We start from the raw sequence: 57,671 nt of genomic DNA on the forward strand, positions 1-57,671 counted from the left end.
TAAGTGGGAGAGAAGACTTCTCTTCAGGTGGAGTAGAGTCTCCATCTGAAGCCCCGATGTTCTACTTTAGCAGAACGAGTTCACTTTTTATTTGTTATTAATTTGCCTTTAATATGACATCCTTTTTAATCTTCTAGGTCCTTTATTAACCTTAACTCAACTTATCTGTTACAACAGATTAATATTCCCCTTTGCACATTCTTCATGCATTTCTTGTGACCACACTGAGGCTTGAACCTCTCCTACATGTGCCTTTCTTAGAAAATACATACAAATTCTTGATTGGCCAATTCCACCACCAACAGTATAAGGTAATTTTCCTTCCAATAGCATTCTATGGAATTCTAATTCCTTTCTTTCCTCACATCCTGCTATTTCTAACTGCTTTTCTAAAGCCTCTTCGTCCACCCTAATTCCCATTGAAGATAGTTCAAATGCTCTTTCTAGTACTGGATACCAGAATATTATATCTCCATTTAGAGTCCAGTCATCATAATCTGGTGATCTGCCATCATGCTTCTGTCCAGATTTAAGCTTCCCTCCAATTTGCATGATAAATACAGCGCCTTTTTCCTTTGCTATCTTATCTTCTCTTTCACTAGGAGTAAGCTCTGGGTACCTGTCTTCCAGCTCTTGTGTAGTAATAAAACTAATCTCTTCAGGAAGTATTTTTTCGTACCCTGATAGTATGTCAAACATAAATTCTTCAACATCTTTGAATACTCCATATATTTTTCTTACTATCTCCTTTAACGTCTTTTCTGTCCTCTGTTCTTTTAATATGATTTTTTCCCAATCCCATTGGTCTACATAGATAGAGTGAAGATTATCTAACTCTTCATCCTTACGTATAGCATTCATATCTGTGTAGATACCTTCTCCTGGCTTAAAATCATATCTGTGTAGAGCCATACGTTTCCACTTAGCAAGTGAGTGAACTATCTCAGCCCTCTTATCGCCAATTCCTTTAACTTCAAATGAAATGGGCTTTTCACTTCCATTTAAGTTATCATTTGTACCTGTTTCTGGAATAACAAATAGAGGTGCAGAGATTCTTGTCAACTCCAGTACCTCTGCGAGATTATTCTCGAAATAGTCCTTTAATTTTTTAATCGTTACTTCTGTTTCATAAACACTTAATTGAGGCTTATAGCCTTTTGGTATTACTAGATTTTTCACATGAATCTCCTCCCTTAATTTTAAATATAAAAAAGCCCTTCATCCCAAAAGCAAGGGACGAAAGGCTATTTTCGCGGTACCACCCAAGTTAGCATAATGCTCACTCATATCAGTACGGATATACAAATATTATACATCGATACTGTCCAATTATAACGGTTTGGCTCCGTCTAAGCCTACTCTTAAGTAATTTCGGTTAGCAACTCAGAGATGTTCTTCAATATAGTCTTTGTACTAGTCTTCCACCATCACTAGTTCGCTATAACTTATCTCTATATCTACTCTTCTCATCACAGTTTTTATAACTATACATATATTATGTTTAAATTATCATAATTCTATTACATTTTTTTAATTTTGTCAATGGAAATTTATTCTTTTTTAAACTTTTTGTAATATTATTTTTCTTCCATAAATGGATATCTATACCCTTTAGGAGGATTAAAGTTCTCCTTAATAGTTCTAGGATTCATCCATCTTAAGAGATTAAGACTACTTCCAGCCTTATCATTAGTACCAGAAGCTCTTCCCCCACCAAATGGTTGCTGTCCTACAACTGCTCCAGTTGGCTTATCATTTATATAGAAGTTTCCAGCAGTATGTGTAAGCTTTTCCTGCATATAAACAATAGCATTTCTATCCTGAGCAAATATAGCTCCTGTAAGTCCATAAGGTGATGTAGTATTACATAGGTCTAATGCCTTATCTAATTCATCATCATTATAAACATATATCGTTAAAACTGGTCCAAATATTTCTTCCTCCATAGACTTAAATCTTGGTTCCTTTGCAACTATTATGGTTGGCTCTATAAAATAGCCCTTACTATCATCGTATTTTCCACCACTTATTATCTCAGAATCCTCTGATTCATGGGCAAAATCAATATATGATTTTATCTTTTCAAAGGAGCTTTGATCTATAACTGCACCCATAAAGTTAGTGAAGTCTTCAGCATCGCCCATTTTAATAGTTGAAACCTCTTCAACTAATTTAGATTGAAGCTCTAACCAAATACTCTCAGGTATATATGCCCTAGATGCAGCTGAACATTTTTGCCCTTGAAATTCAAACGCCCCTCTTAATAATGCAATTGCTAGAGCATCAACGTCTGATGATTCATGGGCAAATACAAAGTCCTTACCACCAGTTTCTCCAACTATTCTAGGGTAATACTTATATTTGTGAATATTATCTCCTACTGTTTTCCACATGGATTTAAATACTGCTGTTGAGCCAGTAAAATGTATCCCTGCGAGATTTTCATTATCCATTACAATATTTCCAACTTCGCTTCCTCGACCTGGTATAAAGTTAATAACTCCATCAGGAAGACCTGCCTCTTGTAATAGCTTCATTACAAAGTATCCTGAATACACTGAAGTTGAAGCCGGTTTCCAAACTGCTACATTTCCAGCCATTGCAGGAGCTGTAGGTAAATTACCAGCAATTGAAGTGAAATTGAATGGTGTAACAGCAAATACAAAGCCTTCAAGAGGTCTATATTCCACTCTATTCCAATCATTAGCTGTTGATGCTGGCTGTTGTCCATAAAGCTCTGTTAAGTAATAGGCATTAAATCTAAAGAAATCTATAAGCTCACAAGCCGCATCTATCTCTGCTTGAAATGCTGTTTTACTTTGGCTTAACATTGTTGCAGCATTTAATGTGCTTCTCCAAGGTCCAGCTAATAATTCAGCAGCCTTTAAGAATACAGAAACCCTATGTTGCCAAGGCATTTTCTCCCACTTTTCTTTAGCTTCTAATGAAGCCTCTATAGCCATTTCAACTTCTTCTTTTCCAGCCATATGATATTTAGCTAAAACATGTTTCTTATCATGAGGAATTATACATTCAGAAGTATTACCTGTAAAGATTTCTTTTCCTCCTATTATGAGAGGGATCTCCATTTCCTTTTCTTTTAACTCTTTAAGCTTTGCTTTTAACTCAGCCTTCTCACTACTACCAGGTGCATAAGAAAGGATTGGTTCATTTTCAGGTTCTCTTACTTTAAAATATGCATTTGACATTATTACGCCCCCTTAATTTGTATGACTATTAATCATTATATAATAGTTTTCAAATAAATGAAAATATTTAGAATATTTTTATTATAATTATACTACAGAAGGTTCAAGGACTAATTCTCCTCTTTCAAATCTATCCTTATCTAACATACTTATATCAATTGATGTTTTTTCACCTAATATCTGCTCTGCCAATAGTAACCCTGTCATTGGTGCTAACATGAATCCATGACCACTAAATCCTATTGCAAGATAAAAGCCATCTAGCTCCTTAACAGATCCTAGTATCGGTTGCTTATCTGGAGTGATATTATACAGTCCTGCCCACTGTCTTATAACTCTTAAGCCTCCTAAAGCAGGAAGTAGTTCAGTAACAGTCTTAGACATCTCATCAAGGAATTGCCAGCTTGAAGTTCTTCTTAGGTCTCTAGGCTCATTTGCATCTCCTCTACCCATTATAAATGCACCAACAGGAGTTTGTTGACAATATATATTTAAAGAGAATGACATAACCATTGGTCCTTGAGTTGGTTCAACTGGTTCAGTAACTAATATCTGATGTCGTTCCGAATAAACTGGTAAATCAATTCCTACCATATCTCCAATTTCCTTAGAGAAACCACCAGCAGCATTGACTACTTTTGAGGTGGCTATTTCACCTTTATTAGTAATTACGCCTGTTATTTTAGTATTGTCAGTTTTTATTCCAGTTACTTCAGTATTGGTATAAAACTTTACTCCTAATCGCTTAGCTGCCTTTGCATATGCATCTGTAGTTGTAAAAGGATTCAAATGACCATCCTTTGGACAGAAAGTAGCACTTATAATGTTCTCTGTATTTAGATAAGGAACTATCTTAGTTGCTTCCTCTGGAGTTATTTGATTAACTTCAATACCTAAGCTTTTTTGTAGTTTTACATTCTTTTTAAACTGCTGGTGTTCTTTTTCCGTAGAGGCTACTATTAGGTATCCCCCTTGTTTAAACTCAATATCCCCCTCATATTCTAGAACTTCATTGGCCGTTTCATAAAATTTTATACTTTCCATAGCAAGCTTACAGTTCATCTCTGTTCCCCATTGTTGCCTTACCCCCGCACCACATCTTCCAGTAGCACCACTTGCTAAATAGTCTTTTTCGATAACTACTACATCTTTAACACCTTTTTTAGCTAAATTATAAGCGATTGAACATCCGGTTATTCCCCCGCCTATAATTACTACTTCTGCAGATTTAATCATTAGACTCCCTCCCATCAGCTATAGTCTTAAGTTTTATACCCATAGTGGGAGGTCTGTTAGTACAAGGTTGCAAATCATGGATATCCTTACCTGTAATCCTTGAAATCTCCCTTAGTATTAGCTGAGAACAAGTCCTTCCTTGACAGGGTCCCATGCCAGCTCTTGAAATCCTTTTTATTTCTTCAAGGGAGGTATACCCATCATTTATTAAATCTCTAATATCCTGCAATGATAAATCCGAACATCTACAAATAATAGTATTATTATCCATTTTAGACCTCCTCCACTTTAATATTTCTAAACTGATAAAGAAAATCTCTATTTACCGCAAGATGAACTATAGGAGTCTTATCAAATGATTTTGGATTTTGAACTTTTATAACTTTCACATCTGTAATGTATTCTCCTGCTCTATTTAGTCCCTTAACAATATCCCCCTTGTTAGGAAGAGGTAAAAACTCATATGGAATTTTAAACAGTACTTCTTCATCGGAATAACTTCCATCAATTACGATTATTGCCAAACCAGGACAAGCACTAATACACATTCCACACCCGTTACAGTTTTTATCATTAATACTTGGAGTATCGTTAATATCATTAAACTCTTGTATTGCATCTCTTAAGCATGAAGTAGAACATGGATTGCAAGGTATTCTCTGATAGCACTCTATTACTGCTGCTGGACCTTCATTTATTCTATCTTCATTTGGAAATACTGATTTTATATCTTCCATTGTAGGAATTCCTGTCTTTTTTAACATATCCTACACCCCCATAACCTTATTAATACCGCTCCTAATCTTAGTTCCAACTGGTCCTGAGCGTAGAGCTTCTAGTTGATTCCTATAATCTTTCTTTAGTTCTAAATAATTCTCATGTTTAAAGCCTATTTTTTCAGCCGCGCAAAGTCCCGTTAAATAGCCTTCAACCATGGCACTACTGGCTTCCTCTACACCTGCTACATCTCCTGCTACGAAAATACTGTCTACTGTGGTTTCATAATTTTCATTTCTTAATGGTGCTATTCCACCTAATTCTGGAACATACATCATTTTACATCCAGCTTGTTGTAATAGCTCTGCTAATGGTGATAATCCAACAGATATGCACATTACATCTGTTTCTATTACTTCTTCTGTACCTTCTATTGGATTCCAGTTTTCATCAAGCTTGGATATCACGACCTTTTCTAATGTATCATTCCCTATAGCTTCCTTTACAGTGTATCTAGTAAGGATTGGAACCCCCATTCTTCGCACTTTTGATGCATGTACCAAGTATCCCCCTATTTTAGGTGCAGCATCAATAATTCCAACTACCTCAACACCTGCTTGCATTAATTGATAACTAACGATTAGACCAATATTTCCCGCACCGATCATTAATACCTTCTTACCTGGTCTAATACCATAAACATTCATTAAAGTTTGAACAGCTCCCGCTCCATATATTCCAGGCAAATCGTTATTTGGAAATGCTAGTACCTTTTCGCTGGCACCAGTCGCTATAATGGTAGCTTTTGGTTTGATTTTTACATATTTTTCATCTTTAGTAGCAGTTATAACACCATCTTCATATAATCCTAAAACAGTAGTGTTATTTAAAATCTCAACATTCTCTTTATAATCGTTCAATTTATCTAACAATATTTCAGAGATATTAAACCCCCTTTTTGAAGCATATTGCTTTTCTGACCCAAAGAACATATGAGTCTGTTTAATTAATTGCCCCCCAAGCTTTTCATTCCTATCTATAAGCAATACCTTAGCACCACTGGATGCTGCACTTATAGCAGAGCATAAACCTGCAGGGCCACCACCTATAATCGCTAAATCTGTATACTTCATAGGATTTCACCCTTTCCATTTTGGTTTTCTACAACCATTCCATCCTCCACCATAGTTACACAGGTTCTTACGTTTGGTTCCCCATTTACAACCATAAAACAGGAAGAACAGTTTCCGATAGCACAATAAAATCCTCTAGGTCTATGCTTAAATATACTCTTGCCTAGAACCTTAACACCTGCAGCATGTAAAGCTGCTGCTATGGTTTCACCTTGGAAAGCCTCAATTTCTTTTCCGTCAAAGATAAATTTTATCTTTTTCCCCCGTTGAAATTCTAAGATTGGATGCTTATCAATCCTCATTCCTTCACCCCTTTATTGTTGAAGTTAACTACCACAAAGACTAACATTGCGAATCTTGTTAATTTTCACAATATTCAATATTAAATCTTCTACATAAAATGCTAAAATCCTTCTTATTTTTGTATGAAATCCTTCTTCTATTTCTATATTCAGCCTGTCTATAAAATATTACTATTGTATAAATAAGAAAAAGAGTGAAGATCTTAGTCCTCACTCTAACTTATTTTAAACTTTTAATTTTATATCAATTCCTAATAGATCTTTGTTATCTTCAAGTATTGGCTTAATGTGATCATTCACTAAGTCCTCTACCTGTTCAGGGGACCTGCCAATAAAGTTCTTAGGGTCAACTATTCCAAGTATTTCTTCTTCAGTTAAATTAAATTTGTCACTTTTAGCTATTCTGTATAATAAATCGTTTTTATTTCCTTTCTCCTTAACTTCCCTGCTTGCTTCCATTGATAACTTTCTTATTTCCTCATGAAGCTCTTGTCTATCTCCACCCTTTTTAACAGCTTCCATAAGAATATTCTCAGTAGCCATAAATGGTAACTCTTCATCTATGTGCTTATTAATTACATTTTCATATACAACTAATCCACTGAAAATATTAATTCCAATTTCAAGAATAGCATCACAAGCTAGGAATCCCTGAGGTATTGAAAGTCTTTTATTTGCTGAATCATCTAAAGTTCTCTCAAACCATTGTGTAGAAGCTGTCATTGCTGGATTCATCATATCGGCAATTATAAATCTAGATAATGCTGCTATTCTTTCACTTCTCATAGGATTTCTCTTATATGCCATCGCTGATGATCCAATTTGATTTTTCTCAAATGGCTCTTCTATCTCCTTTAGGTGCTGTAATAATCTTATATCATTAGTTATCTTATGTAGTGACTGTCCTATGCCACTTAATGCATATAGAACATCAAAATCAACTTTTCTTGAGTATGTTTGTCCTGTTACTGGATAAGTACTATCAAACCCTAGTTTTTTAGCTACTAGTTTATCAAGCTCATTTACTCTATCGTGATCATTGTCAAATAGCTTTAAGAAGCTTGCCTGTGTACCAGTAGTACCCTTTACACCCCTTAGCTTTAATGATTTAATAACATGCTCTAGATTTTGATAATCTATATATATATCATGTAGCCAAAGAGCAGCTCTTTTTCCAACTGTTGTAAGCTGAGCGGGCTGGAAATGAGTAAACCCTAAAGTCGGCAATGATTTGTATTCAACTGCAAAACTTGCAATTCTATCCATTAAATTGACTAGCTTTCTTTTTATTACTTCAAGTCCTCTTCTAATAAGAATGATATCAGTATTGTCTCCTACGAAAGCACTAGTGGCACCTAAATGGATTATAGGTCTTGCCTTTGGACATTGCTCTCCATAAGCGTGAATATGAGCCATAACATCATGTCTAAATTCCTTTTCCTTTTCAGCTGCAACATCATAGTTGATATTATCTTTATTTGATTTTAACTCGTCAATCTGTTCTTGAGTAATATCTAGACCTAATTCTTTTTGTGACTCTGCCAGAGCTATCCATAACTCCCTCCATGTCCCAAACTTTGAATCAGGTGAAAAGGTGTTTGCCATTTCCTTACTAGCATACCTAGATATCAAAGGATTTTCATAAATAGGTTTCATAATATATTCTCCTCTCTTTTTTGGATTCCAATAAAAAGATATGAGGTTAAAACCTCATATCTTATGATTTCAATATTTCTGACTTCTATACATTCAAGAATTGATCAATTCTATTTAATCCTTCTTTTATATTATCCATGGAAGTAGCATATGAAAGTCTTATATAATCATCAGAACCAAAAGCTAAACCAGGAACCACTGCCACATTAGCCTTTTCTAATAAAACATTTGCTAAATCCACTGAATTTTCAATAGTTTGGCCATTAATTTCTTTTCCCTTTAATTTAGAAATGTTAGCCATTACATAGAAAGCTCCTTTAGGTTTTTTGCAAGATAAGCCTTCTATAGAGTTTATTCTATCTACCATAAAGTTTCTTCTCTCAACAAAATGCTTTTTCATCTCTTCTATTACACTTTGGTCTCCTGAAAGACCCTCAACACTTGCATACTGAGATATAGATGATGCATTAGATGTTGTATGGCTTTGTAGATTAGTCATAATTTTAATTATATTTTCATGGGCTGCTGCAATACCAATTCTCCAACCAGTCATTGCATAAGCTTTTGACATGCCATTAATTACTATAGTAAGATCCTTAATTTTATTATTCAAAGAAGCTATACTTATATGCTTCTCATTATCATAAATTAATTTTTCATAGATTTCATCAGATACTACAAAAATATTATTTTTAACTGCCCAATCAGCAATAGCTTCTAATTCTTCTTTACTATAAACTGTTCCCGTTGGATTGCTAGGGCTATTCAGTATAATCGCTTTAGTTTTATCTGTCAGGGCTTTTTCTAAATCTTCCATTTTATATTTAAAATCATTTTCTTCCTTAGCTTCAACATCCACTGGAACTCCATCAGCTAGCTTTACTAGCTCAGGATAACTTACCCAGAATGGATTAGGTATTATTACTTCATCTCCAGGGTTTAGTATTGCACTAAAAGCATTATATAGGGAATGCTTAGCTCCACTGGATACTAAAATATTATTTGGCTTATACTCAAGACCATTATCCCTCTTGAATTTATCACAAGCTGCTTTTTTCAGTTCAATTATTCCTGGTGTAGCAGTGTATCTTGTATTACCTTTCTCAATAGCTTTAATACCAGCCTCTTGGATATTTTTTGGTGTATTAAAATCTGGCTCTCCAGCGCCAAAACCAATTACGTCTATTCCTCTACTTTTCATCTCATTAGCTTTAGCTGTTATTTCCAATGTAACTGATGGTGTGATACTCTTAGCTTTCTCTGAAAGATTAAAATTCATTTTATCCCTCCACTTTATATTGGTTGTATGTATTTTTTACGTATCCATTATACTATAATCACTAGTAATCTTCTACAAGAAAATCCGATAAAATGACATTTTTCCTAAATGTTAAGAAAACTTAAATTTTACTATTATATATATCATTCAAAGTATTTTTGACAATAGTCAAGGAGTCTTCAAATATTGGTTTATATAATAGCTGAACCTTTTTATAATGGTCATATCCTTCATCTGTTAGTTTATAGTATCTAATAGATCTCTTATCTGGCTCTTGCCATCTTCCCTTTACATATCCATTCTCTTCCATTTCCCTAAGCAATGGATAAATCATTCCAGGACTAGGCTCCCATTTATATTCTAGTCTTTCCTTTATCTCTTCAATTATTTCATTTCCATAATAACTTTTATCCTTCAATAAGTGTAGTATATAAAGCTTCACAAAAGAAGTTGTACTAATTTTTGAAGGAAACTGTCTATTTCTTTCATTCTTATATTTACTCACAAAATCACCCTTGCTTTATTTTTTCTGCTTTATCCCTTAAGTCTTCAACTACTTTAAAGTCTACATAATACTCCCCTAGTAGAGGATTGCCGTCTATTAAAACACCATGACAATCAGATCCACCAGTACTAATTAAATTATATTTTTCTGCTAATTGGCATAAGATCTTTACTTCATCTTTACTATGTTTTGAATGTACTGCCTCTACTCCATCTAAACCAAGACCTTTTATTTCTCTGACTATTCTTTGAGTTTTAATAATTCCTGGATGGGCCATAACTGCCACTCCCCCAGCTTGATGGATTAAATCTATAGAATTATATACATTCAATTTATATCTATTAGCATATGCCCTCTTACCTCTTCCTAAATATTTATCAAAAGCTTCTTGTATATTATCAACATATCCTTTTTCAACTAACACTCTTGCAACATGGGGCCTGCCAATAAATCCTTTGTCTGTTATTTTCTTTACCTCATCTAGTGAAATATCAATGCCTATTTCAATAAGTTTTTCCACCATTTTATGTCCTCTTTCTTGGCGAGACTCCTTTAATTTACGAGTTTCTTCTTGTAATGCAGCATTATTAATATCTATAAAATATCCCAGTATATGAATCTCTTCTCCACTATAGTCAGAGCTCAATTCGATTCCCGGTACTACTAGAAAATCTTCATATTGCTTCGCCTTTTCAATTGCTTCTTCAATTCCAAGGGTCGTATCATGATCCGTTACAGCTATTGCCTTCAAATCTTTCTTTACTGCCCAATCTACAACCTCTGAAGGAGTAAATATTCCATCTGATGCTGTTGTATGAACATGCAAATCTACTTTCTTCATATTTGTCCTCCTTATATTACCATGAAATCTTCATATTTTCTACTTTAAAGTATATGCAATTCCACTTATATTGCTACTTATTTATCTGTTAGAATTATATATCTACAAATTAAATATATTTTTGCAAGATTATATCCCTATAATTTAATCACCTAAGAATATCTTTAATTACCCTAGCAAAATTATTTCCCATAACTTTATTTATATCCTCTTCCTTAAAGCCTCTTTTTCTCATTTCATCACTTATTTTATAAATCTGAGATATGTCAGATACATCTTCAGGTACTTTAGCTCCGTCATAATCTGAGCCTAAGCCTACACAGTCAATTCCACCTAAATTGGCTATATACTCAATATGGTTTACTATTGAATTTACATTTGCTTTTTCAGGCTCATTTTCAAGAAATTTAGTGAAATAGTTCACACCTATAACTCCATTTAGTTTTGATACAGCCTTTATCTGATTATCTTTTAAATTTCTATCATTTTGACAAATATTATAAGCACATGAATGAGAGGCTATTAGGGGCTTATCAGTTATATCCATAACATCCCAAAAACTCTTTTCAGAGAGATGAGATACATCAACTATTATACCCAATCTATTCATTTCTTTTACAACTTCACGACCAAAATGAGTTAATCCTCCACCACTGATATTTTCACCAACTCCATCGGCTATACTATTTCTACCATTCCAAGTTAAAGTCATGCACCTTAAACCAAGTTTATAGAGCACCCTCAATACAGCCAAATCATTGCCAATTGGTTCACCACCCTCTAATGCTAAAAGGGCTGACATCTTACCATCTTCTTTATTCCTAACCAATTCTTCATAATTGTGGATAATAGATATATGATCTGAGTTTTCTTCAAGCTTTCTATATAATAAGTCAATATAATTAAGACATTTTTTTAAGGATAATTCAGGGTTATAAATTGGATAAAGCCATATAGCCATAAATTGAAGATCTACTTTAGCCTTCTTCATTTTTTCTAAAGTTATTGCTGTGGAATCATTTTTATAAAAATCCTTTTCTTCTTTAGTTCTAGTGATATGAGATTTCTCCAATCCCAACAAAGTATCGCAGTGGGCATCTACAATAAAATTACTCATTTACATTACCTCCAATATTGAAAATATTATTATTCTATTCTATTTTATTCTAAAAGATAAAAAACCTGCTAGTAAGTAGCAGGTTTTTCGCCTTATCTAGGTTCTACTATTAATTTAATTGCAGTTCTTTCCTCGCCATCTATTTCGATGTCAGTGAAAGCCGGAATACAAATTAGGTCAAGGCCACTAGGAGCAACGAATCCTCTTGCAATAGCTACTGCCTTTACTGCTTGGTTAAGAGCACCCGCACCTATAGCTTGAATCTCCGCATTATTTTGTTCCCTTAGTGCATTTGCCAATGCCCCTGCAACTTTATTTGGACTTGATTTTGCTGATACCTTTAATACATCCACTGTTATAGCCCCCTTATAATATTTTCTTAATATTAGTACATAAGTTAATTTCTACAAAATTTATTAAAATCCTCTTTTTTTATTAAAAAATCTTATTTTTTTCAAAAATATTGAATTTTCTGCATATTTTTATTAATAAAAAAATAAAGAGAAGAAATCTTCTCTTTATTTTATATATTATTTAGCATATTCGATTGCTCTTGTTTCCCTTATAACATTTACTTTAATTTGACCTGGATACTCTAATTCATGCTCAATCTTCTTCACAATATCTCTAGCTAGATGAATTAGCTCAATGTCATCTATAGAATCTGGCTTAACCATTATTCTTATCTCTCTACCAGCTTGAATTGCAAATGATTTTTCGACTCCTTCAAAATCGTTAGCAATATCTTCAAGTTTTTCAAGTCTCTTAATATATGATTCCAAAGTCTCTCTTCTAGCACCTGGTCTTGCTGCTGATATTGCATCAGCTGCTTGTACTAATACAGCTTCTATCGTTTGCGGTTCCACATCTCCATGATGAGCTTCCATAGCATGAAGTACTTCTTTAGACTCTTTATACTTTCTTGCAATGTCAACACCAATAGCAACGTGTGGTCCTTCTACCTCATGGTCAACTGCTTTTCCTAAGTCATGTAATAACCCAGCTCTCTTAGCAATTTTTACGTTTGCTCCAATTTCTGCTGCCATAATACCAGCTAACTGAGCTACCTCTATAGAATGCTTAAGTACATTTTGACCATAGCTAGTTCTATATTTTAATCTACCTAATAGCTTGATTATTTCAGTATGAAGTCCGTGAACTCCTGTATCAAAAGCTGCTTCTTCTCCCTGCTCCCTAATATGGCTGTCCACTTCCTTCTTAGCTTTCTCAACCATCTCTTCAATTCTAGCAGGATGTATTCTACCATCTACAATCAACTTCTCTAAAGCTATTCTAGCTATTTCTCTTCTAATCGGATCAAAACCAGAGAGTATTACAGCTTCAGGTGTATCGTCAATAATTAGATCAATTCCTGTCAACGTCTCTAATGTCCTGATATTCCTTCCTTCTCTACCAATGATTCGCCCCTTCATTTCATCATTTGGTAGGTTAACCACTGTAACAGTTGTTTCAGCTACATGATCAGCTGCACATTTTTGAATAGCATAAGAAACAATTTTCTTTGCTCTCTTCTCAGCCTCTTCTTTAGCCTTGTTCTCAATCTCTTTTATCATAATAGCTGCTTCGTGAGTTATGTCTTTTCTGATGTTACCTAGAAGTAATTCTCTAGCTTCATCAGAAGTTAGTCCAGATAGTCTTTCAAGTTCTTCTACTTGTTTCTTATAAAGTTCTTCAATTTCCCCTTCTTTACCCTCAAGATCTTTTAGCTTCTTATTTAGACGTTCATCCTTTTTCTCTAATGATTCACTCTTTCTATCAAGAGTTTCCTCTTTATGAACAAGCCTTCTCTCTAGCTTTTGAAGTTCATATCTTCTCTCTCTATTTTCCTTTTCAAGATCATTTCTCATTCTATGAACTTCTTCTTTGGCTTCGAGAAGGATTTCTTTTTTATTAGTTTCAGCTTGCTTCTCAGCATCCTCAACAGTTCTTGAAGCTATTTCTTCAGCGCTATTAATCTTACCTTCAGCTATTATTTTCCTTATATAAAAGCCTACCGGTAGTCCTACTATTATTCCTACTATTCCTACTACTACCATCTCAATAATGACAAAGCACCTCCTTCTCTATTTAGTTTTCAAGTTTCGATTCAGTTATTTCATCTCAAATCAAAATTACAATATCACACGTCAGTTCACATAAAAGATAAACCGAGGAGTCTCGGTTTGAGGTCCTACCTTTATTATATTGTGGAACTTTTATTAATACTGTATGATGAATATTTACTAATATTCGTCTTTAATTTTATTACTTTTTAACAAATATGTCAAGCTATTTTACTTTTTACAACGGTTCCAAACACACCATGGTATTGATTAATAACGTCAAATAGGGCAATAAAAAAACCCCAAAACTGGGGTTTAGTTTACTTTTTCTTTTTATCGTCTTTTTTTTCCTTTTCATTTTTAGCTTCTTCTTCTTGATTTTCTTCACCTAACCCATATTGAGCTCTAATTTTAGTCTCTATCTCTTGAGCAACCTCAGGATTATCTCTAAGGAAATCTTTAGCATTTTCTCTACCTTGACCTAATCTAGTGTCTCCATAGCTGTACCATGAACCAGCTTTATTTACAATGTCTGCAGAAACTCCTACATCTAAGATATTACCTTCCTTTGAAATACCCTGACCGTACATAATATCAAACTCAGCTTTCTTAAATGGAGGAGCGACCTTATTCTTAACAACCTTAACTCTTGTTCTATTACCTATCATTTCATCACTATTTTTAAGAGTTTCTATTCTTCTAACATCTAATCTTACTGATGCATAGAACTTTAATGCTCTACCACCTGGTGTAGTTTCAGGATTACCGAACATTATACCAACTTTTTCTCTTAACTGATTAATAAATATAGCAGTAGTATTCGATTTTTTAATAGCACCAGCTAGCTTTCTTAATGCTTGAGACATAAGTCTAGCTTGTAGACCTACGTGACTATCTCCCATTTCTCCTTCTATCTCTGCCTTAGGAACTAAGGCTGCAACTGAGTCAATTACTAGTACATCTACCGCACCACTTCTTACTAAAGCTTCTGCTATTTCTAAGGCCTGCTCACCAGTATCTGGTTGAGAAACTATAAGATTCTCTACATCTACACCTAATTTTTTTGCATATCCAGGATCTAAAGCATGCTCAGCATCTATAAATGCTGCAGCTCCACCTGCTCTTTGAGCCTCTGCAATAATGTGTAATGCAACAGTAGTCTTACCAGATGATTCAGGTCCATAAATCTCTACTATTCTTCCTCTTGGAACTCCGCCTATTCCTAACGCTATGTCTAATTCTAATGATCCTGTAGGTATTGATTCGATATTTAACTTAGCATTTTCACCAAGCTTCATTATTGAACCTTTACCAAATTGTTTTTCAATCTGACTTATAGCCATTTCTAGAGCTTTTTTCTTTTCCATCATAAATTACCCAGATTTCTCTGGTTTTCACCTACCTTTCAATGCTTCGAACATTTGTTCTACAATCATTATATAATACTTTATATTTATGGTCAAATATTATTTTTCCTGTGTTAAAAATTTTATTACTTTGTAAAATGCCATATTAGCAGTTCGATTTTGAACTGTCCTTCTATCTCCAGCAAAATTAAATTTCCATACATTTGAATAGTTCTCAGTGGCTAAACCTATAAACACAAGTCCTACAGGCTTTTCATCACTTCCTCCCGTTGGACCAGCTATTCCAGTTATAGATACTCCTATATCTATATTCTCTCTTTTTAAAAGCCCTTTAGCCATTTCAAGGGCAGTGTATTTACTAACAGCACCGTATTTTTTCAAAGTATCTGAACTTACTTTAACCTCTTCTACCTTCGCCTCATTACTATATGTAACTATTCCACGATCAAATATCGAAGACACTCCTGATAATCTAGTTAATCTACTAGATAACAGTCCTCCTGTACATGATTCACAAAAAGCTATTTTCTTTTCCTCCCTTAGTAAAAGCTTAAAAACAACTTCTTCCAAGGTTTCTCCGTCAAGAGAGTAAATAAATTCACCTATTCTTTCCTGTATTCTCTCAATAGCATTATCTATTGATTTTTCAGCTTCTTTAAAACTTTCTTTTACCGTGCTGATTCTAAGCTTAACCTGACCATTACCAGCATAAGTAGCAATGGTTAAATCCTTCTCTTCCTTTATTATATCTTTAATATTTGTCTCTAAAGTTGACTCTCCTATACCAGCTGTCATGATAGTTTTAGCTAATATTTTATCTTTAGACTCTTTTTTAAACACTGTATTTAAGTATTGATCTAACATAGGATTTAACTCATTTGGTGGCCCCGGTAATAAAACAATGTTCTTATCCTTTATATTTATTGCAAGTCCAGGTGCAGTTCCAAAGTCATTGACAAGCTCAATTCCATCCTTTGGTAGCATAGCCTGCTTTATATTATTTTCTGTCATTTTTACGCCATAGTTTTTAAATCTATCCTTAATCTTATCAAGAATTTCTTCTCTTACCTCTAACTTCAATCCCAATGCTTCACATACGCCTTCCTTAGTTAAATCATCTCCTGTAGGCCCAAGTCCTCCAGTGAAAATTAACAAGTCAGACCTCTCTACGCCCTTTATAGTTGAGTCAATAACATCTTTTAAGTTATCTCCAATTGTAGTATGATAATTAACTCTAACTCCAGACTCATAAAGCTTTCTTGAAATATATTGCGAATTAGTGTTAAGGGTATCACCTGATAATAGTTCCTCTCCTACATTAATTATTTCAGCCTTCATATTCTCATCCTTTACTTGTTGTTTTAATTGGTATTCAATACAAAAACATTCTTGTTTTTATAGAAATAATCTACTCCAGAAATTATAGTAAATGCTGCTGATAACCAAATTAAAATCATATCCATAGGAATATTAGCAAATGAAAATGGGAAGTTGTTTAGTAATACTAGAATGATACCAATCATTTGCGTTATAGTCTTTATCTTACCCCACCAACTGGCAGCAAGAACAATCCCTTCTGAGGCGGCCAGAACTCTTAGTCCAGTAACTGCTAGTTCCCTTGATATTATTATAACTGTTATCCATGCAGATATTACACCCATTCCAGTAAGGGAAATAAGTGCAGCAGAAACTAATAGTTTATCAGCCAAAGGGTCCATAAACTTACCGAATTTAGTTACCATGTTTCTACTTCTAGCAATATGACCATCTAACTGGTCTGTTATAGCAGCAATTATAAATGTCCCAGATGCAATATATTGTCCATATTTTATATTAGTTAATAAAAAAATCATAAAAACTGGAACCAAAATGATTCTAAAAATTGTTAACTTATTTGCTAGATTCATTAGCAATCTCTCCTATCAAATCATATTCTAATGAGTCGGTTATATTCACAGCAACAAAGCTACCTATTTCTAATTTTTTGTCACTATGAACATATACAATACAATCTATTTCCGGGCTATCCATATATGTTCTACCTATAAAGACTCCATCTTCCACTTTTTCTTCAATTAAAACAGTGTAAGTATTGTTGATTCTATGTCTATTTTTTTCAATAGATATTTCTTGTTGAAGTTCCATTATTTTATTTTGTCTTTGTTCTTTTATTTCTTCGCCTAAATGACCTTCCATCTTAGCAGCTGGTGTACCTTCCTCTTTGGAGTAGGTAAACGCACCTAATCTATCAAATTTAGCTTCACCAATGTATTCATAAAGCTCCATAAACTCTTCTTCGGTTTCTCCAGGGAATCCGACTATAACCGTTGTTCTAATAGTCATGTCTGGAATCTCTTCTCTAAGGTTTGTTATTAAATCAGTTATCATCTCCTTAGATGTCTTTCTATTCATTCTTTTTAGCACATTATTATTTATATGCTGGATTGGCATGTCCACATAGTTTACTACTTTTTCATTATTTTTAATACTTTGAACTAAACTATCAGTAAAAGCATCTGGATAAACATATAATAGTCTAATCCATTTGATTCCATCTATTTTATTTAACTCATCTAATAATTCAGGTAGCTTATATTCACCATATAAATCAAACCCATATCTACCTGTATCTTGAGCAATTAGGATTAATTCCTTTGTACCATTTTCAGCTAAAGTCTTTGCCTCTTTTAAAACAGAGTCCATTTTTCTACTTCTATAGCTACCCCTTAATTTCGGTATTATACAATAGGTACAGAAGCTGTCACAGCCTTCTGCAATTTTTATATAAGCACTGTGTTGTGGTGTTGAAATAACCCTAGGCAAATCTTCGTAATAATCATTATCAATCTTTCCTGTCCTATTAACTTTTTTACCTTTTAAAGTTTCGTTTATAATTTCATATATTTCATTTATATTTCCTGTGCCAACGACGGCATCCACCTCTGGTAGCTGCTCCATAAGCTCTTCTTTATATCTTTCAGCCATACAACCTGATACTATTAGAACTTTGCATCTTCCCTCGGTTTTATAATTTTCAGCTTCAACTATGGCATCAATAGACTCCTCCTTAGCTGCATCTATAAAACCACAGGTATTAATAATAATTATATCAGCATCTTCCGGGTCATTTATGAATTTAAATCCTTTCTGTTGTAGATTCCCTGTCATCATCTCTGAGTCAATTAGATTCTTTGAGCATCCAAGGGAAACCATTGCTATGTTATATGTCATGCTTCTTCTCCTTTCTATTAATGAACATGTTTATTGGCAAATTCTATTATTTGGTCTACAGCATTTTCTTCATTTTCATATTCAATAATCATATCATATTCTTCTACCTTATTAATAGAGTAGTCATAAAGAGGATCATAATAATCCACCATAAGGGTCTCTATTACAGGCGAATAATCTTTATCATTAATCTGATTAATAAGAGTATCAACTTTATTATTACTTAACCTTTTTCTTAGATTTTCTAAAGCTTTAATTATTCTATCATTTAAATCTGGTACATCGCTGTTAATGTAGTCTTCAATAATATTTTCTATTCTCTTTTTCATATTAGTTTTAATTAAAATATGATGACAATTCTGCATATTATTATATAAAAAGTCAGGAAGAATAACCTTACCTACTCTTTTACTTTCACTTTCTGTAAATACTAAATTTGATTTCATATTTTGAAAGCTTTTAACAAGATGGGATTCAAATCTTTTCTGAGTGCTAGAGTCTCCTTTAAAGGCCAAGCTTCCAAAGACTGAACCTGTGTTTCTAGCTAATCCCTCTATATCCAACACCGATATATCCTTCTCTTCTAATAGCTTTAATATCTTTGTCTTTCCTACTCCAGTATACCCATGTAGAACTACATAGTTAAACTTATCTTCATAGGTTACCAAATTATCCATAACATAAGCTCTATAGCTCTTATATCCTCCAGTAATTAAATACACATCCAGTCCCATAGTGCTTAGCACATTAGCTATTGAATTACTTCTCATTCCACCTCTATAACAGAATAAAGCTACATCTTTATTTTCATCAATTATTTTCTTTATCTCTGTGTAAAAATGAGTAAGCTTTTTAGATGCATACTCAAGCCCTGCTTCTTTAGCTTTTTGAGAATTCACTTGCTTATATAAATATCCTACCCTTTCTCTTTCCTTATCATTTAGTATAGGGATATTAATCGCATTGGGAATAGTATCTACTTGATACTCCTTAGGACTCCTAACATCAATATAAACTATATTCTCCTTATCAAGGGCCTCTTCAATATCTATACTTTTTATCATTAGTACCACCTGCTTCTACGTATTTAAAGTCTATTACTCAACTTTATTTTTCTTATGCAAATTTAAAAATCTCGTTATCTCTATATGTTTTTTTGATCCCTCATATTATTCCATATCTAAATCTTCTTCACTTACAAGAACCTTTCTAGGCTTACTACCTTCGTGACCTCCTACTATTCCCCTTGCTTCCATTTCGTCCACTAATCTAGCCGCTCTATTATATCCTATTCTTAGCCTTCGCTGAAGCATAGATATAGATGCCTGCTGATCCTTTACAACTAATTCGATTGCATCAGGTAGTAATTCGTCGCTATCATCTGAGCTTAAATCTGCTTCCTTCTCAATATCATCTATTATCTCTTCTTTATAGCTAGTCTCATTTTGATTTTTTAAAAAACTAACTATTTTTTCTACTTCTTCTTCATCTATGAAAGCTCCTTGAATTCTAACGGGCTTAGAGGCGCCTACTGGGTGATAAAGCATATCTCCTTTACCTAATAGTTTTTCAGCACCACCCATACCTAGAATAGTTCTAGAATCTGTTTGTGAAGAAACAGCAAATGATATTCTTGATGGTATATTGGCCTTAATAGTACCTGTAATTACATCTACAGATGGCCTTTGTGTTGCAATGATTAGATGAATACCGGCTGCTCTAGCCATTTGAGCTAATCTACAAATATAGTCCTCTACTTCTGAAGGTGAAACCATCATTAAATCAGCTAATTCGTCAATAATTATAACTATCTGAGTTAACTTTTCTAGCTCTTCATTATTTTCTGCCTTCTTATTGTAACTATATATATCACGAACACCATTACTTGCAAATATCTTATATCTATTTGTCATCTCTTGAACAGCCCAATTTAAAGCTCCAGCTGCCTTCTTAGGGTCAGTAACGACTGGAATTAATAAATGAGGAATATTATTATATACTCCTAACTCAACCACCTTAGGGTCAATCATTAGTAGTTTTACCTCATCGGGTCTAGCTTTATATAAAATACTTGAAATTAGTGTATTTATACAAACACTTTTCCCTGAGCCTGTAGCACCGGCAATTAAAAGGTGAGGCATTTTTTCAATATTTCCTATTATAGGTTTTCCAGTAATATCTTTCCCTAAGGCAAAGGGAACCTTGCTCTTCATATTGACATATTCTTCTGATTGCAATACATCTTTAAGTAATACATTTGCCTTTGATTTATTTGGAACCTCTATACCTATTGCAGATTTACCAGGTATAGGTGCTTCTATCCTAATATCTGAAGCTGCCAATCCCAATGCAATATCGTCAGATAAATTTACAATTTTACTTACCTTCACTCCAGGTGCCGGTTGAACCTCAAATCTTGTTATAGTTGGGCCTCTACTTATTTGAGTTATCTTAGCATTAATCCCGAAGTTATCTAAAGTAGACTCTAGCTTTCTGGCCTTTATTAAAATTTCCTTTTTATTACCTGGTTTATTTAGACTCTTAATATCATTTAGGAAATCTAAAGATGGAAATCTGTAGTCTTCATAGCTTTCTTCGGTAGCTAAAGGTAACTTATCAGTAGATTCTTCATTCTTTTTTTCTTCTTTTCTAAGAAGCTTTTTAGTTTCCTCTACCTTATCTTCAACTTTATCCTCTGACTTCGTTTCCTTGGTATAATCGAGAATTCTTATTTTTTTATCCATTTCACTTGTATTACTGCTATTATTACTTCCTTCTTTGTTATCAGATTTCTTGCTTTCCTCAATATTATTCTCATCTATCTTAATTAGTTTCTCTAAATCTTCATCTTTAGATTTACTATCAGCTTTTTTTGCAGTTTTCTTTTCAATAACTAAAGATTCTTTTATAAGCTGCAGTAGTTTTTTGAAAAAAGTAGCTACGTTTTTAGCAATAAATGAAGTTACATCTACAAAACTTAAATCCGTTAAAACTAAAAAAGAAACTAAAATTAAAGATGTCACTACTATATAAGATCCAATCTTACCAAACATACTAAATATAAAGTAAGAGAACATTGCTCCTATTATACCTCCACCAAGGTGGTACTCTTCTCCAATAACCCCTGACTGAGCTACCCTTTTAATGAATCCCATTTCGTTTAATGGTGTTCCTGTTTTAGTTAGAACATCATAATATCTATCAAAATTGCTTTGAAAATAATAAACATCTAATATTATTAAAAAGGAAACAAATATCGTCAATAATGCCAAGGATCTTTTTCCTTCATGTAAATTAAGTCTATTAAATATAAATAATATTCCTATTACAATAACTAAAAAAGGTATTACATTGCTTCCTACTCCGGCTGCTTGAGTAAAAAACAATCTAATCAGCTTACCGACTGAACCTGTAGAGTTACTATACATACTAACTAAAGATAATATTCCAATAGAAATGATAACAATTCCTATTATTTCTTTATTTATTTCATTCTTCTTTGGTTGTTTGCCTTTATTTGACTTTTTAGAGCTCTTTTTCCTATTGTTTTTTATTTTAACCATTGTAATCACCTCTAAAACAGTTATTCTACATTTATTTGAAAAATCCTTTTAAATAAGAGCATTTGTAGGCAAGATGAAAAGCTATAAAAACTAGAATGAGTATATCAAATATTTAACGATTTGATATACCCATGACAAATTCGTACTATTATAAGAATTGAGTGAGGATTATTATTCCTCCTATTGCCCAAACATAATATGAGAAGTAATAAAGCTTTCCTCTTTCCAGCACCCTAATTAATATTCTTATAGCGAAAACTCCTGTAACTGTTGAAAGAATCACTCCAACCAACAGCGGTAATGAAAATCCTACAGATTGGTCTCCAAATAAAACCTTTAATAGTTCAATTAATGAAGCTCCTCCTATTGCAGGAATTGCCATAAGAAATGAAAACTTAGTTGCTAGGGTTTTATCAAAGCCTCTAAAAAGTCCACCTACAATTGTCGACCCAGCCCTTGATACCCCTGGTATTATAGCAAACCCTTGAAATAAACCTACAATTATTGCATCAACAATTGTCATGTTTTTAGCAGTTTTACGTCCACTATTTGTTCTCTCTGAAATCATTAATAAGAATCCTGTAACTATAAGAGCAATACCTACTGCTACTAAGGAGCTATATAAACTCTCAAAGAAATCACCAAATACTATGTAAATCAATCCTGTTGCTATGGTTCCAACAATTAGCATTACAGTCAATACCTTGGATTCATTATCTAACCTTACTTTTTCTCTACTAAAAAGTTTCCCAATTATTTGGAAAAAAGAAACTACTATTTTACATATATCTTTAAAATAAACAATCAATATAGATATTAATGTACCGAAGTGTAACATTACGGTAAAAAATATTTCTCCTTCGTTAATTTTAAAAATATTCTCTAACAAAACTAAGTGACCTGAGCTACTAATGGGTAAGAATTCAGCTATTCCTTGAAATATTCCCAATATTACTGCTTGTAATAGTGTCAATTTTTATTCGCCCCCTAAATAAAATTAAAGTGTTAATGGTATCCATTAACACTTTACTGATGTAATTATAACATATCCTATATAAATATACATTACTTTTATATGAAGTATTCTATTTTTCTTGAAGATTTTCTTTTATCATATCCTTTAATTTATTGAGGGCTGTATTGAATCCGCCAACTTGATTAATTAACCCGTACTTTACAGCCTCATCTCCTACTAAAATTGTACCTACATCATTAGCAATTTCATCAGTATCATACATAAGCTTCATAAAAGTATCTCTATCAATTTGAGAAGTTCTAAGTATAAAATCAACAATTCTTTCCTGCATTTTTTGGAAATATCTAAAGGTTTGTGGAACTCCAATTACCAATCCAGTCATCCTAATAGGATGAATCGTCATTGTAGCTGTAGGAACTATGTATGAATAGTCACTTGATGTTGCTAAAGGTACACCAATACTATGTCCTCCTCCTAGAACTAGTGATACCGTAGGTTTACTAACACTATTTATCATTTCTGCTAATGCTAGTCCTGCTTCAACATCTCCACCAACAGTATTTAACATCACAAAAATACCATTAATTTTGGGGTTTTGTTCAGCAGCTACTATTAATGGAATTATATGTTCATATTTTGTAGCTTTTTTCTGAGGAGGTGAAACTGTATGACCTTCTACTTGACCAATTATAGATATAAACTGTATATCCTCTGGTGGGGTAGGAATACTAGGCATCCCAACTGCTTTTAAATTTTCTAATTTATTATTAGTAATGCTTGCTTTCTTTTTACTAGGCTTTTTTATAGGCTCTTTACCAGGATTTTGATCTGGCGGATCTATACGTTCTTGATTTATTTTCAATTCAGACACTCCCTTGATTTAGTATGATTTATATATATTGTTTACTAATGTATTAAATATATGCTTTTTGATTATTAAGAAAGGTAATATAATAAAAACAAAACATAATAAAAGACCTAAAAGGAATTATAATAATTATAATTCCTTTTAGGTCTTTCTTTAATTAATATAAATTATTAGATCTCCATCTGAGGACCCGATGCTCTGTTTTAGCAGAACAAGTTCACTGAACTTTCTCTAGCATGGAATTATTACATGCCTTTCTTCCAACCTTAGCTAAATCATACCATTTCCCTTTAATTTTAACTCTTACTATATCAGCAGTAAAGTCATTATTTGCTCCAGTTTTACTTGAATTCTCTAAACAAGAGGATCCTACACCATATATATCTACGGGAGCATTGATTGCTTCAAATCTTTTTATCCTTTCTACATTAAAACCCCCTGTAACAGATATCTTGATATCCTGACACCATTTTTTTGCCACTCTCTTCATTTCATCGTAATCATTTGATTCTACTTTTTCTAACCAAACCTTCCATCTTTCATTCATAGCTTCTCTAAGTATATGGACAAGTCTTGGTGTAACTCCATTATCTAGCTTTCTATCTCCTAAAGGCTCAATAGAAACATCTCTCATGCTTCCGCTAGTATCGGGTCTCACTCCGTATAACTTATATTTTCTAGCTTCTTCTATTTTACCTTCTTTATGTAATTCCCAATATTTATTCCACATACTATCCATAGTTTTTAATGTATCTGCAACAGTATCATTATGAAAATCATTTAATACAATCCTTGGTACATCAACTGGCATGATACGAGAGAACTGCATCATGGTTTCGGCAGTATTTCCTAAAAAAGAAGCTATGGATGAATGGGGAATTGTTCCTGCACCTTTACCTCCCCACCAATCTCCTTGTTCAGCAGTTGAAACAAAGGGATTGGCTTCAGCACCAAAATCTTTTTTATATCTTTGAATAGCTAGCCAATAAGCATATCCATGTATACCCTGTAGCTTATAATGGGCAAATCTAGCTGGAAAGAAAAGTACTGGCTTTCCATTGGCTGCCTTTATAATATTATATACATTTGTAGCTATCCTTGTTGGTTCTCCCAATACTCCAAGATATGGAGTTTCAAGATGAGCAAAATCTCTATACCTTCCTCTAATTTTTATTACTGGCTGTACATTCATTTTATCTCCCTCAAATATAGTAATAGAACCATCCTGTACTGCCTCAACCTCTAAATTATTAAATGTATTAATAAAATTGTTTTCATCATCATAGTAACCAGTACATTCTCTTAAAATCTCTATGGCTTCATCTACACCAGCTATTACACTTTTTCCAGGTCTACTGGTAAATATCTGCATTTCAATTTCTATATCTCCTATTTCTACATCTCTTACATCAATAACACCATCTAGGTCGCTTTCATTATTTCCGAAAATATAACTCTCTTTTGACAATCTAGACAAAATCCAAGTTACATTATTAAAATAAACATCTGAATACCACCCATTTCTAAGTTTTCCCTTTATATCTTCATCCATTTTAAATGTTTTTTTATCTAATCTCTTACCGTTAAAAATGCTCATATTTTCCTCCCATCTATGGTTTAGCTAATACTACTAACTATCTCTACTCCATTTCCTTCCATAATACATAAAGCCATTAAGTTTAAGAGGTCTCCTTTGTGAGTATCCAAGTCAAAGGTATCAACCATATCCATAGGCACTATTATTCTAGAGTTTTTATTATTCTTATTAAAGTATGCTTTCTGTGTGTTAGCAAATTGCTCGATACATATATCAGTGCAATCACCAACAATTATGAAATTTTTAATATTTAAGTTGCTCTTAAGCCAATTCTGGTATTCGTCTTCGAGAAAACCATTTGTAGAGTTTTTCTTAATTAATTTATATCCTCCTATTTTCTTCAATTCATCGACCATTTCACTTTCTCTAGTACCTTCAAGACAATGTTTAGGGTATGAGGTAAATTCAGGTGAATCTTCAGGATGATTATCTGCAAAGGCTATAATCTCTATTCCATTGTCAATACATTTTGATAGTAAATCGCTAATTTGTGGAATTAGTTTATCTACTCTATCACTTTTAAGGATTCCTTCCTTGGCAAATCCATTTATTACATCAATGATAATCAGTACAGTTTCATTAGGGTTAAGGCTATCTATTTTTACGGCTTCCTTTGTTGAAAATTGATTTATCATCTTTTTTATGAACTCATTAGAGTCTCTTAATAGCTCTTCATAACTCATTATACTTTTCACTTGAATCACTCCCTATACTATATTAATGATATTATACCCTTAATTTAGCATTTAAAAAAGCCCTTATACGGGCTTTTTAGATAAGTTAAATTCGTGATGCAATGAATTCACTGCTTTTTCTAGGTCTTTATCCTTTATTAAACACCAAATTGTTGCATGGGAATCTGATGTCTGTAAAATTTGTATATCTTCCTTTGAAAGAGCTTTAACTATCCTTGACATTACTCCAGGAATACCTTGCATTCTATTACCAATTATACTTAATTTACAACAATCCTTAACAATATTATAATCACACTCTTCTTTTTTTAAGATTTTTTCCATGGTCTTAATATCCTTTTTATCAATAGTAAAGACTTTTTTATCAGAAAAAAAATTTATTAAATCGATACTGATATTTTCTCTAGTAATCATATCCATTAGCTTTTCAGTAGAGTTTCCCCTTTCTTTATCAACAATAATTACTTGAGTTCTGTTCTTTTTATAAGTGATAGCATTGATAATTCTATCCTTTTTTTTATAAGTATTCGAGCAATCCTTATCTTTAATTAAGGTCCCTTTTCCATCATTAAGTGTATTCCTTATTATTAGTTTGATATGACTCCTCTCTGCAATTTCAACTGCTCTAGGATGAATTATCTTAGCGCCATCCTCGGCTAGCTGATAAACTTCCGAATAACTCATAATTTCTAATAGTCTGGCATCTGGTACGACTCTAGGATCTGCAGTCATTATTCCATCAACATCAGTGTATATTTCAACATATTCACAATTTAATGCTTCTCCTAATAGAACCGCTGTAGTGTCACTGCCTCCTCTTCCCAATGTTGTAATCTCCCCATCTGAAGTAGCTCCTTGAAAACCTGTGACAATTACTATTTTTCCAAGCTTTAAATCCTTTAAAACTTTATCAGGATTCACTCTTAATACGTCTGCATCTCCATATTTATTGTCAGTTATGATACCAGCTTGATATCCTGTAAGTACTGTGGAATCATAACCTTTGTCTTTTAATACATTTGATAGTACTACCCCAGATATTATCTCACCACATGACATAAGTAGATCCAATTCCCTAGGATTCATTCCTTCTTTATCAACTAGATTCAATAAAGTGTCTGTCGCATAGGGGTCTCCTTTTCTGCCTATTGCAGAAACTACTACTACAACACTATAGCCAGACTCACATTGCTTAATTATCTTATCTACAACCTTCGTTCTGTTAGTAGTATTTGCAACCGAGGTACCTCCAAATTTTTGAATTGCTATTTTCATGATTTCACCTCTGCTCCTAAATAAAAAACTATAACACACTGTATAAGTATGTTATAGTTCATACTATGCAAAGGCCTTAATAAGTGAGACTAATATGTATATTTCTTTGCTGTAATATTGTTTTCATCAAGCTCAATTATTAACATATCATTTCCAATCTTTCTTATGGAATCCCAAGGTATTTCGATTTCGTATTTATCTCCGAAAAATTTAAACTGACTTCTCCTGTCTGGGACTAATAAAGCTAAAATTCTCCCCGTTTTTTCATCTATTATTAAGTCTGAGTCAGCTATAACTCCTAATCTACCGCCATCATTTAAATTGACAATTTCTTTTCCACCTAGTTTACTTAACCTCATCACAATCCCCCTTTGTATTCTAAATTTATTTTTCTATCTATATATTTCTATGCTTGTATTAATTTAAATATTCTATTAAATGAAATAGTGATATTAAACAATTGTTTTTGTATTTAAATCTTTTAGTTTCTTTATAATTTTTATTTAAGGTTTTTTTATATTATAGTTTATCATTTATGATAAGATTAATTATGATATTATATTTGAAAATTTTCTATATTGCTACAAATTAAAAATACTCTCCATTGTAGCAATAGTTTTATCATTTTGACTATCTACTAAATGGAGAGTATTTCAATTACGTTTATTAAATATCTCTATATAATTTTTATTATTTATTTCCAGTATGCCCAAATCCACCTTGTCCTCTTTGAGTATCCTCTAATACCTCTACCTCGAAGAGATTTACTCTTTCATACTTCATAATAACCATTTGAGCTATTCTATCTCCTCTTTCAATGATAAAATCTTCATTACCAAGGTTGATTAATATTATTTTGATTTCACCTCTGTAATCACAATCTATAGTTCCTATCCCATTAACTAAAGATATTCCATATTTAATAGCTAATCCACTTCTAGCTCGAATCTGTGCTTCATATCCTTGAGGCAATTCTATATGTAATCCAGTAGGAACCAATACTCTTTCCATAGGCTTAACGATAATCTTTTTATCATTATTAGCATGTAGATCTAATCCTGCTGACCCCTCAGTTTTATATTGGGGTAAATCTAGACTGCTATTGTTTATAATTTTTACTTTCATTTTATCCTCCTTTGTTAATGCATAAAATATAATTAATAGTAAGGTGTTCGAATATATGTTTCAATCTATGATTCTAATAAGCATTAAAATAAAGACTACTATCTGAAAATAGTAATCTTTATAGTAATCTTATTTAAAACATATATCCCTAATTTTCTCATTGGTACTCTTCTTATTTTTAATTTTTCCTACATAAGCTATATTTAATTTATCGAAGTTGAACACTCTATCGGTTACTTCCTTAACTCCTTCAAGAGAAACCTTATCAATTTTTTCAAGAATTTCCCTTGGTGAATTAATTTTACCTAATAATAGTTCAGATTTCCCCAAAGAAGTCATCCTACTTGATGTACTCTCTAATCCCAAGATATAATTACCCTTTAATTGCTCCTTGGACCTGTATATTTCATCTTTGCTTAGATACACATCCTTTATATCATTTATATCCTCTAGAATCAATTCTGTTACGTTTAAGAGCTGATTAGGATTGAGTCCTGCGTATATAGTGAATATACCTACATTTTTATAGGATGAAGGATATGAAAAGATTGAATAAACTAATCCTCTTTCTTCTCTTACTCTCTGAAATAACCTAGAGCTCATGCTTCCTCCAAAGACATTATTTAGAACTAATAGTGAATATAGTTCATCACTGCCTTGAGAAACGCCTTCTAGTCCTAGACATAAATGTAATTGCTCTGTGTCCTTGCTTTTATATTTTAACCTTTGAGTCAATTTTGGTGGCAAATCAATACTAGGTGTACTTCCATTAACATGCCAATTTCCAAAACTTTCTTCTAAAAGCTTTCTAGTTTCCACCATATCAAAATTACCTGCAATAGAAATCACAGTATTTCCAGGAATATAATGCATATTAAAAAAATCTATTATATCTTTTCTTGTAAGGTTTTTAACTGTATTAACATCACCTAAAATAGGTAAAGCCAGAGAATTACCATCGAATATTGTCTTTGATAATAAATCATGGGCAACATCCTCTGGAGAATCGTCATACATATTAATTTCCTCTACCACTACACTCTGTTCCTTCTTAATCTCCTCTTCATCGAATTTAGAGTTTAACAGCATATCTGATAATACATCTATGGCTATAGGTAAATGATTATCTAGTACCTTTGCATAAAAGCAAGTACATTCTTTACTGGTGAATGCATTCAATTGACCTCCAATATTATCTATGCTTTCTGCTATTTGTTTTGCTGTCCTCTTCTCAGTTCCTTTAAAAAGCATATGTTCAATAAAATGAGAGGTACCATTATTATTACTATTTTCATATCTAGAGCCTGCCTCAATCCAAACTCCTATAGATACAGATTTTACATGGGGAATTTTTTCAGTGACTACTCGTACTCCATTATTTAAGTTAAATTTATCGTACATTTTATCCTCCTAATTGACTTCTGATTTTCTTTCTCTATTATAGAATAAAAATGTAAATCTTTCAACTTAAAGCTATTCTTTAACAATGTCACTTACTTTTCCTATTTCATATCCTTGGTTTTTTAGAGTTTGAACTATTGTGGGTAAAGCCTTTACAGTTTGCTCTTTTGGATGCATCAATACTATTGCTGAATTGTGAGTCTTACTAACTACACGATTTATTATTTTATCAGATGTACTATCATTTCTCCAATCAATAGTGTCAATACTCCACATAATCATATGATAATTTAAGTCATTAGCTGCTTTAATAGTTTCATCATTATATGCCCCTGATGGAGGAGCAAAAAAATTAGGTTCGATATTTAGTGTCTCACTAATAATATTATGAGCATCTAATATCTGCTTCCTATTGGAAGCATAGTCTAATTTGCTATAGTCCTTATGGGAATAGCCATGATTCCCAATTTCATGTCCTCTATTATGTATTTCTTTTAATAATTCTGGATATTTTTTAGCCCATCTTCCAGTCACAAAAAAAGTTATTTTTATATTATTTTCATCGAAAATATCTAGCATTAAAGGTATATATTCATTCCCCCAATCTACATTGCAAGTTAAAGCTATTGTCTCTTTATCAATATTACCTTTATAAAATACATCTCCATCTCTTTTAAATGTTTCTTGAGCTTTATTCCTATTGACTACTGTAACAATAGTTGCAATAACTATTAAAGCCAAAATTACCGCCAATATCTTATATATTGTACTATTCTTTATCATAATGATTTTCATTTATCTCCCTCCAATTATATCTTTACTAATATTAATATTCATCTTAAAGGGATTTATAAATAGTTTTTTACAAAAAGAAAAGACATAAACCTGTCTTAGGTTCATGTCTTTATTTATCATCCTTTTTTTCTTCAGGTAAAGCATCTTTTCTTGAAAGATTAATTCTTCCTTGGTTATCAATGCCAGTAACCTTTACAAGTATCTCATCTCCAACGGAAAGAACATCTTCTACTTTATCTATTCTATCCTTAGAAATTTTTGAGATATGAACAAGGCCTTCTTTACCATTAAGAATCTCAACAAAAGCTCCAAAATTTACTATTTTTACAACTTTTCCTAAGTAAATTTCCCCTACTTCTACATCCTTAACGATTTCTTCAATTATTGATTTAGCCTTTTGTCCAGCTTCCATATCACTAGAAGCTATCATAACTCTTCCTTCATCTTCAATATCTATCTTAACACCAGTTTCATCAATTATTCTATTGATTACTTTTCCTCCTGGGCCAATAATATCTCTTATCTTTTCAGGGTCTACGTTCATAGTAATAATTCTAGGTGCATAAGGTGACATTTCTTCTCTAGGTTGAGATATAACCTCTTCCATTTTATCTTGAATAAAAAATCTACCTGCTTTAGCTCTTGCTAGTGCTTCTTTCAAGATATCTCTGTTAATACCAGCTATCTTAATATCCATCTGTATTGCAGTGATTCCATCTCTTGTACCTGCAACCTTGAAGTCCATATCTCCTAGGAAGTCTTCAAGTCCTTGGATATCAGTTAATATAGCTACCTTATCCTCAGCTTTGATTAGTCCCATAGCAATACCTGCTACTGTTTTTCTAATAGGAACTCCAGCATCTAATAAAGCTAGTGTACTTGCACATACACTTCCCTGAGAAGTTGATCCATTTGAACTAAGTACCTCTGATACTAACCTTATAGTATAAGGAAACTCTGTTTCCGATGGAATTACAGGTTCTAAAGCTCTTTCTGCTAAAGCACCATGTCCTATCTCTCTTCTACCAGGTCCTCTTAAGAATCTAGATTCTCCAACACTGTAAGGTGGGAAATTATAATGATGCATATATCTTTTGGATTCTTCTTCTCCTAATCCATCTAATATTTGAACATCTCCTGCAGCTCCAAGAGTTGCTATAGTTAAAACCTGAGTTTGACCTCTATTAAATAATCCTGAACCATGGGTTCTAGGTAATAAACCAGTTTCACATGAAATAGGTCTTACTTCATCAATCTTTCTATTATCTGGTCTAACTCCATCTTCAACTATCATTCTTCTAACCTGTTCTTTTGTTATTGTATAAAGAACTTCATTAATATCCTTTTCATTATCAGGATATTTTTCAATGAAATGTTTATAGGCTTCTTCCTTAACCTTATCCATATTTTCTTTTCTTTCAAGCTTATCAAAGGTTTGTATTGCTTCAACCATTTTATTAGTGGCATACTCCCTTACCTCAGCTTCAATAGCTTCGTCAACTTTAAATAAGTACACATCTTGCTTTTCTTTACCTACTTCTTCTTTTATTTTATTGATAAATTGACAAATCTTTTTGATTTCATCGTGAGCTGTCATGATACCTTCTAACATAACATCCTCTGGTACTTCATTTGCTCCAGCTTCAACCATCATAATCGCATCCTCAGTTCCTGAAACTACAAGGTGCATTTGAGATTTTTCCCTCTCTTCGCTGGTTGGATTGATTATGTATTTTCCATCAATTAATCCTACAATAACTGAAGCAGTAGGTCCATTAAATGGAATATCTGATATAGTTAGTGCTATAGACGAACCTATCATTGATGTAACATCAGGTGTACAATCTTGGTCCACTGACATTACTGTTGAAATAACCTGCACTTCATTTCTATATCCTTTAGGGAATAATGGTCTTATAGGTCTATCTATAAGTCTAGCAGTAAGAACCGCCTTCTCAGTTGGTCTTCCTTCTCTCTTAACAAATCCTCCAGGAATTTTACCTACTGAATATTGTCTTTCCTCATAATCTACCATTAATGGAAAGAAATCAATTCCTTCTCTAGGCTCTTTAGAGGAAGTTGCAGTTACTAATACAACAGTATCTCCATATCTAACTAGACAAGCACCATTTGCTTGCTCTGCTACCTTACCAATAGTTATAGATAACTCTCTACCAGCAAGGGTATAGTTAAAAGTCTTTTCCATACTCTACCTCCTTAATTAAAAATATTCTAACATTTTATTATTATATCCTTGATGTAGAAAAAAATCAAAATACTCTAAATTTTTAGGATATAATTACAAAATAAATGATATAAAACAATAGAGCGGGAACCCCCGCTCTTATTATTTTCTTAGACCTAATCTTGAAATTATAGAACGATATCTTTCAATATCTTTCTTTTGTAGGTAGTTAGTAAGTCCTCTTCTACGTCCTACCATTTTTAATAGTCCTCTTCTTGAGTGATGATCTTTTTTATGCTCTTTAAGATGCTCATTTAACTTATTAATTCTTTTAGTTAAAATAGCGATTTGAACTTCTGGAGAACCAGTATCTCCTTCATGAGTTTTATACTCTTCAATAATTTGTTGTTTTTCTTCATTACTTAAATTCATTTTTCTACCTCCTATTTATTGTTTTCACCTAAGGCCAAGTAAACGCCGAGGTAACGTGTAACTTAGCAAAAGGTAATTACCATTGTAAATTCTATCATATAGTTTTCATTTTGTAAACATTAATTTAAATAGCTCTTGCCTTCTCAATATCCTTACTTATTTGATAGATTAAATCATCTTTAGATTTAAATTTCATCTCTTCTCTAATAAATTTCTCAAAGATAACCTTGATTTCACTATCATATAAATCTCCATTAAAATCAAATAAGAAAGTTTCAACTGTTACTTGATTATTCCCAAAAGTAGGATTACAACCAACACTTGAGATACTTGAGTATCTTTTTCCTTTATAGAATGTACTCGTTTTATATACCCCAAGTTTAGGTAAAACATAAAAGCTATCTAAATGAAGATTAGCTGTTGGAAAGCCTAAAACACGCCCTCTCTTTTTACCATTAACTACTGTCCCCTCAAGTGTATAAGGTCTCCCAAGCATTTCATTGACATCTTCTATTTTACCTTCTAATAGGGACTGTCTTATCAATGTACTACTTACAACTCTGTCACCAACGGAAACTGGATTTATAACTATTACTTCAAATCCATACTTTTTGCCAAGTGCTTTTAAAGTTTCATTATCACCCTTACCCATATAACCAAATCTATAATTGAATCCTACTACTACTACCTTTGCTTTTAATTGATTAACCAGGATATCCTTAACAAAAGCTTCTGGTGACATCTTTCTAATATCATCATTAAAATCTAACATGTAAAAAAGATCTATTCCTATATTTCTTAAAATTTCTTCTTTTTGATTGTCATTAATTAAACAACCTACCATTCTACCCTTTTTTAATATCTTAGAGCTAAGGTTTTTAAATGTAAATACTGCTGATGATAATCCAAGCTCATTGCTTTTATCCAAAACTTTGTTAATTAAGGCTTGATGACCAAGATGAATACCATCAAACCTTCCCAGAGCAATTGCAGTTGGACTATTAAACTTTATACCTTTATCTGTAATAATATCCATAAGCCTCACCTTTTATAATAATACTTTATCCATTTTTAGATAATAATTATTTTCATAGTCCTTTATTATGCCTATTCCTATAAAACTATCCATACAATAGACCCTAAATTTATCATTTAAATTAAATTGATTATTTGTAATGAGTGTGTTTCTTAATGATACTCTACCACCATTGGAAATAATCTTATAATTTTCATCGTTCAACTCTATTTTATCATATTGAGTCAATGCCATATCCATAGGTAGAAGTATGTCATCTATCCTATTGCTTTCAGCAGCTTCCTTTATTTCTTCAAAGGTAAGAGCTTCATCTATTTCAAACATATCTACTTTTGTTCGAATTAGTACTGACATATATCCATAAGTTCCGAGTTCCTTTCCTATATCATCACATAATGTTCTTACATATGTTCCCTTTGAGCATTCAACATCAAATAAAACTTTATTTCCTTCTATATTTAAAATATCAAGGTCATATATTGTTATTTTCCTTGGCTTTCTTTCAATTGTTTTTCCTTCTCGAGCTAATTCATAAAGCTTTTTCCCCTTATGCTTCAAAGCAGAAAACATAGGAGGAGTTTGAAATATATTTCCACGAAATTTATCAAAAGCTTTAATTATATCAGACTCTTTCACATTAACTTTAGCTTCGTTAATTACATTACCAGACTTATCTTGGGTATCAGTTTCCTTACCTAAAGTTAATTCGGCTCTATACCTTTTTTTCTTATCTAAAAGAAACTGTGATACCTTTGTAGCCTTTCCCACACAAATAGGTAGGACTCCAGCCGCATTTGGATCTAATGTGCCTGTGTGCCCTACCTTTTTCATATTTAAATTTTTTCTAATAAAGCTCACAACACCGTGAGATGTTATTCCTGTTGGTTTTAATACATTTATTATTCCATTCATTTTATCACCTAAGAGCTTTTTTTATTTCTTCTAAGATCATTTCCCTAGCTTTATCTATTTTATCATATATAGTGCATCCCGAAGCCTTTCTGTGACCTCCGCCACCAAATTTCTCAGCAACATTTGCCACATCAACATCACTTTTGGATCTAAAGCCTACTTTGATTTCTTCTTGCCCATATTCCTTTAAAATACAAGCTACCTCGACACCATCTATATCTCTGATAAAATCAATAGTACCGTCAATATCCTGTATACTTGCATTGCAGTCATCAATCATATCTCTAGTTACTGAAGCCATAGCTAGTCTATTATTCTCGTATAATTCCATACTGTTTAAGCTTTTTATTAGTAAATTCGTCCTTTCAAGACTTCTACTTTGATATACATTCCTAGTTATTTCATTTAAGTTAATTTCCTTCTTTAAGAGTTCACTAGCTACTCTAAAAGTATCTGGTGATGTACTATCATATTTAAAGCTTCCAGTATCTGTAGAAATGGCAACATATAAACAAGTAGCAATATTTTTATCTATATCTAAATCAATAGCTTCTGCTAAAGTAAAAACTATCTCTCCTGTAGAACTAAAGTTTGGAAAAACAATATTCATATCACCAAAATAGTCATTACTAATATGATGATCAATATTGATAATATAATCAGCATTGTTTGCGATATATTTACCCTTACCTAATCTATTTAAATCACTACAATCTAAAGTAATTAATAGATCGAAGGATTCTTCTTCTTTTGTCGATTCCAAGTATTCAGTTCCAGGTAAAAATTTAAAGTTTTTTGGTAACTCGTCATTTAATGCAATCTTCACAACTTTGTCTTTATCTTTTTTTAAAGCTAAACCCAATCCCAATAGAGATCCAATGCTGTCTCCATCGGGATTAACATGGGCAATCAAGCAAATTTTTTCACTTGAATTTATCTTTTCTTTAATATCATTAAAGCTATTATTCTTCATCTTCATCTGACTCATCTTTTCTTTCCTTTGAAACTTTATCAATTAATTTTGATATATATATTCCATGCTCAATTGATTCATCTAAATGGAATATTGGTTCAGGAGTATATCTAAGATTGAGCTTTTCTCCTATTCCTCTACGCACAAAACCTTTAGCTTTTTCTAAAGCCTTAAGAGTTTTATGTTTTTCTGAGTCTTTACCTAATACAGTAAAATAAATATTAGCATATCTTAAGTCTCTAGTTACTTCAACTCTAGTTACACTGGTCATAGTAGCTATTCTTGGGTCCTTTAAATCATTTCTAATGATACTACTAACTATCTTTTTTACTTCCTCTGAAATTCTCCCAATTCTTTTAGAACTCATGGGTTTCACCTCACTTATTGTTCGCAATTATGCAATTATTATCTTGCAACCTCTTCCATGATATAAGCCTCTATAACGTCTCCTTCTTTAACATCGTTATAGTTCTCTATACCTACGCCACCCTCGTAGCCAGTTTGTAATTCTCTAACATCATCTTTAAATCTTTTAAGTGACGAAATTTCTCCTTCATGGATTACCACATTATCTCTTAGTAATCTTAAGCTGCTTTTTCTAGTAATCTTACCTTCTTGTACATATACACCTGCAACAATTCCTGCATTGGGCACTTTGAAAGTCGCTCTAACTTCGGCACGACCCATAATTACTTCTTTGAATTCAGGTGCTAACATACCTTTTATTGCTGCTTCAACATCTTCGATAGCCTTATAAATAATTCTATATGTTCTAACATCAACCTTTTCAGTTTCAGCTGTACTTAACGCTGAAGACGTTGGTCTAACATTAAATCCAATAATTATAGCATTAGAAGCTGATGCAAGCATAATATCTGTATCAGTAATTGCTCCAACTCCTCCATGTATTGGATTAACCCTTACTTCTTCATGACTTAACTTAAGTAATGACTGTTTTACTGCCTCTATAGAACCACTTACATCTGCTTTTATAATTATATTAAGGTCTTGTACTTCACCTTCACTTATCTTATCAAATAAATCATCTAGAGATACCTTAGTAGAACTATTAATCTGCTCATCTCTAAGATGTTCTTTTTTCAATTCTGCAATTTCTCTAGCTTTTTTATCATCTTCAACTGAATACAAGAATTCTCCAGCATTTGGAACTTCCGACAATCCTAATATTTCCACTGGTGTTGACGGAATAGCCTTTTTAACTTTTTTACCTTTGTCGTCAAACATTGCACGCACTTTACCGTGGGCAACTCCAGCAACTATTGAATCTCCTACTTTTAGAGTTCCTTTTTGAACTAATACAGTTGCTACACTACCTCTACCTTTATCAAGCTTAGCTTCTATTATAACACCTTTAACATTTCTATTTGGATTTGCCTTAAGCTCTTGCATTTCTGCAACTAAAAGCACCATTTCAAGAAGCTCATCCATTCCTTCTTTAGTGATAGCAGAAACAGGAACACATATTGTTTCTCCACCCCAATCTTCAGGAACTAATCCGTGCTCAGTTAACTCTTGCTTAACTCTGTCAGGATTTGCTTGCTCTTTATCTATTTTATTAACAGCCACAATAATAGGTACACCTGCCGCTTTAGCATGGTTTATAGCCTCTACAGTCTGTGGCATAACACCGTCATCAGCAGCTACAACTAAAATAGCAATGTCTGTTACTTGAGCTCCTCTGGCTCTCATTGAAGTGAAAGCTTCATGTCCAGGAGTATCTAAAAATACTATCTTTTTATTATTAACTCTAACTGTTGACGCACCAATATGCTGAGTTATTCCTCCAGCTTCACTATTAGTAACATGGGTTTCTCTGATTGAATCTAAAAGAGATGTTTTCCCATGGTCAACGTGACCCATTACGGTTACAACTGGTGGTCTTGATTTTAAATCTTTCTCATCATCTTCAAAGTCCAGTCCTAAATCTTCAGGACTTTCTTCCATAACATCATTATTTTCCTCTTCCTTAGTTGCTAGGAAGTCGAACTCTTCCGCAATTACACTAGCTGTATCAAAATCTATTTCTTGATTAATACTAGCCATAACACCTAATCCAATTAATTTGCTAATAATTTGATTAGCGTTAATATTCATTTTTTCTGCTAAATCGCCAACTATAACAGATTCGCCGATTTCAATTTCGTTTAAATTTTCTTGAGATTCCATAGAATCCTTAGACTCATTAGTCTTATCATTAGTTTTATTATTAGTTTTGTCATTCATTCTGCTATCACCTGATTTCTTTGTCTTTTCTTTAGTTATTTTCTTTCTTTTTTGCTTTTTCTGTTTATTTTCCATTTTCTTTTTATCTTCTAAATCATCATCGTTAGTACCTTTATTATTATCACCTAAAAGCTCTTTTATTACCTTAACCTCTTCATCCTCAATAGTGCTCATATGACTGCCAATTTCTAAATCCAATTCGTTCAATTTTTCAATTAACTCTTTACTTGACAAATTCAATTCTTTCGCTAATTCATACACTCTGATTTTAGTCAAATACTTCACCCCCTACAATTTTAGAGAAATGCCTTAAGCTAACATATCTAAAATTACTTGAGAGAATTTTTCATCTCCAATAGATAATATAGCAGTTAACTCTTTACCGATTGCGCTCCCTAAGTCCTCTTTCTTACCAAATATTGCATATTTTACGTCATTATTTTCGCATAATCTAGTAAATTTCTTTTTAGTATTAGCTGAAGAGTCTTCTGCAATAATAATCAAATGGGATTTGTTTCTTTTTACTTCTTGTATACATCCTGTTTCCCCAGAAACTATATATCCTGCTTTTCTTCCTAGCCCTAACATTGAATATACCTTATTCATTTTGGTTCAACTCAAGTAATAAATTTTTATAAACCTCTTCAGGAACTTCCATTTTTAACGACCTATTTAGTCCTTTAGATTTCTTAGCTTTCTCAAAGCAATCAACATTATTGCAAATATAAACGCCTCTACCATTCAACTTGCCACTTAGATCCACGTTTATATCTCCATCTTTACTTTTGACGATTCTTATTAAATCTTTTTTAGGCTTGCTTTCACCGCAACCCACACACTTCCTAATAGGTATCTTCTTCCTCATTTTCCATACCCTCTTTCTCTACTTCCTCTTCAACTACCTCTTCTTTAGATTCCAGTTCATCATTTACTAAAGTATCGGAATCCTCTACTAAGCTATCATCTTCCAATAATTCTTCTTCTGCCTCTTGGACTTGACTCTCACTTTTAATATCAATTTTCCAATTAGTCAGCTTAGCAGCTAAACGAGCATTTTGACCTTCTTTTCCTATAGCTAAAGATAATTGATAATCAGGAACGACAACTAAAGCAGACTTTTCGTCTTCTTTAATCACAACTTTTACAACCTTAGCTGGACTTAAACTATTTGCAATAAATACTTTAGGGTCATTACTCCAAGTAACAATGTCAATTTTTTCACCATTCAACTCATCAACTATTGCTTTAACCCTTGAACCTTTAAACCCAACACAAGCACCTACAGCATCTACATTTTCATCATTGGAATAAACTGCAATCTTCGTTCTAGATCCAGCTTCTCTAGATATACTAAATATATCAACTATTCCATCATGTATTTCTGGAACTTCAAGCTCAAAAAGCCTTTTAACTAGCCCTGGATGAGTTCTAGAAAGTAGAATTTGTGGTCCCTTAGTTGTCTTTTTCACTTCTAAAATATATGTTTTTAATCTACTTCCCTGTTGATAGTTCTCATTAGGTATTTGCTCAGCAGGAGGCAAAATACCTTCAGTTCTACCTAAGTCAATTAGAACATTGTTTTTACTGACTCTTTGAACCTGTCCTGTAATTATTTCACTTTCTCTATCCACATATTGATCAAAAACTATTTCTCTTTCGGCTTCTTTTATTTTCTGCATTACTACTTGCTTAGCCGTTTGGGCAGCTATTCTTCCAAAGTTTCTTGGAGTAACCTCTAACATAACTGTATCTCCAACTTCATAGTTACTGTCATGTTGTTTAGCTTCTTCAAGGCTGATTTCTACACCTTCATTTTCAACATCTTCAACAACTTCTCTCTTTGAGTATACAAAAACATCTCCTGTTTCGTTGTCAATTTCAACCTCTACATTGTGTGAGGACCCAAAATTTTTCTTATAGCCTGAAATCAAGGCTATTTCTATTGCCTCTAATAATTTTTCTTTAGAAATACCCTTGCTTTTTTCAATTTCTCCAAGAGCTTCTATAAAATCGGCTTTCATCCCCATAAACCTCCCTATTAAAATTTAACTGCTAAATTAATTTTTGAAACAATTTCTCTGTCAATTTCCACTTGACCTAAAGCAATATTCTCAATAATGAACTTTTCATCATCATAGCTAACTAACTTACCATCTATCCTTTTGTTACCCTTTAAAGCCTTGTAAAGATTAACCTCTACTTCCTCATCAATAGCATTGTCGAGATCTTCTTTACTCTTAAGAGGTCTATCTATACCAGGTGAAGACACTTCTAAGAAAAAGTTTTCTTCAATTGGATCAACCTCGTCAAGCTTTTCACTAACTTTTTCACTAACTCTTTGACAGTCATCTATGTTTATTCCACCAGGTTTATCTATGTACAATCTTAAATATCTATGGGGTCCTTCTTTTACGAATTCTACATCTACTAGTTCAAAATTAAAATCATCTAATATTGGGGTAGTAATATCTTCTGTAATTTTTTCAATTTCTTTTCTCTTCATTTATTTCACCTCCAGATGTTATATTCATATTTTTTTCTTAATAATTTATTTTATTCTGTAATGCCAAATTAAATAAATGAGAGTGGGAATTCCCCACTCTCAAGATTAATAACTAACTATTCATTTGATTCTAGAATAACACACTTATAGAAAAAAATCAAATGTTAAATAAACTAAGCTGATTGCTCTGTGACATGCCTTCTAAGCACCCGTGTTCCTTTAGTGCTTCTATTACCGTTTTAGTAACCTTACATCTACTTTGAATATCCTCTATCGAAAGGAACTTTCCATTAATTCTTTCTTCAGCAATACTCTTAGCAGCATTTTCACCAACCCCTTGCAATGATTTAAGTGGTGGTAAAATGCCATCTTCTTTTATTAAGAATTTATCACTATCAGATTCATATAAATCAACTTTTTTAAAATTGAAGCCCCTCGCATACATTTCTAAAGCTACCTCAAGAACAGTTAACAGGTTCTTTTCCTTAGCAGTTTTATTATTACCCATTTCTTCTAATTCATTTATCTTATTAGAAACAGCTTCTCTTCCCTTCGTAATTAATTCTGCATCAAAATCTACGGCTTTCATAGTAAAATATGTAGCATAGAAAGCTTCTGGATAATGCACCTTAAAATATGCAATTCTAAAAGACATCATCACATATGCAGCTGCATGAGCCTTAGGGAACATGTACTTAATTTTTTTACATGAATCAATATACCATTCTGGCACATCAAACTCTCTCATATAATCTTCTTCCTCTTGAGTTAACCCTTTACCTTTTCTAACCTTCTCCATTATAACGAAGGATCTCTTCTTATCCAATCCCTTATATATCAAATACGTCATAATATCATCTCTAGTTGAAATAACCTGACTGATTTCAGTTACACCATTTCTCACCAGGTCTTGGGCATTATTCAACCATACGTCAGTCCCGTGGGAAAGCCCACTGATTCTAACCAAGTCAGCAAAAGTAGTTGGTTGTGTATCAAGTAACATCTGTATAACAAATTTAGTACCAAACTCAGGTATTCCATATGAACCAGTTTTATTATTAATATCTTCAGGAGTAACTCCTAGTGGTTCGGTACTAGTAAATATATCCATAGTTTCTTTATCATCTAGTCTAATTTTCTGAGCATCAACTCCAGTTAAATCCTCAAGCATTCTGATTATCGTAGGAGTATCATGACCTAGAATATCTAGTTTTAAAATTCTACCACTTATAGAGTGATAGTCAAAATGGGTTGTAATTACCCCTGATTTAGAGTCATTAGCTGGATATTGAATAGGCGTAAAATCATAAATATCCTTTGTATTAGGAACTACCATAACTCCACCTGGATGCTGTCCAGAGGTTCTTTTTACTCCTGTACAACCTTGAACTAATCTGTTGGCCTCTGCTCTATTTAAAACCTCTTCTTTTTCATCGAAGTATTTTTTTACAAATCCATAAGCAGTTTTATCTGCTATTGTTCCTATTGTTCCTGCTCTAAATACATAACCTTTACCGAATAAATCTTCTGTATATTGATGGGCAACAGCTTGATATTCCCCAGCAAAGTTCAAGTCAATATCAGGCTCTTTATCCCCTTCAAATCCTAGAAAGGTTTCAAAAGGAATGTCGTGTCCATCCTTTAAATAGTCAGTACCACATTTTGGACACTTCTTATCCGCCATATCAGCTCCCGATCCTACTGAACCATCGGTTATAAACTCACTATGCTTACACTCAGGACAAACATAATGGGGTGGTAGTGGATTTACCTCAGTAATATCACTCATTGTAGCAACAAATGATGAACCCACCGATCCTCTTGAACCTACCAGATAACCATCCTCCAATGACTTTTTAACTAGCTTTTGTGAAATAATATATAAAACTGCATATCCATTACTAATTATGGAGTTTAGCTCCCTATCTAGTCTATCCTTAACTATCTCTGGAAGTGGATCTCCGTATATACTTACGGCTTTTTTATAGGTTATCTCACGAAGTTCTTCTTCTGATCCTTCTATTACTGGTGGAAATGTACCATCAGGAATAGGAATTATATCGTCGACCATATCTGCTATCATATTAGTATTGTCTATTACAACTTCTTTAGCCTTTTCTGTACCTAGATAACTAAATTCCTCAAGCATCTCATCAGTTGTCTTCAAATAAAGTGGTGGTTGGTTATCGGCATCAGAAAAGCCCTTACCTGTCATCAATATTCTTCTATACACTTCGTCTTGAGGATCTAAGAAGTGAACATCTCCAGTTGCAACTACTGGCTTATTAAATTCTTCTCCAAGCTTTACAATTTTCTTGTTTATGTCTCTTAACTCATTTTCATCCTTAACCATTCCATTTTCTATTAGGAATTGATTATTACCGATTGGTTGAATTTCAAGATAATCATAATAATTAACAATATTTTTTATATCTGTCTTATTTTTTTTCTCAAGCAAAGCTTTGTACAGTTCCCCTGCTTCACAAGCGGTTCCAATTATTAGTCCTTCCCTAAACTTAGATAAAATTGATTTAGGAATTCTAGGCTTTCTATAGAAGTAATTCAAATGGGACTCAGAAACAATCTTATAAAGATTTTTTAAACCAGTGTAGTCTTTTGCAAAAATCACTATATGATAGGACTTTCCAGTCTTATGATTTATTGTATCGCTAAATAATGTGTTTATATCAGATAAGCTCTCTGCTCCCTTTTCCTTTAATAAATCAACACATTTTAATAATATGTGAGCTGTTGCTTCAGAGTCATCTACTGCTCTATGATGATTATCTAAAGTAACATCTAAATGTTTAGCTATCTTATTTAGCCTATGACTTTTAAGCTCAGGAAAGAGCTTTCTACTTAGCTCCAATGTATCTAATACTGAATTATTTATGCTTTCTCCAACTTCACTGGATTTTTCATACATAAATCCCATGTCGAAGGATGCATTATGGGCAACTAAAACAGCATCTTCAATAAAACTTAAAAACTCAGGTAATACTTCTTCTATGCTAGGTTTATCTATCACCATTTCATCAGTTATACCAGTTAACTCTACTATTTTCTTAGGAATTTTCCTATTAGGATTTACTAACTGACTAAATCTATCTATGATTTCTCCATTCTTTATTTTTACCGCACCAATCTCTGTTATCATATCATTCCTAGGCGATAAACCTGTTGTTTCAATATCAAAAACTACATAAGGGCACTCAATAGACTTATCTTTAGGTCTAGATACAATTGGAACCATATCATTAACAACATATCCCTCTAGACCATATAGTATTTTAATGCCATTCTTTTTAGCTGCATCCATAGCTTCTGGAAAAGCTTGCACTACACCATGGTCAGTTAATGCAATGGCCTTATGCCCCCATTCAGCAGCCCTTTTAGCTAGATTACTAAAGTTACTCATACCATCCATATCACTCATTTGGGTATGAAGATGTAACTCAACACGTTTTAACTCACTATTGTCAACTCTTCCTACTGGTCTATTCAGCAGCATTATAGTTTTAGCCATTACAACTAATTCTCTTGAGAAACTATCATAAACTACATCACCTTGTAATCTAACATAAGTGCCTTTCTTCAGTTTCTCATCCAATACTTCTTGAGATTTAGGATTCCCAAAGACTTTAACTGTTATAGAACTTGTTAAATCAGTAATATTGAATATGTAAAGCTTTTTCTTAGATTTAAGTTCCCTAACATCAACCTCAAAAATCTCTCCTTCAAATGCTCCAGTACCAGTATTAGTATTTACTTCCGAAATATCGATTACTTCAGTATTTATTTTTCTACCATATATAATGTTAGAATTTGATGAAGGTCTACTTTTATACTTATTCCCTTTGCCACTTTTCTTAGGAGTTGAAGTAGATACTATCTTTGATATTTCACTTATAAATTCCTTTTCTTCTTTTTTTATAATACTGTCAAGAGCTTCCCCTACATCTTGATTTTCATTACTTTTATGACTTTGGAACTTTACTGATACATCTATATCAAATCTTTCTTTTATATGTTCAGAAATACTAGTATCAATATTTTTATTTTTTATGGATTGGGCAGCAAAGTCATTATCTACTAATACCTTCAATATATTTCCATTTACTTCCCAAGCTATATTATTAAGCCAAGCATTGCTGGACGGATTTTCTTTTTTTATAAGATAAATTAGATTGTCCCAATACTTTTCAATCAGAGAGTTTAAATTCTCTGATAAAATATCATATTTTACTTTTATATCAACTAATTCTAAATCATCAAACTCTTCCTTTAATTGATTTATGGTTTCATCCATTTTCTCATATGATATTATAGATTGAGACCTTAAGATGATAGTCAGTTGACTCTTAGTTGTATTTACAAATACTTTTTCAACTAAAGCTTCATATATTTCTTTATCTTTAATGTTAATATTGGTCTTAGTAATAATCTCTCCAAAAACCTTAGTCTCTTGTGATTCCATCAACACTAAGTGCCTCCCTTTTATTCTTTATGTGAAACCTCTAGTATGCCTTCTACATTTCTTAAATTATTTAATATATCAAATTTAGTAACGTTATTTGGAGCCCTTACGACAATATATACAATTATTAACTCACCATCATCCTCTTCTTCAAGATTAATATTTGTTATACTTACTGCCATTTCACCTAGAGATGCTCCAATTCTTCCTAATTGCCCTGGACGATTTGCAGATGTAACTTTTATATTATGATAATTTCCTTTTGTCTTAATGTGCTTCTCAACTTTTGAAAACAAAGCCAATGTTATTAAAACTAAAATAGTTGTAAGAATGGCACCTAAATAAAAACCTGAACCTACTGCCAATCCTATACATGCCACTGCCCAAAGACCAGCTGCAGTAGTTAATCCCTTTACGGAGCTTCCTTCTCTAATAATTGTACCGGCTCCTAAAAAACCGATACCACTAATCACTTGAGCTCCTAGCCTGTCAGGCTGTAATGTCGTTAAATCCTTATATTCATGAAAAATAAAAATTGAAACCAGCATGACTAATGTAGAACCAACACAAACCAACACGTGGGTTCTAAATCCAGCTGGTCTTTTAACACTTTCCCTCTCCAAGCCAATTAAGCTAGATAATGCTATCGAGAGACCTAACCTAATCAACACTTCAACTCCTGATAACATATAAACACCTATCCCTTAATATTATTTGACATATTCTTACCTATAAACTTAAAAATATCAAGATACATTTTTATTCTCTCTTTAAATCCCTTTAACACACCCATTTTTTCTTCTTTCATTAAATGAGTAACATTTTCTAGGACCACTTCAACCACTTTGATATTGTTATTCGAAACATAATCAGTGATAGCCATCTCTATACCAAATCTAGAAATATCAAGATTAGCTATATCCTCAATAATTTTTCTTTTAAGAGCCCTTTGTCCTGTTAAATATGGAGTTACTATTTGCCCTAAATCAGTTATAAATCTTCCATGATTAAATACCCCTAAAGTCATATGAGCATCTTCACGTATTATAGGCAATAAAAGGTCCGTTATATGTTTAGGTGAAAGACCTAAAAGGTCCGCATCTAAAAACAGAAAAATATCTTCCTCTGATTCATGTAATCCTGTCATTATAGCATTAGCTTTACCTTTGTTTTCTTTAATATCTATAACTTTGACCCCAGTAAAACCTTTAGCTATTTCAGCAGTTTTATCCTTGGATCCATCACTCACCACTATAATGTTATCTATTAAGTCAACTTGCTTAATTGTTTCAATAATATTTCCAATAGTTTTTTCTTCGTTGTATGCTGGAATAATGGCTGCAATTGAATACATCAATAAACTCACCACCCCATTGTTACAGTTTATTTATTTCAGAAATAAGCTCATCAATTAAATCTTCTTCTCTAACTTTCTTTACTATCTTTCCCTTTTTGAATATCAGTCCGCTACCGATACCTCCAGCAATTCCCAAATCTGCTTCTCTAGCTTCACCAGGACCATTTACAGCACAACCCATAATTGCTAATTTAATAGGCTTATTAATATTTTCAACTCTTCTTTCCACCTCTTTAGCTAAATTGATTAAATCTATCTGAGTTCTGCCACATGTTGGACATGAAATAATCTCAATTTTATCCTTTAGTAAACCAAGACTTCTCAATATTTGTTTTCCTACCTTCACTTCTTCTATAGGGTCTCCAGTTAATGATATCCTCATTGTATCACCTATCCCCATAAGTAATATAGCCCCAACACCAATGGAAGATTTTATTGTTCCACGCCATTCAGTTCCAGATTCAGTAATGCCTAGATGTAATGGATAATCTACCAATTCTGATATCTTTTTATAAGAATTTACTGTTAGGTGAATATCAGTAGCTTTAAGAGATATTACAATATCATGGAAGTCCATATCTTCTAAAATTCTAACATGCTCTAAAGCACTTTCAACCATAGAATCTTCATTAACTCCACCATATTTCTGTAGATATTCTTTGCTTATGGAGCCTGAATTAACTCCTATCCTTATAGGCACTCCATATTCCTTACAAATCTTAACAACCTTTTCAACTCTATCTCTAGAACCTATATTACCTGGATTTATTCTTAATCCATCCACACCATTTTTTACTGATTCTATAGCTAATCTATAATCAAAGTGAATATCTGCAATCAAAGGGATTTGAATTTCTTTTTTTATATGTTTAATTGCTTTTGCCGCATCCATATCTAATACTGCAACCCTAATAATATCACAGCCTATTTCTTCAAGGGACTTTATTTGTTCCACTGTTTTCTTTATATCACGAGTATCTGTATTTGTCATGGATTGTACAGTTATAGGGGCATCGCCACCTACACCAACATCACCATAATATATTTTTCTAGTGTTATTTCTCATTTTTACACCTACCTAAAAAATATCTAGTCTACTAACGTCTATATAAGTGATAAATACAATTAATCCCAATAGGAATATAAATCCTATGAAATGAATAAATCCTTCTTTTTCTTGATCAATAGGCTTTCTTCTCACAAGCTCAATTAGCCCAAACATTATTCTACTTCCATCTAGTGCTGGAATAGGTAATAGATTGATAAAACCTAAGTTTATGCTAAGAAATCCAGCAATGTTAAGTAGATTTAAGAATCCATATTGAGCAGCTTCACCAACTAATGAAATGACCCCAACGGGACCTGCTACATCATTTGCTCCAACATTTCCATGGAATAGTCTTCCAATAAATTCAAACATTAATCCAACAAAAAAGAAAGTTTTTTGAATACCAGCTTTTATTATATCCCCAAAGCTTCTACTTACCCGTGGGTATATTCCAATAATTATATTGTTGCCTTCAGCATCTGTTTCTTCTACTACTGGCTTTATATTAAAAGTTTTGGTAGCTCCTTCCCTATCAACAGTAACCTTAATCTCTTCTCCATTTGACATATTAATAAGAGTTACAATTTCCTCCCAACTTCCAATATTCTCACCATCAATATTTATTATCTTATCCCCTGCTCTCATACCAGATTGATATGCAGGAAGACTTTCATCTAGTTTGTCTACAGTGGTTGTTATAGCTCCAACATTAAATGCTATTAAACTAAAAATAACTATTGCCAATAGAAAATTCATTATGGCTCCAGCAGCAAATACAGCTATTCTAGCTAATACTGGCTGATTAGTTATACTCCTTGCATCTGTAGATTCTTCATCTTCACCTTCCATCCTAACATAGCCACCGATGGGTAAGGCCCTTAATGAATATTCTGTTTCTCCTTTGCCAAATTTAAAGAGTCTAGGCCCCATACCTATTGCAAATTCATGTACCTTTACCCCAACTAACTTTGCAACTGTAAAATGTCCAAGCTCATGGACTAATACAATAATCAAGAAAACAAATATAGCGGCTAATGCTGTTACCAAATAAGACACATAAAACACCACCTATCAATTTAGTTGTTCTAATACCATTCTTCTTGCCCATTTATCAACTTCTAACACATCTTCTAATGTAGGATTTTTAATGTTATGATGTAAACTCATAACTTTCTCAACCATTCTTGCTATATCTATAAATTTTATTTTCCCTTCTAAGAAGAGTTGCACAGCGGATTCATTCGCACCGTTTAATACAGCTGCCATTGTACCTTTCTCTTTCATTGCTTGAATAGCCAAGCTTAATGCTGGAAAAGTCTTATTATCTGGCTTTTCAAAATTCAATTGTCCTATATTAGCTAAGTCAAGCTTTTCCAATATATTTTCTTTTCTATCAGGATAGTTTAAAGCATATTGAATAGGAATTCTCATATCATGTATACCCAATTGAGCAATTACACTACCATCAATAAACTCTACCATTGAGTGAACTATACTCTGAGGGTGAACTAAGACATCTATTTTATTGATATCAATGTCAAATAGCCATTTTGCTTCAATCACTTCTAACCCTTTATTCATAAGAGTAGCCGAATCTATAGTAATCTTTTTTCCCATTGACCAATTAGGATGATTGAGAGCATCCTTTAAAGTGACTTTCTCAAGGTCATTCTTACTTAATCCTCTAAAAGGTCCTCCTGAAGCGGTTAATATAAGCTTAGAGACCTCATTCTTTTTACCACTTTTTAAGCATTGAAAAATAGCAGAATGTTCGCTATCTACAGGAAGTATAGAAACATTTTTTTCCCTAGCAAGATTCATTACAATCTCTCCAGCAGTAACTAAAGTTTCTTTATTTGCTAGAGCTATTGTTTTTTTTGCCTTTATTGCTTCTAAAGTAGGTAATAGCCCTACCATACCTACTACTGAATTAAGTACAATATCTGCTGAGTCATAGGTTGCAACTTCTACTAGTCCCTCTATACCCGAAACTATGTTGACATCATTACCATGTAATCTCTTTTTTAAGATAAGGGCTTGATCCTCGTCTACCACAGCAACTATTTTAGGACTAAATTCTGTTATTTGTTTTTCTAATAATTCTATATTTTTATTAGCAGTTAAACCAACAATTTTATAATCACTATTACCTTTAGCTATATCTAAAGCTTGTGTTCCAATTGAACCTGTCGAGCCTAAAATACTTATTTTTTTCAAACTATCACGCTCCATTTTTCCTTAGTATTATAAAAAGTACTGCATATAATAATATACTATAGGTGCAGTAAATAATATGCTATCAAATCTATCTAGAACTCCACCATGCCCTGGCATAATATTGCCAAAATCCTTTATACCTGCAATTCTTTTTATCTTTGAAGCAGTTAAGTCTCCAACCTGAGATAATATTGATGTGAAAAAACTTAAAACACATAACATAATTATATCATCAATCTTAAAAATAAGTGCAAAAATAAAAGTCGCAATTACACTGGCCACAATTCCTCCTATTGAACCTTCTATTGTTTTCTTAGGGCTAAGCTTCGGAGCTAATTTTCTTTTTCCAAATGCAACACCTACAAATAAAGCAAAGGTATCAGTAGCTATTGCTATTACAAAGACTAACCAAATAAGAATATTTCCGTTTAATAATGTAACATGATATAAGAAAAATGGGATATATATTCCCCCCAATAATGTCATACTTATATCTTGTATCCTAGCTTTTTCATTAAAAACAAGTAAACATAAAAGAGTGATAAAGTATACAAAAAATAAGACTTGTATATGTCCATTTACATTAAATAAATTTAAAGCAAATAATCCTAAAGCAAATAAATAGTTGATCTTAGGGAAAGTTCTCATCCCATCAATTTGTCTAATTGCATTATTAAATTCATATACTCCAATAATAGAAATTATTAATACTCCTATATCTAACAAAACTCCTCCTATTACTAATATTGTTGCTAATAGAATGCCCCCTATTATACCACTTATAATACGAACCTTCATATCCTAATCATCCCTTTATACCCCCGTATCTTCTTACTCTTTTTTGGAAGTCAATTATTGCTCTACATAAATGACTTTTTGTAAAATCGGGCCAATAAACATCAGAAAACCAAAATTCTGTATAAGCAATTTGAAATAATAAAAAGTTACTAATTCTCAATTCTCCGCTGGGTCTAATAAGCAAATCTGGATCAGGTTGTTCTTTTGTATAGAGGTGTTTCTTAAAAATATCTGGAGTTATCTCTTCAACATCTATCATTCCATTTTTTACTTCAGTAGCGACGAGCTGAGCTGCTCTAGTTATTTCATATCTTCCGCCATAGTTTAATGCAATATTTAGTATAAGCTTATCATTATCTTTAGTCTTCTTAATTGCCTTGTTTATTTCTCTTCTCGGTAATAGTGGGATTTTCTCAATATCTCCTAATACTTTTATTTTAACTCCATTCTTATGCAAATTGTTGAGTTCTCCTCTTATATAAAGCACCAATAAGTTCATAAGAGATTCTACCTCATCCTTAGGCCTTTTCCAATTTTCTGTTGAAAAAGCGTATAAGGTCAAATAATTAATGCCTAAATCTCCTGCAGCTTTGACGATTTCTTTTACACGCTCAACTCCAGCCTTATGTCCTGCAGACCTAGGTAACATTTTCCCTTTCGCCCACCTTCCATTTCCATCCATAATTATTGCTATATGTTGTGGCAGTCTATCCAAATCTATTTCTTTCTTTATCTCTTCGAAGCTTTTTGTGTCTTCGTTATACATAGATTAACCTCCATTACAAAAAATCACTAAAAACCCCTTCTTGTTGAAAGAAGGGGATTAGAAATATCCATAAACAACTTCTATATTATCATTAACCTTTGACACCCTGATAATTCTAGCGTCATTTAGATTCTCTGATTCAGCTAGCCTGACATTGCTGAACCCAACTGTTTCTAAGGTTATGATATCTAAATCACAGGCTCTTCTAATATTCCTTATTCCGTCATTTAATTTATATCCGATTACATTGAAGTCATTCAATTATGACTATACCTCCATTATTTCTTCTTCTTTCTTTACTCTTAGCTTTTCAATTTCTTCTATGTATTTGTCTGTTAGTTTTTGAACTTGATCTTCAGCTAATTTTAAATCATCCTCAGTTAAATCTCCTGCCTTTTCCATCTTTTTAAGTCCATCATTAGCATCTCTTCTCTCATTTCTGATAGCTACTTTTGCTTCTTCAGTGACTTTTTTTAAGACCTTGATAATGTCTTTTCTTCTTTCTTCTGTTAACTGTGGAATTGATATTCTGACAACTTTGCCATCATTTGAAGGATTTAACCCAAGATCAGCAACCTGGATTGCCTTTTCAATATCTGCTATTGCACTAGCATCCCACGGTTGAATCAATAATGATCTAGGCTCAGGAGCTGATACGTTGGAAATCTGCTTAAGTGGAGTAGGTGTGCCATAATAATTAACCATTACTCTGTCTAATAAAGATGGATTAGCTCTCCCTGCTCTTATACTCTTTAACTCATCTTGGAAAACCTTTACAGTTTTTTTCATTTTTTCTTCTGCTGTCTTATGAATTTCTAAATACATATTATTCCTCCTTCACATAAGTTCCTATTTTTTCTCCTTTTACTACCTTTAAAATATTATCTGTCTGATCAATACCAAAAACAATTAATGGTATTTTATTGTCCATACATAGAGAAGTTGCAGTAGAATCCATTACCCCTAAACCTCTATTAAGAATATCAATGTATCTTAAGCTATGAAATTTTTCTGCATTAGGATTTTGATGGGGATCTGAATCATAAACTCCATCAACACCTTTTTTCGCAAGTAAAATAACTTCTGCTTCAATTTCAGCTGCTCTAAGAGCTGCTGTTGTATCTGTAGAAAAGTATGGATTTCCTGAACCAGCTGCAAATATTACAACTCTTCCTTTTTCTAAATGTCTAACTGCTTTTCTTCTTATATATGGTTCAGCAATTTGGCGCATTTCAATGGCAGTTTGTACTCTCGTCATTATATCTATTTTTTCTAATGCATCTTGCAGAGCTAAAGCATTAATAATGGTTCCAAGCATTCCCATATAATCAGATGTAGTTCTATCCATCCCTTCTGCACTTATTCCTCTCCAGAAGTTACCTCCACCTACTACTACAGCTACTTCAACACCTATTTGTCTTATTTTCTTGATTTCACCTGCTATTTCTCCAATTACTTTTTCATCTATTCCGAAGCCTCTATCTCCTGATAAAGCCTCACCACTAAGCTTTAGAATAATTCTATTATATACTGGATTATCCATTAAAACACTCCTAATTCTATATATTCTATAAACTAGTAAAATTCCCTCTATTTTTATTCTATAAAGTATTATCTCCATTAGTTCCACTAAGTTATTCAAATGGAGAACACAAAGTGTTCTCCATTTACTAATTAACCATTAATTTGCTTAGCAACCTCATCTGCGAAGTTTTCTTCTTTTTTCTCTATACCTTCGCCTACTTCAAATCTTACAAATCTTCTTATTTTAATGTTTTCCCCAATTCTAGCAATCTTTTCTGTTAGTAAATCGCTTATTTTAACATCTGGGTCTTTGATGAATTCTTGCTCTAATAAGCAAATCTCTTTATAATATTTTTCTATTCTACCTACAACCATTTTATCAACAATATGTTCTGGTTTTCCTTCATTTAAAGCTTGTTGTTTTAAGATTTCTTTTTCTTTTTCTATTTCTTCTTGAGGAACATCTTCTCTAGAAACATATTTAGGATTTTGTGCTGCAACTTGCATAGCCATATCTTTAACAAAATTTTGGAATTCTTCATTTTTAGATACGAAGTCAGTTTCACTATTAACTTCAATTAGAACTCCAATTCTTCCACCATGTATGTAAGAATCTACAATACCTTCTGCTGCGATTCTTCCAGCTTTTTTAGCAGCCTTAGATAATCCCTTTTCTCTTAAATACTCAACAGCTTTATCAATATCTCCATCTGTTTCTACTAATGCTTTCTTACAATCAAGCATTCCTACTCCTGTACGTTCTCTTAACTCTTTAACTTGTGATGCTTTTATCGCCATTTTTTTCCCTCCTACCTATTATTAAACAAAATGGTAAGAGCAGTAAGGGAAAACTCCCTTAGACCCTTACCATAAAATTTACTCTTCTATTTGTTCGCCTTGCTTACCTTCAATTACAGCATTTGCCATAGTTTCAGTAAGTAGCTTAACCGCTCTGATAGCGTCGTCATTACCTGGAATAACGAAATCTATTTCATCAGGATCACAGTTAGTATCTACAATACCTACAACTGGTATACCTAAAATATGAGCTTCTTTAACAGCAATTTTTTCTTTTCTAGGATCTACTACAAATAAAGCACTAGGTAACTTTTTCATATCCTTTATACCGCCAAGGAATTTTTCAAGTCTTTCAGCTTCATGACGTAGTTGTATTACTTCTTTCTTAGGTAATACATCAAACGTTCCATTTTCTTCCATTTCTTCAAGCTTACGAAGTCTATCAATTCTTTTCTTAATAGTCTTATAGTTAGTAAGCATTCCTCCTAACCATCTTTGACTAACAAAGTGCATGCCACATCTCTTAGCTTCACTTTCAATTGATTCTTGAGCTTGTTTCTTAGTTCCAACGAAAAGAATCTCTCCATTGTCTTCTACGATTTCTTTAACAAATTTGTATGCATCTTCTACCATCCCTACAGTTTTTTGTAGGTCAATGATGTAAATCCCATTTCTTTCTGTAAAAATATATTCTGCCATCTTAGGATTCCATCTTCTAGTTTGATGTCCAAAATGAACACCAGCTTCTAGTAATTGTTTCATAGTAATTACTGACATACATTCACCTCCTATTGTTTTTTGCCTCCACCCTACTCAGCTTCCTAAGGAACCTAAATATATAGGCACACCTTAAAAATCCTAGAGTGTGTGTTTTTGCACCTTAAGTAGTATATCATAACTTTTTTTTTTTAGCAATAATAATTTCAGTTTTTCTATAAAAGTTTTAGTTTTATTCTTTAAAAAGTGCAATCTACTTAGTCATAAAAAATGGATATAATGTTATAATTTCCTTGAAGCATGTTTTTATACAAAATATATAGTTATTTTATCTACAAGTTTTAATCTTATTAAACTATTAATCTAATTTTTATTAAAAAACAGTAACAATCACTATTAAATAAATAATTAATTGAGATTGTTACTATTCTTAAGTTTCATCATCTTAGTAATTATATCTATCTCTCTAACACCTTTTCCCAATTTCTTAGCTATTTCACTGTTAGATAATCCTAGTTTCTTTAATTCCTTAATTTCTTCCTTCAACGTCTTAGGTTTTTCTTCAGAATTTTTCTTCAATTTCACTGATTCGTTAGCACCTTCACCTAAGCTAGATTCTTCATCAATATTTTTGTCTTCTAGTTCAAGATTTTTATCTTCTGCCCTATTATCCTCTTCATTTAAATTTAACTTTTTCGCATTAACTTGTTGTATTTTTTGTCCCTTTAGCTGAAGGTTTTGATTATTAATTTTTTCTTCTAACATGTTATATTTATCAAAGACAGTATCAATTAAGGAATCCATATTATCGATGATTTCCTCCATAGTATCAGTGTAGTCCTTTATATCATTGTATTTTATTAAAATATCTTTATATATTTCTTTTTCATTTTTATTGTTTTTATTAATAAAAAACAGAGCTATTAATATGAAAATAATCCCTATTGTAATAGTTAAAATTCCGTCCATACTATTCCCTCACTATATTTTAATATCTATATTTTTTCCAAGAAAGCCTTTTGCAATCTGCTTTTTTTCATTTTTATCATTTGTCTTATCATTATCTTTTTTATTACCTTTACTTCTTGGCTCTCCATATTTATTTTTCTTGTTTTTATCCTGATTATCTTTCTTTATCTTCTTATGTTCTGTTTTCTCTGAATCATTAACTTTTTTCATTTTTCTATCAATTTTATTATTATTCTGATTCATTTGATTATGTAAAGTATTTCTATTTAGATTATTTTCATTTTGTTTTATTTGTGATAATTGCTGAGTCTTAGGAAATATGGTCTTCATGTCTATTGGTGTTGGACACACGGTACCACCCCATTATTATTATTCATAAGAACCAATCTTAATTTCTCCATCCTCTAAATAAATACTACAATGTTTAATCTCTTTTTTAACAAACATTATATTTTTACCAATCGTAATCTTTACACCAGGATATATTATGTCCTTAGCAAGTATTTTACCCTTTGAAAGCATTTCAATTTGATTTTCAATATCTAATAATTCCTCTTTCAGCTCATTCAAAGTGTTTGTTAACGTATTCCTATCACTTATACACTTAATGAGTAATTGCTTCTTATCTTTTGTAATCTGATTGTTTTTAGCTAGTCTATTTAATAAGGTTATAGATTTTTTCAATTTATCTATATTAGTTTCAGTTGCATCAATTTCCCTAGATATATTTTCATATTCAGCTTTAATATTGGGATCAACTCCAACTTCTAATTCTGTTGCTGTTGCCATAGTAGACCCGATTGTTTTTGCACGAATTTCATGTTTAGCTTTACAAACCCCTCCAACTAATAATCCTTTTTTGCCAGCTATTTCAATAGTTCCCTTACTAAAAATTTGACTATGCATAATTGCTTCAGCCTGTATATTACCATCTGAGAATAGATAAGTATTTTCTAGGTATTTAGCGACTATATCTCCTTTTGCAATTAATTTACCATCATTATGTCCCTGCATACCACGCTTAAGTATAATATTTGCACCACTTTCTAAATAAGCAGCTTCTACTACACCATTTACCTCTATATCTCCTTCTGCTTTTATATTGAATCCAGTCCTAACATTTCCCTTTACTTTAACTATACCATTAAAATCTATGTTTCCAGTAGAATTATCCACATTAGCTTGGACAACATAAACCTCTCTAACGGTAACTTTTCCCCCTTCTATAGTTACCTGTCCATCACATTCTGCAATTAGCTTTAATTCGTCTTCTGAAAGCCGTACGTTCTTACCAAATCTTAAAGACTTTAGTTTCCCTTCCTTTGCTGCAAGAACTTCTCCAGTAACAGTAAATCCCTCTTCTCCCTTAGTAGGAAGTGTCATCTCGGCAAGAATATCTCCTTGGTTTACATTTGTAATTAAGTTTAAATTTCTATAATCAACACTGCCATCTTCCATTACTGTTACCCTATTATCAGTTTTTTCTATATCGAAATTATAAGTAATTGTTCCATCTTTTCCATGAATTGGGTCTTTTCCTTTTGCAATTAAGGTCTTCTTGTTGTATATCTCATTTACTATGACTTCTTTTACTTCTTCATAAAAAATTCCATAGCCTAGCTTTTCTTCAATTATAGCTATAGCTTCATCAAAAGTAATATTCTTACCGCCTAGAGGTGGTAACAACGTCATATAAGCAAACATATTTTTATCAAATATCTCTATTACTATTTCTGAATTCTTCTTTTGCTCTTCTTGTGGAGG

At 32.5% G+C, this 57,671-nt stretch carries 56 protein-coding genes and 1 other annotated feature (1 of these 57 running past the window's edge); all 56 genes read right to left on the reverse strand.

Translation table 11 applies throughout. From position 1 onward, the window contains the following. Positions 1-168: 168 nt before the first annotated feature. Entirely contained in the window at positions 169-1,179 is a 1,011-nt protein-coding gene (gene asnA, locus JMO20_RS06405; RefSeq protein ID WP_202708710.1) for an aspartate--ammonia ligase, read from the reverse strand. A 50-nt stretch (positions 1,180-1,229) separates the two neighbouring features. Beyond that, positions 1,230-1,482 (reverse strand) — a binding site (T-box leader). 95 nt (positions 1,483-1,577) lie between these two features. Beyond that, positions 1,578-3,209 carry an L-glutamate gamma-semialdehyde dehydrogenase gene (pruA, locus tag JMO20_RS06410; RefSeq protein WP_202708711.1) on the reverse strand — a complete coding sequence of 544 codons (1,632 nt, stop codon included), beginning with the start codon at positions 3,207-3,209 and terminating at the stop codon, positions 1,578-1,580. 87 nt (positions 3,210-3,296) lie between these two features. Further along, positions 3,297-4,445 carry an NAD(P)/FAD-dependent oxidoreductase gene (locus tag JMO20_RS06415; RefSeq protein WP_202708712.1) on the reverse strand — a complete coding sequence of 383 codons (1,149 nt, stop codon included), beginning with the start codon at positions 4,443-4,445 and terminating at the stop codon, positions 3,297-3,299. Then, a complete protein-coding gene (locus JMO20_RS06420) occupies positions 4,438-4,716 on the reverse strand; it encodes a (2Fe-2S)-binding protein (RefSeq protein ID WP_202708713.1) in 279 nt (92 codons plus the stop codon). Before JMO20_RS06420 ends, JMO20_RS06415 begins: the two co-directional genes overlap by 8 nt. Before the next feature lies 1 nt (position 4,717). Next, on the reverse strand, positions 4,718-5,209 hold the full coding sequence (locus JMO20_RS06425) for a 4Fe-4S dicluster domain-containing protein (protein ID WP_202708714.1): 492 nt from the start codon (positions 5,207-5,209) through the stop codon (positions 4,718-4,720). A gap of 3 nt (positions 5,210-5,212) precedes the next feature. Then, positions 5,213-6,295 (reverse strand): NAD(P)/FAD-dependent oxidoreductase, encoded by a 1,083-nt coding sequence (locus JMO20_RS06430; protein WP_202708715.1) that lies wholly within the window; start codon positions 6,293-6,295, stop codon positions 5,213-5,215. Further along, positions 6,292-6,597, reverse strand: a complete 306-nt coding sequence (locus tag JMO20_RS06435; RefSeq protein WP_202708716.1) for a (2Fe-2S)-binding protein — start codon at positions 6,595-6,597, stop codon at positions 6,292-6,294. The genes JMO20_RS06430 and JMO20_RS06435 overlap by 4 nt, the downstream gene beginning before the upstream one ends. A gap of 225 nt (positions 6,598-6,822) precedes the next feature. Next, complete coding sequence (purB, locus tag JMO20_RS06440; protein WP_202708717.1) at positions 6,823-8,253, reverse strand: adenylosuccinate lyase; 1,431 nt, start codon at positions 8,251-8,253, stop codon at positions 6,823-6,825. Between the two features lie 85 nt (positions 8,254-8,338). Next, entirely contained in the window at positions 8,339-9,532 is a 1,194-nt protein-coding gene (locus tag JMO20_RS06445) for a pyridoxal phosphate-dependent aminotransferase (protein WP_202708718.1), read from the reverse strand. Between the two features lie 121 nt (positions 9,533-9,653). Continuing rightward, entirely contained in the window at positions 9,654-10,037 is a 384-nt protein-coding gene (locus tag JMO20_RS06450) for a helix-turn-helix transcriptional regulator (RefSeq protein WP_202708719.1), read from the reverse strand. 4 nt (positions 10,038-10,041) lie between these two features. Next, entirely contained in the window at positions 10,042-10,878 is an 837-nt protein-coding gene (locus tag JMO20_RS06455) for a PHP domain-containing protein (RefSeq protein WP_202708720.1), read from the reverse strand. A 148-nt stretch (positions 10,879-11,026) separates the two neighbouring features. Continuing rightward, a complete protein-coding gene (locus JMO20_RS06460; protein ID WP_202708721.1) occupies positions 11,027-11,995 on the reverse strand; it encodes a dipeptidase in 969 nt (322 codons plus the stop codon). 92 nt (positions 11,996-12,087) lie between these two features. Further along, complete coding sequence (locus JMO20_RS06465; RefSeq protein ID WP_202708722.1) at positions 12,088-12,348, reverse strand: stage V sporulation protein S; 261 nt, start codon at positions 12,346-12,348, stop codon at positions 12,088-12,090. A 177-nt stretch (positions 12,349-12,525) separates the two neighbouring features. Next, positions 12,526-14,052 carry a ribonuclease Y gene (gene rny, locus JMO20_RS06470; protein WP_202708723.1) on the reverse strand — a complete coding sequence of 509 codons (1,527 nt, stop codon included), beginning with the start codon at positions 14,050-14,052 and terminating at the stop codon, positions 12,526-12,528. Between the two features lie 326 nt (positions 14,053-14,378). Beyond that, positions 14,379-15,425: a recombinase RecA gene (gene recA / locus JMO20_RS06475; RefSeq protein WP_279380071.1), complete on the reverse strand. Its 1,047-nt coding sequence runs from the start codon at positions 15,423-15,425 to the stop codon at positions 14,379-14,381. A 99-nt stretch (positions 15,426-15,524) separates the two neighbouring features. Further along, positions 15,525-16,763, reverse strand: a complete 1,239-nt coding sequence (locus JMO20_RS06480) for a competence/damage-inducible protein A (protein ID WP_202708725.1) — start codon at positions 16,761-16,763, stop codon at positions 15,525-15,527. 23 nt (positions 16,764-16,786) lie between these two features. Next, entirely contained in the window at positions 16,787-17,332 is a 546-nt protein-coding gene (gene pgsA / locus JMO20_RS06485; RefSeq protein WP_202708726.1) for a CDP-diacylglycerol--glycerol-3-phosphate 3-phosphatidyltransferase, read from the reverse strand. Beyond that, positions 17,316-18,656: a 30S ribosomal protein S12 methylthiotransferase RimO gene (gene rimO / locus JMO20_RS06490; RefSeq protein ID WP_202708727.1), complete on the reverse strand. Its 1,341-nt coding sequence runs from the start codon at positions 18,654-18,656 to the stop codon at positions 17,316-17,318. The genes pgsA and rimO overlap by 17 nt, the downstream gene beginning before the upstream one ends. Positions 18,657-18,673: 17 nt before the next feature. Beyond that, positions 18,674-19,720 (reverse strand): tRNA 2-selenouridine(34) synthase MnmH, encoded by a 1,047-nt coding sequence (gene mnmH / locus JMO20_RS06495; protein WP_202708728.1) that lies wholly within the window; start codon positions 19,718-19,720, stop codon positions 18,674-18,676. A 105-nt stretch (positions 19,721-19,825) separates the two neighbouring features. After that, on the reverse strand, positions 19,826-22,219 hold the full coding sequence (locus JMO20_RS06500) for a DNA translocase FtsK (protein WP_202708729.1): 2,394 nt from the start codon (positions 22,217-22,219) through the stop codon (positions 19,826-19,828). A 148-nt stretch (positions 22,220-22,367) separates the two neighbouring features. After that, the gene (locus JMO20_RS06505; RefSeq protein WP_202708730.1) at positions 22,368-23,192 is read right to left on the reverse strand and encodes an undecaprenyl-diphosphate phosphatase; all 825 of its coding nucleotides are present in this window, start codon (positions 23,190-23,192) and stop codon (positions 22,368-22,370) included. 112 nt (positions 23,193-23,304) lie between these two features. Next, entirely contained in the window at positions 23,305-24,057 is a 753-nt protein-coding gene (locus JMO20_RS06510; RefSeq protein WP_243414660.1) for a ClpP family protease, read from the reverse strand. 223 nt (positions 24,058-24,280) lie between these two features. After that, positions 24,281-25,660, reverse strand: coding sequence for a nicotinate phosphoribosyltransferase (locus JMO20_RS06515; RefSeq protein ID WP_202708731.1), 1,380 nt, complete (start codon positions 25,658-25,660; stop codon positions 24,281-24,283). A gap of 20 nt (positions 25,661-25,680) precedes the next feature. Next, positions 25,681-26,355, reverse strand: a complete 675-nt coding sequence (locus JMO20_RS06520) for a cysteine hydrolase family protein (protein ID WP_341533996.1) — start codon at positions 26,353-26,355, stop codon at positions 25,681-25,683. Positions 26,356-26,418: 63 nt separating this feature from the next. Next, positions 26,419-27,630 (reverse strand): aspartate kinase, encoded by a 1,212-nt coding sequence (dapG, locus tag JMO20_RS06525; protein ID WP_202708732.1) that lies wholly within the window; start codon positions 27,628-27,630, stop codon positions 26,419-26,421. A gap of 89 nt (positions 27,631-27,719) precedes the next feature. After that, the gene (locus tag JMO20_RS06530) at positions 27,720-27,989 is read right to left on the reverse strand and encodes a YlmC/YmxH family sporulation protein (RefSeq protein ID WP_202708733.1); all 270 of its coding nucleotides are present in this window, start codon (positions 27,987-27,989) and stop codon (positions 27,720-27,722) included. A gap of 331 nt (positions 27,990-28,320) precedes the next feature. Next, positions 28,321-28,755 (reverse strand): dUTP diphosphatase, encoded by a 435-nt coding sequence (dut, locus tag JMO20_RS06535; protein WP_202708734.1) that lies wholly within the window; start codon positions 28,753-28,755, stop codon positions 28,321-28,323. A 129-nt stretch (positions 28,756-28,884) separates the two neighbouring features. After that, positions 28,885-30,156, reverse strand: a complete 1,272-nt coding sequence (locus JMO20_RS06540) for a M16 family metallopeptidase (RefSeq protein WP_202708735.1) — start codon at positions 30,154-30,156, stop codon at positions 28,885-28,887. Between the two features lie 72 nt (positions 30,157-30,228). Further along, positions 30,229-30,951 (reverse strand): polysaccharide deacetylase family protein, encoded by a 723-nt coding sequence (locus JMO20_RS06545; RefSeq protein WP_202708736.1) that lies wholly within the window; start codon positions 30,949-30,951, stop codon positions 30,229-30,231. A 109-nt stretch (positions 30,952-31,060) separates the two neighbouring features. Beyond that, positions 31,061-33,157 carry a polyribonucleotide nucleotidyltransferase gene (locus JMO20_RS06550; protein ID WP_202708737.1) on the reverse strand — a complete coding sequence of 699 codons (2,097 nt, stop codon included), beginning with the start codon at positions 33,155-33,157 and terminating at the stop codon, positions 31,061-31,063. 141 nt (positions 33,158-33,298) lie between these two features. Beyond that, positions 33,299-33,568 (reverse strand): 30S ribosomal protein S15, encoded by a 270-nt coding sequence (rpsO, locus tag JMO20_RS06555; protein WP_202708738.1) that lies wholly within the window; start codon positions 33,566-33,568, stop codon positions 33,299-33,301. A gap of 124 nt (positions 33,569-33,692) precedes the next feature. Continuing rightward, the gene (locus JMO20_RS06560; RefSeq protein ID WP_202708739.1) at positions 33,693-34,604 is read right to left on the reverse strand and encodes a bifunctional riboflavin kinase/FAD synthetase; all 912 of its coding nucleotides are present in this window, start codon (positions 34,602-34,604) and stop codon (positions 33,693-33,695) included. Positions 34,605-34,616: 12 nt separating this feature from the next. After that, positions 34,617-35,516, reverse strand: a complete 900-nt coding sequence (gene truB, locus JMO20_RS06565) for a tRNA pseudouridine(55) synthase TruB (protein ID WP_202708740.1) — start codon at positions 35,514-35,516, stop codon at positions 34,617-34,619. Positions 35,517-35,520: 4 nt separating this feature from the next. Next, entirely contained in the window at positions 35,521-36,504 is a 984-nt protein-coding gene (locus JMO20_RS06570; RefSeq protein WP_202708741.1) for a DHH family phosphoesterase, read from the reverse strand. After that, the gene (gene rbfA / locus JMO20_RS06575; RefSeq protein ID WP_202708742.1) at positions 36,479-36,856 is read right to left on the reverse strand and encodes a 30S ribosome-binding factor RbfA; all 378 of its coding nucleotides are present in this window, start codon (positions 36,854-36,856) and stop codon (positions 36,479-36,481) included. The genes JMO20_RS06570 and rbfA overlap by 26 nt, the downstream gene beginning before the upstream one ends. A 38-nt stretch (positions 36,857-36,894) precedes the next feature. Next, a complete protein-coding gene (infB, locus tag JMO20_RS06580) occupies positions 36,895-39,009 on the reverse strand; it encodes a translation initiation factor IF-2 (protein WP_202708743.1) in 2,115 nt (704 codons plus the stop codon). A gap of 33 nt (positions 39,010-39,042) precedes the next feature. Beyond that, entirely contained in the window at positions 39,043-39,339 is a 297-nt protein-coding gene (locus JMO20_RS06585) for a L7Ae/L30e/S12e/Gadd45 family ribosomal protein (RefSeq protein ID WP_202708744.1), read from the reverse strand. Beyond that, complete coding sequence (gene rnpM, locus JMO20_RS06590) at positions 39,332-39,598, reverse strand: RNase P modulator RnpM (protein WP_202708745.1); 267 nt, start codon at positions 39,596-39,598, stop codon at positions 39,332-39,334. The genes JMO20_RS06585 and rnpM overlap by 8 nt, the downstream gene beginning before the upstream one ends. After that, positions 39,576-40,754, reverse strand: a complete 1,179-nt coding sequence (gene nusA, locus JMO20_RS06595) for a transcription termination factor NusA (protein WP_202708746.1) — start codon at positions 40,752-40,754, stop codon at positions 39,576-39,578. Before nusA ends, rnpM begins: the two co-directional genes overlap by 23 nt. 17 nt (positions 40,755-40,771) lie before the next feature. Continuing rightward, the gene (rimP, locus tag JMO20_RS06600) at positions 40,772-41,236 is read right to left on the reverse strand and encodes a ribosome maturation factor RimP (protein WP_202708747.1); all 465 of its coding nucleotides are present in this window, start codon (positions 41,234-41,236) and stop codon (positions 40,772-40,774) included. Positions 41,237-41,393: 157 nt separating this feature from the next. Continuing rightward, entirely contained in the window at positions 41,394-45,713 is a 4,320-nt protein-coding gene (locus JMO20_RS06605; protein ID WP_202708933.1) for a PolC-type DNA polymerase III, read from the reverse strand. 20 nt (positions 45,714-45,733) lie between these two features. After that, a complete protein-coding gene (locus JMO20_RS06610; RefSeq protein ID WP_341534001.1) occupies positions 45,734-46,384 on the reverse strand; it encodes an MgtC/SapB family protein in 651 nt (216 codons plus the stop codon). Between the two features lie 26 nt (positions 46,385-46,410). Beyond that, positions 46,411-47,067 (reverse strand): glycosyltransferase family 2 protein, encoded by a 657-nt coding sequence (locus JMO20_RS06615; RefSeq protein WP_202708934.1) that lies wholly within the window; start codon positions 47,065-47,067, stop codon positions 46,411-46,413. A 22-nt stretch (positions 47,068-47,089) separates the two neighbouring features. Beyond that, positions 47,090-48,136, reverse strand: coding sequence for a flavodoxin-dependent (E)-4-hydroxy-3-methylbut-2-enyl-diphosphate synthase (gene ispG, locus JMO20_RS06620; protein WP_202708749.1), 1,047 nt, complete (start codon positions 48,134-48,136; stop codon positions 47,090-47,092). Positions 48,137-48,148: 12 nt separating this feature from the next. Next, a complete protein-coding gene (gene rseP / locus JMO20_RS06625; protein WP_202708750.1) occupies positions 48,149-49,174 on the reverse strand; it encodes an RIP metalloprotease RseP in 1,026 nt (341 codons plus the stop codon). 15 nt (positions 49,175-49,189) lie between these two features. Beyond that, complete coding sequence (locus JMO20_RS06630; protein ID WP_243414662.1) at positions 49,190-50,335, reverse strand: 1-deoxy-D-xylulose-5-phosphate reductoisomerase; 1,146 nt, start codon at positions 50,333-50,335, stop codon at positions 49,190-49,192. A gap of 27 nt (positions 50,336-50,362) precedes the next feature. After that, on the reverse strand, positions 50,363-51,133 hold the full coding sequence (locus JMO20_RS06635; protein ID WP_202708752.1) for a phosphatidate cytidylyltransferase: 771 nt from the start codon (positions 51,131-51,133) through the stop codon (positions 50,363-50,365). Positions 51,134-51,140: 7 nt separating this feature from the next. Then, the gene (locus tag JMO20_RS06640; RefSeq protein ID WP_202708753.1) at positions 51,141-51,899 is read right to left on the reverse strand and encodes an isoprenyl transferase; all 759 of its coding nucleotides are present in this window, start codon (positions 51,897-51,899) and stop codon (positions 51,141-51,143) included. A gap of 57 nt (positions 51,900-51,956) precedes the next feature. Next, a complete protein-coding gene (locus JMO20_RS06645) occupies positions 51,957-52,160 on the reverse strand; it encodes a hypothetical protein (protein ID WP_202708754.1) in 204 nt (67 codons plus the stop codon). A 6-nt stretch (positions 52,161-52,166) separates the two neighbouring features. Then, entirely contained in the window at positions 52,167-52,724 is a 558-nt protein-coding gene (gene frr / locus JMO20_RS06650) for a ribosome recycling factor (protein WP_202708755.1), read from the reverse strand. 1 nt (position 52,725) lies between these two features. Continuing rightward, a complete protein-coding gene (gene pyrH, locus JMO20_RS06655) occupies positions 52,726-53,442 on the reverse strand; it encodes a UMP kinase (protein ID WP_202708756.1) in 717 nt (238 codons plus the stop codon). A 131-nt stretch (positions 53,443-53,573) separates the two neighbouring features. Beyond that, positions 53,574-54,221 (reverse strand): translation elongation factor Ts, encoded by a 648-nt coding sequence (tsf, locus tag JMO20_RS06660; protein ID WP_202708757.1) that lies wholly within the window; start codon positions 54,219-54,221, stop codon positions 53,574-53,576. 78 nt (positions 54,222-54,299) lie between these two features. After that, positions 54,300-54,998, reverse strand: coding sequence for a 30S ribosomal protein S2 (gene rpsB / locus JMO20_RS06665; protein WP_202708758.1), 699 nt, complete (start codon positions 54,996-54,998; stop codon positions 54,300-54,302). A 348-nt stretch (positions 54,999-55,346) separates the two neighbouring features. Continuing rightward, positions 55,347-55,907: a DUF6115 domain-containing protein gene (locus JMO20_RS06670; protein ID WP_202708759.1), complete on the reverse strand. Its 561-nt coding sequence runs from the start codon at positions 55,905-55,907 to the stop codon at positions 55,347-55,349. A 12-nt stretch (positions 55,908-55,919) separates the two neighbouring features. Beyond that, positions 55,920-56,237, reverse strand: a complete 318-nt coding sequence (locus JMO20_RS06675; protein ID WP_202708760.1) for a hypothetical protein — start codon at positions 56,235-56,237, stop codon at positions 55,920-55,922. Between the two features lie 39 nt (positions 56,238-56,276). Then, a protein-coding gene (locus JMO20_RS06680) for a DUF342 domain-containing protein (RefSeq protein WP_202708761.1) crosses the window boundary here: on the reverse strand, positions 56,277-57,671 show its 3' portion. 438 nt of this gene lie beyond the right edge of the window; only the last 1,395 of its 1,833 coding nucleotides appear in the window; its start codon lies off the right edge, out of view; its stop codon occupies positions 56,277-56,279.

The sequence above is a fragment of the Sporosalibacterium faouarense genome, from assembly GCF_016765695.1.
GTDB lineage: Bacteria > Bacillota > Clostridia > Tissierellales > VENL01 > Sporosalibacterium > Sporosalibacterium faouarense.

What these genes read in the sequence shown, in the direction of transcription:
- JMO20_RS06445 (WP_202708718.1), bottom strand. Translation starts at nt 9,532, where the DNA reads ATGAATTTTAATCTTTCAGAGAAAGCTAAGAGTATCACACCATCAGTT.
- mnmH (WP_202708728.1), bottom strand. Translation starts at nt 19,720, where the DNA reads ATGATAAAAAGTATAGATATTGAAGAGGCCCTTGATAAGGAGAATATA.
- JMO20_RS06420 (WP_202708713.1), bottom strand. Translation starts at nt 4,716, where the DNA reads ATGGATAATAATACTATTATTTGTAGATGTTCGGATTTATCATTGCAG.
- rnpM (WP_202708745.1), bottom strand. Translation starts at nt 39,598, where the DNA reads ATGAGGAAGAAGATACCTATTAGGAAGTGTGTGGGTTGCGGTGAAAGC.
- JMO20_RS06670 (WP_202708759.1), bottom strand. Translation starts at nt 55,907, where the DNA reads ATGGACGGAATTTTAACTATTACAATAGGGATTATTTTCATATTAATA.
- rpsB (WP_202708758.1), bottom strand. Translation starts at nt 54,998, where the DNA reads ATGTCAGTAATTACTATGAAACAATTACTAGAAGCTGGTGTTCATTTT.
- JMO20_RS06425 (WP_202708714.1), bottom strand. Translation starts at nt 5,209, where the DNA reads ATGTTAAAAAAGACAGGAATTCCTACAATGGAAGATATAAAATCAGTA.
- JMO20_RS06415 (WP_202708712.1), bottom strand. Translation starts at nt 4,445, where the DNA reads ATGATTAAATCTGCAGAAGTAGTAATTATAGGCGGGGGAATAACCGGA.
- rny (WP_202708723.1), bottom strand. Translation starts at nt 14,052, where the DNA reads ATGGTAGTAGTAGGAATAGTAGGAATAATAGTAGGACTACCGGTAGGC.
- JMO20_RS06430 (WP_202708715.1), bottom strand. Translation starts at nt 6,295, where the DNA reads ATGAAGTATACAGATTTAGCGATTATAGGTGGTGGCCCTGCAGGTTTA.
- nusA (WP_202708746.1), bottom strand. Translation starts at nt 40,754, where the DNA reads ATGAAAGCCGATTTTATAGAAGCTCTTGGAGAAATTGAAAAAAGCAAG.
- ispG (WP_202708749.1), bottom strand. Translation starts at nt 48,136, where the DNA reads ATGAGAAATAACACTAGAAAAATATATTATGGTGATGTTGGTGTAGGT.
- JMO20_RS06460 (WP_202708721.1), bottom strand. Translation starts at nt 11,995, where the DNA reads ATGAGTAATTTTATTGTAGATGCCCACTGCGATACTTTGTTGGGATTG.
- dut (WP_202708734.1), bottom strand. Translation starts at nt 28,755, where the DNA reads ATGAAAGTAAAAATTATAAACAATAGCAGTCTAGATTTACCCCAATAT.
- pgsA (WP_202708726.1), bottom strand. Translation starts at nt 17,332, where the DNA reads ATGAATCTAGCAAATAAGTTAACAATTTTTAGAATCATTTTGGTTCCA.
- JMO20_RS06545 (WP_202708736.1), bottom strand. Translation starts at nt 30,951, where the DNA reads ATGAAAATCATTATGATAAAGAATAGTACAATATATAAGATATTGGCG.
- JMO20_RS06455 (WP_202708720.1), bottom strand. Translation starts at nt 10,878, where the DNA reads ATGAAGAAAGTAGATTTGCATGTTCATACAACAGCATCAGATGGAATA.
- rimP (WP_202708747.1), bottom strand. Translation starts at nt 41,236, where the DNA reads ATGAAGAGAAAAGAAATTGAAAAAATTACAGAAGATATTACTACCCCA.
- JMO20_RS06605 (WP_202708933.1), bottom strand. Translation starts at nt 45,713, where the DNA reads ATGGAATCACAAGAGACTAAGGTTTTTGGAGAGATTATTACTAAGACC.
- truB (WP_202708740.1), bottom strand. Translation starts at nt 35,516, where the DNA reads ATGAATGGAATAATAAATGTATTAAAACCAACAGGAATAACATCTCAC.
- JMO20_RS06550 (WP_202708737.1), bottom strand. Translation starts at nt 33,157, where the DNA reads ATGGAAAAGACTTTTAACTATACCCTTGCTGGTAGAGAGTTATCTATA.
- JMO20_RS06570 (WP_202708741.1), bottom strand. Translation starts at nt 36,504, where the DNA reads ATGAGTCAGATGAAGATGAAGAATAATAGCTTTAATGATATTAAAGAA.
- JMO20_RS06585 (WP_202708744.1), bottom strand. Translation starts at nt 39,339, where the DNA reads ATGAATAAGGTATATTCAATGTTAGGGCTAGGAAGAAAAGCAGGATAT.
- JMO20_RS06640 (WP_202708753.1), bottom strand. Translation starts at nt 51,899, where the DNA reads ATGTATAACGAAGACACAAAAAGCTTCGAAGAGATAAAGAAAGAAATA.
- dapG (WP_202708732.1), bottom strand. Translation starts at nt 27,630, where the DNA reads ATGAAAATAGCAATTCAAAAATTTGGAGGTACCTCGGTTGCAAATACT.
- JMO20_RS06615 (WP_202708934.1), bottom strand. Translation starts at nt 47,067, where the DNA reads ATGTATTCAATTGCAGCCATTATTCCAGCATACAACGAAGAAAAAACT.
- JMO20_RS06515 (WP_202708731.1), bottom strand. Translation starts at nt 25,660, where the DNA reads ATGAGCATTTTTAACGGTAAGAGATTAGATAAAAAAACATTTAAAATG.
- JMO20_RS06530 (WP_202708733.1), bottom strand. Translation starts at nt 27,989, where the DNA reads ATGAGGTTAAGTAAACTAGGTGGAAAAGAAATTGTCAATTTAAATGAT.
- tsf (WP_202708757.1), bottom strand. Translation starts at nt 54,221, where the DNA reads ATGGCGATAAAAGCATCACAAGTTAAAGAGTTAAGAGAACGTACAGGA.
- frr (WP_202708755.1), bottom strand. Translation starts at nt 52,724, where the DNA reads ATGTATTTAGAAATTCATAAGACAGCAGAAGAAAAAATGAAAAAAACT.
- JMO20_RS06500 (WP_202708729.1), bottom strand. Translation starts at nt 22,219, where the DNA reads ATGGTTAAAATAAAAAACAATAGGAAAAAGAGCTCTAAAAAGTCAAAT.
- purB (WP_202708717.1), bottom strand. Translation starts at nt 8,253, where the DNA reads ATGAAACCTATTTATGAAAATCCTTTGATATCTAGGTATGCTAGTAAG.
- JMO20_RS06540 (WP_202708735.1), bottom strand. Translation starts at nt 30,156, where the DNA reads ATGTACGATAAATTTAACTTAAATAATGGAGTACGAGTAGTCACTGAA.
- rpsO (WP_202708738.1), bottom strand. Translation starts at nt 33,568, where the DNA reads ATGAATTTAAGTAATGAAGAAAAACAACAAATTATTGAAGAGTATAAA.
- pyrH (WP_202708756.1), bottom strand. Translation starts at nt 53,442, where the DNA reads ATGGATAATCCAGTATATAATAGAATTATTCTAAAGCTTAGTGGTGAG.
- JMO20_RS06635 (WP_202708752.1), bottom strand. Translation starts at nt 51,133, where the DNA reads ATGAAGGTTCGTATTATAAGTGGTATAATAGGGGGCATTCTATTAGCA.
- rimO (WP_202708727.1), bottom strand. Translation starts at nt 18,656, where the DNA reads ATGACATATAACATAGCAATGGTTTCCCTTGGATGCTCAAAGAATCTA.
- pruA (WP_202708711.1), bottom strand. Translation starts at nt 3,209, where the DNA reads ATGTCAAATGCATATTTTAAAGTAAGAGAACCTGAAAATGAACCAATC.
- rbfA (WP_202708742.1), bottom strand. Translation starts at nt 36,856, where the DNA reads ATGAGTTCTAAAAGAATTGGGAGAATTTCAGAGGAAGTAAAAAAGATA.
- JMO20_RS06480 (WP_202708725.1), bottom strand. Translation starts at nt 16,763, where the DNA reads ATGAAGGCTGAAATAATTAATGTAGGAGAGGAACTATTATCAGGTGAT.
- JMO20_RS06560 (WP_202708739.1), bottom strand. Translation starts at nt 34,604, where the DNA reads ATGGATATTATTACAGATAAAGGTATAAAGTTTAATAGTCCAACTGCA.
- JMO20_RS06675 (WP_202708760.1), bottom strand. Translation starts at nt 56,237, where the DNA reads ATGAAGACCATATTTCCTAAGACTCAGCAATTATCACAAATAAAACAA.
- recA (WP_279380071.1), bottom strand. Translation starts at nt 15,425, where the DNA reads ATGGAAAAGAAAAAAGCTCTAGAAATGGCTATAAGTCAGATTGAAAAA.
- JMO20_RS06435 (WP_202708716.1), bottom strand. Translation starts at nt 6,597, where the DNA reads ATGAGGATTGATAAGCATCCAATCTTAGAATTTCAACGGGGGAAAAAG.